We start from the raw sequence: 57671 nt of genomic DNA on the forward strand, positions 1-57671 counted from the left end.
ATTTATGCTAAATAAATAAATTTAATCATTTGAAACATAACATAAAAATACCACAATATTTATCTTTAAAATAATGCGGTATCGAAATAAAATATTCGCAATATAGTAATATTAATATTATTACTATAGATACTCAGTTACTAGATCTGTAAAAAGAATACCTTCCAAATGATCTATTTCATGACAAAAGCATTTCGCTAAATCTCCTGTACCAGTCAATATAATTTCATCACCATTTTCATCTAATGCTTGTACTATTACTTTCGCAGGCCTCACTAATTTTCCTAATCTATCTGGGATACTCAAACATCCTTCTATTACTTCTTGAGCTCCTTCTTGATTAATTATCTTTGGATTTACTAATTTTATAAGTCCTTGTCCCATATCTATTACAACTAACCGCTTTAATATCCCGACTTGTGGTGCAGCTAATCCTCCGCCATTTTCTATACTATACAGCGTATCTGCCATATCATTTAGTATTTGTCTTATTTTATCATCTATTACCTCAACTACTTTACTCTTCTTTCTCAATATTTCATCATCAAAAAATCTAATCTGCCTTAATGCCATTTAAATTACACCTCTGCTTTGTCGTGATCTTGATTTTCTTTCGCTATCTTCAAAAAGAAAAATATCCTCTATAGAGCAATTAAATACTTTAGAAATATCATAGGCTAACCATATAGATGGTTCAAATTTTTCTGTTTCTATAGAGTTAATTGCTTGTCTTGATACACCTACAAGTTCTCCTAATTGTTCTTGCGTTAATTTGAAAATTTCACGAAACTCTTTTAATCTATTCTTCATTAATTATCCTCCTGTAATGTTAACCTTACATTACTAGTATATTATTATTACATTCTTATGTCAAGTTAACCTTACATAACATATAATGAATACTTTGAATTTTCAAGATTAAAACTCTGGCTTTTCATTTTTACCATATCATTTCTAAAAAATAATAATTAATATTTTCTAACTATCTCTCATATTCGATTATTGCACCCTTTACTTTCCCAATTAGAATTTAAAGGGGATGTACTTTTCATAACCATATAACAAAAAAATAAAAAGTAAGGTCCGTAATGGATTCAAACAATATGTCTATATTCATAAAAATCCATTACGGACCTTATGAAAGGAGAACATATTTTTCTTACAGTGAAAACTGAAAGTTGAATTCTATTTACGAACCTTACATAATTATTATGTGAAGAATCCAGAATATTATACATTTTATTTTTAATGTTTTTCATAAAATCATTAAAATAATTTCAAACCTTATATCTAAAAATCTTAGCCATATACTCGAGAATAATAATTAACACTTTACATCTATTACTCATATGCTATTATGAGGTTATTACTCTCACTTAAATAGGAGGTGTTTTTATGGGTGAATCACTAGGCTGCAGAAGAGAGTGCGATAATAATAATTTTCTACTATTCTTCTTTATAATATTAATAATCATTTTCTGCTTCTGCGATAATGATTTCTTTGGTGGCTTTTTTGGTAGAGGAAGATGCTAAGCCATCTCACTAATCGGGGCTTCTTGTCCCCGATTTTTCTTTTTAAATTTTCTTTCTGCCTAATTATTTTAGCTATCCTTTATTATTCCTAAACAAATACTTTTATTTATATTAAATGTATTATCTAGTATAAAACTATAGATGGACAAGAGTAAATAATTTAAATAAAAAATTAAGAATAAGATGAAATAAATTTTAATTAGTGTATAATATATGTAAGTGCACTAATTAAATTTATTAGCAGAATTTTATATAAATCTATAAGAGGGGGAAAGTATAATGAATAAACCAATATTATCAGCACATTTTGAATCAAGAAAACCATCAGATGTTCGTTTAGCTCAAATGAAATATGACGAACGTCAAGTAAAACCTGAAGCAGTAATAAACGTTGGAATAGGAAACGTATCTTTACCGACAAATCCAGCTATGCAAAAAAGAATGTTTGAGCTTAATTCATCTGAAAGTCCATTTGCAAATGGAGTTATTAGATATTCAGGAACAGCAGGTACTGTTGAAGCACAGAATGCTTTTAAGAATATCTTAAAGAGTGAAGGATTTGACACAAGCAATCTTTATGTTCAAATAACAGATGGTGGTTCATCAGGTATGGAATTATTACTTCTAGGGGTTTGTGGACCAGCTGGAACTGATGAAAGACCTCTTATGATGATTGATCCTGCTTATACAAACTATATTTCATTTGCAGAGAGAATTGGCCGTAAAACTGCAACTATAAAACGTCATATGGGTGAAGATGGAAAATTCAATTTACCAAATATGAATGAAGTTGAAGAAATGATAAAAGCAAATAATCCAGGGGCACTTTTAGTGATTCCTTATGATAATCCAACAGGACAATATTACACATATGATATTTTAAAAGATCTTGCTAAACTATGTGTTAAGTATAATATGTGGATGGTAAGCGATGAAGCTTATCGTGAATTATATTATAATGAAGAGGAAAAACTTGTAAGTATTTGGGGACTAACAGATGCAGATGTTCCAGGAATTGAAGGAAGAAGAATTAGTATTGAAACAGCATCAAAAGTATGGAATGCATGCGGTTTAAGAATAGGTGCAGTAATTACGGATAATCCAGAATTTAACAATCGTTCTGTTGCAGAATATACAGCTAATCTTTGTGCTAATGTAATTGGCCAATATATTTTCGGAGCATTAGCACATGAAAGTAAAGAAAGTATCCTTGGATGGTGTAAACAACAAAGAGATTATTATAAAGATCAAATAGTAAAAGTTTACAATGGTCTTAAAGAACAAGAACCAGGTCTTATTGTTTCAAGTCCAGATGCATCAATTTATTCAGTAATCGATGTAAGAAACGTTGTAAAGCCAGGATTTGATTCAATTGAGTTCGTTCTATATTGTGCAGGACAAGGCTCCGTTGAAATGGATGGAGTTGAAACAACTCTTCTTGTAGCACCAATGAAAGGTTTCTATGATGTTAAGAATGATGAAGAGAATCCAGGAAAAACTCAATTTAGAATTTCCTTTGTTGAATCACCTGAAAACATGGATAAAATTCCTGAACTTTTCGTTAAACTTTTAAGACAATATGAGGCACAAAGATAGTGCAAAATAGAAAAGTCTGCTAAAATTAGCAGACTTTTCTTATGCATGAATATTTATCTTCATTTAGATCCTTTGCTTTGATAGAACTTTGATTTCAGTTAACTTTTTTTTATTCTTAAGCAGAAATATAATAGAATTCCTATGAGGGTTAAGCTTAAGTATTCTATAAATTTAGATAGGGATAAAAATAAGATCTATGCCATTTTATTATTTAGCTTTAAATATCTTGCTAAATAATCCTACTTGTTTTTCTTCTGTTTTCTTTAACTTTTCTCTTAATTCTATATTTTCAAGAGTTTTTTCTTTAACCTTCATTTTAAGCTTAGCGTTTTCACATATAAGCACATCACGTTCCTTAGAGTTCAATTCATTTCTAAGCATTGCAACTTCATTTTTTAATTCCTCTATTACTTTAATATTCTTCTCTGAACCTTCATTAATATGATTAAACAATTTATCAAAAAATTCTTCCTCCAATGTCGTACTTATTTCCTTAGCTAATTGATATGTATCAAAATATATATTGTCATCAACTGGAACTACATCTGTCGTCTCCTGATTATTCATCATAATTTCTGGAGACTGTATTATAAGTTTTATCTGTTTATTAGTAAAACCTTTATCCTGTAAAGTCTTTATATATTGTATTAATTCAATCTCTTTATATGTAAAATATCTATGGTTCGAATTATTTCTAGGAACCTCAATTTCAAATTCTTTTTCATAATATCTTAAAACATGTGGAGCATATCCGGTAATCTCAGATACTTCTGATATAGTATATTCATGATTTAAATCTAACATAATAAATCCCCCTCAAATCCAATCTACTACTATATAATTCTCCAAATAATTTTTAATTCCTCTAATTTTTGAAAAACTTTTTCATACAAATTCCCCTAAAATAAAACAATTAAAAACATAATTGTATATAATATAATAAAATCTTCTAATAAAGTATACTTAATAAATCTTTTATTGGTCATTGCATAAGCGACTTGCACAGAATCAAAGATTAAGGAAGGTTCTCAATTCTAAAATGTTAAAGTAATACTTTCCTATTCATTATAAAAAAATGGCTGAATTATCAGCCATTTTTTATATTATATATTTAAATTATCTTCTAAAAATCCTACTAAAAGTTTTGTACAATTAATTATATCATTCTTAGATGCCATTTCTACAGTAGAGTGAACATATCTAGTAGGTACAGAAATTACTCCTGATGGAACTCCTCCTTTATTGATATGAATAGCTCCTGAATCTGTACCTCCAAATTCTAATACTTCCATTTGATAAGGAATTCCATTATTTTTAGATATAGAAACAAGTAAATCTTTTACTTTTGGATGACAAATAATAGAATTATCTTTTACCTTAATGGCTGCTCCTTTATTTAATCCTATTGCAAATCTTCTTGCCTTAGGCGTGTCGCCATTACTAGTTACATCCAAAGCTATACCTACATCAGGATCAACTCTATATGCCGCAGTCTTAGCTCCTCTAAGGCCTACTTCTTCTTGAACTGAAAAAACAAAATATAGATCATTAACTGGATTGTTTATAGATTTTAGAGCTTCAATAGCAATGAAACATCCTACTCTATCATCTAAATAAGGAGTAAATACAACATTCTCATTTTCCACATATTCTGATTTATATATACAAATATCACCTATACTTATCTTTTCTTCTGCTTCTTCTTTACTAAAAGCACCAATATCTATATACATATTTTCTAGTTTTAATTTGGATATATCATCTACAGGTTCAGCATAAATAACTCCAATAGTTCCATTTTCAAATATAACCTGTTGGCTTATGGAAACAGTAGGAGAAATTCCACCTATATTTGTAAATCTTAAAAACCCTTTCTCGTCTATATCAATTACCATAAGTCCGATTTGGTCCATGTGAGCAGAAATCATGATTTTTTTCCCGTTACCTTTTTTTCTAGCAATTAAATTACCTAATGCATCTACGAAGGTCTCATCTACAAAATCCTTGATCTCATTTATAATGTATTCTCTTATTAATTTTTCATTGCTTGCTGGACCATAGATTCCAGCTAGCTCTTTTAATAAGTTAAAGTTTATATTCATTATAATTCCTCCCTTTCAAATTCAGATAAAATTGCCTTTAGAAGTAAATAAGTATTATCATAGTCATTTTTACTCATTACAGATGCTGGTGAATGTATATACCTACAAGGTACCGATATAGTAGTGGTTATTGAGCCTTCCTTAGTAGTATGAATTTTTCCAGAATCATTTCCTCCCATAGAAGTTTTTCTATATTGATATGGAATATTATTCTTTTCTGCAATACTAACTATTTTTTTTCTAAATTCATGATTAAATACTGTTGTTCTATCTATTAAAGATATTGCAGGTCCCTTGTTAAGATAAGTAGGAACTAAATGTGTATCAAGCTTTGGCATATCATAACATAGTGTTCCTTCTAAAACTATTGAAATATCTGGATTAACTTCATAAGCAGCTGGTCCAGCCCCAACTAGTCCTACTTCCTCCATTACTGTAAAAACTGCATAGAAACTAACATCTTTTACCTCTTTAATTAAATTAACTAACATTGAACATCCAACCCTATTGTCAAGTGCTTTTGCCTTAACTAGACTTTCACCAAACTCTACATAATCAGACGCAAAGGATACATAATCACCTATACTAACTAATTTTTCAGCTTCTTCTTTAGATTTAGCACCTATATCTATATATAGTTCATCTATAGATAAAGCTCTCATCCACTCTTCCCTTTTTTGCAAGTGAATTGGCTTTGCACCGATTACACCCATAATTTTATCTTTTCCAACTAAAACAGGCTTTGATACTAAAATTCTCTTATCTATTCCACCTACTGTAGTAAATTTAAGTAGACCCATATTATCAATCTCTTTAACAAGTAATCCAACTTCATCCATGTGTGCAGTAACCATTAATGTTTTATTAGTATCCTTACCTTTTTTATATGCAATAATATTCCCTATTCTATCTATCTTAAAACTGTCAACATAATCTTTTATCTCAGAGATTATAAAATCCCTAACTTCTTTTTCATTACCAGATACTCCTGGTAATTCTGTTAGTTGTTTTAGTAGCATAATAATCCCTCCAAATTCTCATTTGAAATAGAAGCGATAAAGAATGCCAATAATTTAGCAGTATGCTTTATATCTACCATATCTATCACCTCAACAGATGTATGCATATATCTTAGTGGTATAGATAAAACTAAGGAAGGAATTCCTTCTTTAGTTATTTGCATAGCCCTTGCATCAGTACCAGTTGGCCCTGGAGATATTTCCATTTGAAATGGAATATTATATTCTCCAGCTATTTCAGTAAGTCTCTTTCTTAATGTAGGATGAATATTCCCTCCTAATGTAATGCCAGGTCCTTTTCCTAGCTCTATTGAATCAGACTTAGAAAGTTCAGGAGTTGTCCCAAATCCAACATCTACAGCAATACCTATATCTGGATTAATCTTATAAGAACTAACTAATGCTCCTGCCATACTAACTTCTTCTTGAACTGTAGAAACAAAGTATACATCAGCTTCATGTTTCATCTTGCTCAACTCTTTAACACACTCATAAATAGCCGCTATTCCTGCCCTATCATCTAAAGCTTTTGCTGCTATTCTTGTCCCTTGTAAATTAGCCATTGTTCTTCTAATGGTTATGGAATCCCCTACACTTACAAGTTCATTCACTTTTTCTTTTGAATATCCAATGTCTATAATCATATCTTCCATTTTTATAGCCTTATCATGTTCAGATACTTCCTGTAAATGAGGTGGTTTAGAGCCTATAACACCAAAAATGTCTTCCTTACCATGTACAATAACTTCTTGACCTAATATAGTCCTAGGATCAAATCCACCTATATTAGTAAACCTAATGAATCCGTTTTCTTCAACATCTTTTACCATAAGACCAATTTCATCCATATGAGCTGCAATCATTATTTTTACATTATTTTCATCAGATGATCCTTTTTTCAGTGCTACAATGTTTCCAAGCTTATCTACTGTAATATCATCAGTAAATTCGTTAAAAGCTGAGACTATTGTATCTTTTAAAGTATGCTCATATCCTGAAACACCTTTATTATTACACAACAGTTCTAAAAATATTTTGTTATCCAAATTTATGCCCTCCTTTATTTGATAATTTTATTTAATAATTAAATTATTTTTTCATAGAAAAAAGTTCTTGCTGCCTTTAACTTATGTTTTTCAGGCATAATTATTTGTTCTGTACTTCCCACGAACAATATTCCATTATCATTCAAAGAATTATAAAATTTAGAATATAAAAGTTCTTTTGCATCCTCAGTAAAATAAATCATTACATTACGACAAGTTATTAAATCTATATTTGAAGGAAATCTATCTTTTAATAAATCCATTTTCTTATATTCAACACATTTTTTAATATCTTCTGATATTCTATATGAACCTTCAATTTTACTAAAATATTTTTCTTTAAAACCTCGTGGTAAATTTGCTAGTGACTTTTCACTATAAAGTCCCAACTTTGCTTTACTCATGGCTTCTTCATCAATATCTGTTGCTAATACCTTTATATCCTTTAAAGGAAAAAAATTAGATAACATCATAACTAAAGAATAAGGCTCTTCTCCAGTTGAGCAAGCTGCACTCCAAATTTTTAATCCTCTTTTATTCTTTGCCATTAAAGAAGGAATGATATCTTTTTCTAGCACATCCCATTGAGATGGATTGCGATAAAATTCAGAAACATTTATTGTTAAATAGTTAATAAACTGTTCTAGAAGATCCCTATTATTTTTTAATCCAATAAAATAATCATCAAAATCTTTAAAACTATTTCTAGTTAGAAGAGATGATATTCTTCTCTTCATTTGTTTTTCTTTATAATAGTTCAAGTCTATATTTATTAGTTCATTCACATTTTTCTTGAATATTTCATACTTGTCCATTTTTACCTCCCAAAATTGTTTAAGCAAAAATGCAATATAGGGCCTCAATGTAATTATATTACATCAAAACCCTTAATATTTTTCAATTTATTAATTTTTATCTACAATATCTCCAATAGTTACTTCTGGTTCTTCATTTAAGATAATATTTTCTTCAACAACATCATTTGTTTCTATAGCATCTTTTAAACTTAGGCTAATTTTCCTATCTTCTTCATTAATATCAATAACTTTTACATTAATTTTTTCGCCTACTTTTAATACATCTGAAGGCTTATTAATATGTTCTTTAGATATCTGTGAAACATGAAGTAATCCATCTACTCCCTCTTTTACTCTAACAAATGCTCCAAAATCTAATAGATTGACAACTGTTCCTTCAACTATATCTCCCACATTTATATTTTTAGAAAAAGCAGACCATGGCTCCTCAATGGTTTGTTTTAATCCTAAAGAAATTCTATTTTTTTCTTTATCAAGAGATAATACTCTAACTAAAACTTTTTGACCTTCTTTAACAACATTTGATGGATGTTTTACTCTATTCCAAGATAAGTCTGATATATGAATTAACCCATCAACTCCCCCTAGATCTACGAATGCTCCAAAATCAGTTAATCTTTGCACAACACCTTCTACTATTTGATCCACTTCAAGGTTTGCCCATAATTCTTTTCTTCTATTATTTAATTCTTCTCTTTCTACTTCTTTTCTAGATAATATAACTCTCTTCTTCTCTTTATCAAAATCAATAATCTTAGCCACTAAAGTCTTGCCTTTATATACACCTAAATCAGATACAAAATTAGTAGAAACTTGAGAAGCAGGCATAAATCCACTAACTCCATGTACTAGTACAGAAAGTCCACCTTTAATGCTATTTAAAACCTTACATTCAACTCTTTCTTTATCATTAAATAGTTTTTCAATAATATCCCAATTTTTAAAATCATTTACTCTCTTTGCAGAAAGTACGACATTTCCTTCACCATCATCCAGCTTTACCACATAAACATCTATTTCATCTCCAACTTTATATAAGTCCTTTGGTTTTACATCTGGATCATTAGACAACTCTTCTCTATTAACAATGCCGTCAGACTTATAATTTATATTGACCATAACCTCATTATTGGTAACATAAATTACTTCACCCTTCAGCACATCTCCCCTATGAATCCTAGTAAAAGAATTTTCAATTGCCTCCATCATTTCATTGTTGTTAATATTGTCCATTATTTCAACTACCTCCTTAATTATCCAATCAGGTGTAGAAGCACCTGCTGTTATTCCTATTTTATTAAATTTTGATAGCATTTGTAAAGGTAATTCTTTTGAAGTTTCAATATGATATACATTATTGCAATACTTTTTACTAATTTCTACCAGCTTATTTGTATTTGAACTATGATATCCACCTATTACAATCATAGCATCTACCTTGCTTGCTACTTCTTTACAAGATTCCTGCCGAAGATTAGTAGCATTGCAAATTGTATTAAATATTTTTACTTCATTACCTTTTTCATTGATTAGCTTTGATATAGTTTCGAATTTTTCCTGTGTATTTGTAGTTTGAGAAACTATACATATTTTATCCATCTTAGGCAAATTTGTTGCCTCTTCTAAAGAATTTACAATAAATGCCTTATCATTGCACCATCCATTTATCCCTATTACCTCTGGATGGTCTGGATCTCCAATTATTACTATATTATATCCTTGATTTTGATATTCTTCAACCCTCTTATGCACAGATCTCACATAAGGACAAGTACTATCAATGATATCTAAATTCATCTTATTAATTTTATCAATAACGGATTTACTTACACCATGAGATCTAATAATAATCCTACTATCTTGGATTCCTTCTATATTATCAATTGTTTTTAAGCCCTTTTCTTCAAATTTTTTTACCACTTGAGAATTATGAATCAAGGGACCAAGTGAATAAATGTCCTTATTAGAACTTAAAAGTTCATCACTTGCAATGTCCACCGCTCTCTTCACACCAAAACAAAATCCAGCATTATCAGCTATAATTATTTCCACTATATTCCCTCCTCTTTATTCTTAATTGAATATATTGATTGCAGAATGTCTTTACTAAGTAAACGATAATCTTCAGTGGTTAATTTTTTATCATAGCTATGGGAGAAGTCAATAGGTTTACCAAAGCTAATTTTTATCTTACTAAAAAGCTTAAAACTCCCCTCAATGTAGACAGGTAAAACTGGTGACCGGGCTTTTATACTTATCAATGCAATTCCAGGTTTTGCATTTTCTATATTAGCTTCTTTAACCCTAGTTCCTTCTGGAAAAATTCCTAAAACTCCTTCTTTTTTAAGAACCTTTAATGAGTTTTTTATTGCAGATAAATCTGATTCTTCACGATCTACAGGAAATGTTCCCATTTTATTTAATATATAAGATAGTATCTTACTCTTGAAAATTTGTTTTTTTGCCATCCAGCAGACTTGTCTTGGAAATACAATAGATATAAGAATGGGATCTAAATTATTTATATGATTAGAACACAATACTAGTCTTCCTTCTTTAGTTATATTCTCTTTCCCATGCACCTCTATTCTATATAATAATCTAAAAATTACACTTGCTATTAATTTTGCTACATTATAAAGATACATATTACTACCCCCTTTTAACTATAGATATAATATCCTTTACACACTCATCTATAGTTTTGTTGGTGGTATCAAGTCTATAGGCATCTTTGCTTTCCGTTAAGGGAGCAATTTCTCTAGTACTATCTATCCTATCTCTATTTTCTATTTCTTCCTTTATCTGTTCATAGGATATTCCACCTTCTCCTTTTTCTAGTAATTCTTTATACCTTCTACATGCTCTCTCTTCAACACTTGCTGTAAGAAAAAACTTAAAATCTGCATCTGGCAAAACTACAGTACCTATATCCCTACCGTCCATAATGATTGACTTTGTTCTAGCTAATTCCTGTTGGATTTTAACCATACCTTCTCTTACCTCTTTGATCTGTGCAATAAAAGAAACATTCTTATTAATTATATTTTCTCTTATCTCTTTATCCACTTGAATATCATCAAGATAAATATGATTGTTTCTAAAATCAATAGAAGTATTTTTCATAGTATCAATAACATCATCTATTGATTCTGGATTTAACCCCAGCTTTAATACCTTTAGAGTTAAGGCTCTATACATCGCACCTGTATCTATATATTCAATAAATAAATCCTCTGCTACCTTTTTTGCAATAGTACTCTTACCAGCACCTGCTGGTCCATCTATGGCAATAGTGATATTTTTACCTAACATAGTATCCCTCGTTTCCAATTACAAAATAATAACCACCTCTGGGTGGCTTAGGCATTATTTGACAAATCAGGCCTTAAAATTTTCGCATCTCTCAAATAAATATGTTTAACTTCTTTTTGATTTATTATCGAGTTATAAAGCACCATTAGCCTAATGCATTTATCAAGACTTCCTTTAACATACATCTCATTAAAACACATCAACCCAGCATTTATGTAACCCAGCTCTCTAGCTGCCTTAGCAGGATAGACTTTATCTAAATCATTAGTACAAGAAAATATTATGCTAATAACCTTATCCCGATCTATATTATTCTCTTTTTCAATTTCAATTAATAACTCTCTAGTACCCTCTAGTATACTAGAAACTGAATTTTCAGGAACAGTGATAGCTCCTCTAATAGTTACAATATTCATAGCATCACTCCCTTAATAATTATATATTAAATTCTTGTGGTAAACAAGCTATTTTGGTTTAATTAGGAACAATATTTTAATGACTTATTAGCTTAATTAAAAGAGAAAGATAAGTCAAGCTATACATTACTTCCTGCTAAATATCCAGTAGAATAAGCAATTTGCAAATTATATCCTCCGGTTAAGGCATCTACATCAATAACTTCTCCCGCAAAATATAACCCAGAGACTTGCTTTGATTCCATTGTGGATGGATTTATTTCCTTAGTAGATACCCCTCCTGATGTAATTATAGCTTCCTCTATTGGTCTAAAGGATTTAAAAGTAAGAGGAAATTCTTTAATAGAGTTTAATAATTTTAGTCTTTCCTCTTTTGTAATTTGGTTTATTATTTTTTCAGGGTCCAAGTCTGATAAAAATAATATAATTGGTATCAATTTTTGAGGTAATAGATCATCTAAAGCATTTTTCATTTTTTTATTATTATTTAATTCAAAATCCCTTAGAATTCTATCATCTAATTTTTTATTATCTAAAGCAGGCTTTAAATCGATTGATAGACGAATTCCATCATTAATATATCTATACAAATGATTGCTCATAGAAAGAACTATAGGTCCTGAGATTCCATAATGAGTAAAAATCATTTCTCCAAATTCTTCATATATGTTTTTTTTCTTAGCATAGGCTGATAGTGTTATGTTTTTAAGAGATAATCCCTGTAAATCTTTAATCCAATTTTCCCTAACTTCCACAGGAACTAAAGATGGTCTTATTTTAGTAATACTATGACCTAGCCCTTCAGCAAAAATATATCCATCGCCTGTAGATCCAGTAGCGGGATATGATTTACCTCCTGTAGCAATAACTAGTTTATCAAAAATTGTTTCATCTTTATTAGTTCTTACAATAAACTTTTGATTTTTTATATCAATAGAATTCACTTTAGTATCTAGCAATAATTTGACATTATTAGCTGCTAAAAATTTTTGAAAAGCTTTAATAACATCTGAGGATTTATCACTTAATGGAAATACTCTATTCCCTCTCTCAACTTTTGTTTTTAATCCATACGATTCAAGTAGATTTACTATATCTCTATTTGTAAAACTATAAAAGCTACTATAAAGAAAGTTCCTATTTTTCATTACATTATCGAAAAAATCTTCAATAGGAGCATTATTAGTTATATTACATCTTCCCTTTCCAGTAATGAAAAGTTTCTTACCTATCCTTTCATTTTTCTCAATTAAAGTCACGTCTTTACCTCTAGAACCTGCGATGCCAGCAGCAATAATACCAGCTGGTCCAGCCCCTACTATACAAATTTTTTCTTTCATCTAGACAACTCCTTCAAATGGGATATATCATTTAAGGATGTTAGCACCCTATTGTAATCTCTAAATTCAATTATACTCAATGAAACATTTTTTAATGAAATGTTCTTATAGTGGGAAATATCAATATCTAATAGCCCTAAAATAAGCGCCTTCAATGTTGCACCATGTGACACCACAGCAATATTTTTACCTTTATTTTCATCAATAATATAATTTATATATTTCATAACCCTCTCTTGCAATATTTGAAGAGTTTCGGCACCTTTCATATTTAAGCTTTGAGGTTCTTTAAGCCAGATTGAATACTCAAAATTATATTTTTTCTGTATTTCCTCTATACTCAAACCTTCCCATGGGCCAAAATTTATTTCTCTAAGTAATTCGCTAGCTACCAAAGGCTTATGGATTATATCAGATATGATTTTAGCCGTAGTATATGCTCTCGACAAATCACTAGTATATATTATATCTATATCTTCATTTATTAACCTATTTCCTAAGCTAAGAGCTTGTTCTTTACCCAGGTCAGTTAATATAGTATTCTTTTGTCCTTGAATCATATTAAGCTTATTCCATTCGGATTGCCCATGTCTTATTAAAAATAATTTTACCAACAATAACACCTCTCAATAATAGTAATTAAATTTATACTTATTTATATATTATAACAAATATATTAGATAATAAAATGTATCATTTATGATAACATTTGTTTTGATACATTGTCATAAATAAAAAAGCTTCTCTATAAAATAGATAGATTAAAGAAACCATTTTTAAAGCCCATAGGTAAGTTCTTATTCCTTTCCCTATGGGCTTTAAAAATGGTATTACTAATATAGTTTTTATTTATCCTTATTATTTACATCATAAACATTATATTTTTTCCAGATATTTTCCAAATCTTCAAATGAAGACCTAATATCATTCTTTTTCTCCATACCTATAGATACTATTAAAGCATTTATTAAACTCATTGGAGCAACTAATGAGTCTACGAAGGAAAGCATGTCAGAACTCGCAATAAGAGATATATCGGAATATTTAGCTGCTGGTGAAATTAAACTATCAGTTATACTAATAATTTTACATCTCTTTTCCTTACAAAAATCTAATGCTTCAAGAGTTCTTTTAGAATATCTAGGATAACTAATTCCAATGATTAGATCCTTAGAATCTGCCTTTAATAATTGCTCAAATACATCATTAGGACCTGAAGTAATAACTTTTACATCTTTTATCAAGAAGTTAAGATAAAATCCTAAATAACCTGCTAAAAAGGAAGATGATCTTAGTCCGAGAATATATACATTTTCAGCATTAAGTATTAAATCTATGGCATCTTGAAAAGCTTTATAACCCGTTTCATTTATTGTTTTATCAATATTTTCCTTATCTTTTTCCATGGCCTTTTTTAAGGCATTTTCCTTATTGGAATATTCATCTGTCATTGTAAGTCTTTGAACAGTAGTAAGTTTATTTTTTATTAGCTCATGCAATTCTTTTTGAAGTTCCCTATATCCAGCATAACCTAAGGTGTTAGCAAATCTTACAACAGTAGATTCACTCACATTAACAGTATCACCAAGAGCAGCTGCAGTCATAAAAGCTGCTTTATCATAATTGTTTATAATGAACTCTGCTATGAGTTTTTGCCCTTTACTTAGGTTGTTAAAATTATTTTGGATATTTTTAATAAGATCAACATACGTCTCCATAGCACTCTTCCTTATGTTCTTTTATTAGATTAAAACCTTCCTCTAGAGCCTTTTTATTCAACTCCTCTGTTCCCCTTGGCACTCTATCACATACTGCTCTCTCAAGAGAATCTTTACTCACTATCTTTGTTAATTCATATATACTACCTAAAGCTATAATATTAGCTACCATGGGTTTACCTAGTTTATCAGTTGCAGTCTCTAATATAGGAACTGTATATATGGTTATATCATCTCTTTCAGGTTTATTATCCAAAGATTTGTCAATTATTAATGTTCCCCCTGGCTTCAATGATTTTATGTACTTATCACACGCAGCTTGTGTAAGTGTAAGCATTATATCACATTCATTCACCTTAGGATAATTAATTTCATCTTTACTAATTATTACTTCAGCCTTACTAGCACCACCTCTAGCTTCTGGTCCATAGGACTGAGATTGAACTACATTCATACCATCATATAAAGCAGCTTCAGCTAATATAATTCCAGCTAATATAAGCCCTTGACCTCCAGAACCCGTTAATCTTAATTCTTGACGTAGCATACTTATCTCTCCTTTGAAAAAGATTCAATTATTTTTTGGTATTCTTCTACATATTCTGGTCTAGTATTCTTATACAATTCTCCAATAACAAATTTACCTATTTTCTGCTCATCGGTTAACTTATCATAAGCTGCAATATTTATAGCATTTTCTTTTAGATATTTCATCATATCTATTGCTTCGCCTTTTTTATTTTTCCTTCCGTAATAAGTCGGACAAGTTGTTACAGCCTCAATAAAAGAAAATCCCTTGTTTTTTATTCCTTCCTCTACCTGCTTAATCAACATATTAGCAGTAAATATAGTACCTCTACTTACATAAGTTGCACCTGCTGCCTTGGCAAGTTCGCACAAATCAAAGTTAGCATCAATATTTCCATAAGGAGCAGTAGTACCTTTATCACCCGTAGGAGTAGTAGGTGAATATTGTCCACCTGTCATTCCATAAGTATTATTGTTAAATACAATAGTAGTAATATCTATATTTCTTCTAGCAGAATGAATTAAATGATTTCCACCAATGGCAGAACAATCACCGTCACCAGTTATAACAATTACATGTAATTCTGGGTTAGCTAACTTAATACCTGTAGCAAAAGCAAGAGCTCTTCCGTGAGTAGTGTGTATTGTGTTGAAGTCTAAGTACCCAGATGCTCTAGAAGAACATCCAATACCAGATACTATACAAATATTATCTTTATTTAGTCCTAAATTATCAATAGCCTTAACTATAGATCTTGTAACTATACCATTACCACATCCAGGACACCAAATATGTGGCAAATTTTCAGTTCTGAAATATTCATTAACTAATTGACTAGGCATTTTAAACCTCCTTAATAAAAGAAATAATTTCTTCTGGAGTTATAAGTTCTCCATTAAGTCGACCATATTTCTCTACCTTAGCATGTTTTCCGGCAACCCTATCTACTTCTAAGAAATATTGACCCATATTCATTTCTACTACCACTATACGATTAATCTTATTTGCTAAATTAATTAATTGTTTTTCTGCTAGTGGCCAAATAGTAATAGGTCTAAATAATCCAGCCTTTATACCTTCTTCTCTTAAAGCATCTACAGCAGATTTAGCGGAACGAGCTGTTGAACCAAAAGCAACTATAGCAACATCGGCATCATCTAATAAGTATTCCTGTACATCTACAATATCATCTACATTATCTTCTATTTTATCTATTAATCTATTAATCAATGATTCCGCTACTTTTTCATTTCCAGATGGAAAACCTGATTCACTATGTACTAGTCCTGTGACATGGAATCTATATCCTTCACCGAAGCCAGCCATTTCAGGAACTATATCTCCCTCTTGTACTTTATAAGGCTTATACTCTTCTGGCGGACAATTAGGTTTTTTTCTATTATAAATTTCAATTTCATTTTTATCAGATATCTCAATTTTTTCTCTCATATGTCCAATTACTTCATCCATTAGAAGAATTACAGGTGTCCTATATTTTTCAGACAGATTAAAGGCTCTAATAGTTGTGTCATAAATTTCTTTTACTGACCATGGATATAAAGCTATAATAGAATGATCCCCATGAGTCCCCCATCTAGCTTGCATAATTTCACCTTGAGCTGGAGCAGTTGGCAATCCTGTACTTGGACCACCTCTTTGAACATTTACAATTACACATGGAGTTTCAGTTATTACCCCATACCCTATTCCTTCTTGCTTAAGAGAAAATCCAGGTCCACTAGTAGCCGTCATCGCCTTCGCACCAGATATAGCTGCACCTATGGTAGCAGAAATACTTGCTATTTCGTCTTCCATTTGAATAAATTTCCCACCAATCTTCGGTAGCTTTTCAGCTGAAAGCTCCGCAATTTCAGTAGATGGTGTAATAGGATATCCCGCATAAAATTTCATACCAGCAGCAATAGCACCTTCTACACAAGCTTCATTCCCCTGCATCAATTTAATTGTTTTTTCAGCCATCTTATTTACCTCCTAAATAAATAGCAAAATCTGGACATCTAAGTTCACACTGTCCACACTGTATACATGATTCTAAGTCTTTAATATTAACTTTACCATCTTTTATCTCAAGCACATTTTTAGGACAAAATACAACGCAGATGCCGCATCCTTTACACCAATTCTTATCCACCGTAAGAGACTTTTCTGTCTTTGTTGACACTTTAATTTCCCCCTTATGTAATTATTTCTTCTTAATACAATAATATCAAAAGGAAATATCTATTGCAAGATTTATTTCATTTTTTATCCAATTAATATTTATTTTGCAAGTTTAACTTCATATTGATAATTTTTATATAATCATCTAACAAAAAACAAGCCTTTTAAGGCTTGTTTTAAACTGGATATGTTTGAAATTCTTCATTTAATAACTCAGTATCTATCTTATATTTTTCTGCTTGTCTTTGTTTAAAGAATTCTAATGCTATTTGTGGGAATAAGGCATATGTCAAAACATCTTCATCTTGCTCGATATACTGTTTTATTTCTTCCTTAAACTGCTGCAACTGCGGCTCCATTAAATCAGCTGGTCTTCCCGTAAATACCTCTTCATCTCCTATAATCTTCCTCTTTATTTCTTCAGATATAGGTAAAGTTGGTTTACCATATAGACCTTTTACATAATTTTTTGCTTCTGTTGGTACCATTTTGTATCTCTCACCAAGTATAACATTAAATACTGCTTGAGTTCCTACCATTTGACTCATTGGTGTAACTAAAGGCGGATACCCAAAGTCTTCTCTTACTTTAGGAACCTCTTTTAGAACTTCATCAAATTCATCCTCTTTACCTTGACTCTTTAGTTGTGATACTAGGTTAGAAAGCATACCACCAGGAACTTGATATACTAATGTATTTACATCAACATTTAATACTTTAGTATTTAACAGCCCTTCCTCCAAATATTTATCTCTTAATTTCTTAAAGTAATCTGATACTTCTAGTAGTAATTCCATATTAATATCATTAGGATAATAAGGTGAACCCTCTAAGGATGCAATCATTGGCTCCGTTGCAGGTTGAGATGTACCATTTCCTAAAGGTGATATTGCGGTATCTATTATATCCGCTCCTGCTTCTATAGATTTCATATAAGTTTGATTTGCAATTCCGCTAGTAAAATGTGAATGTATTTCTATTGGTACCTTTACTACTTTTTTCATCTCTTTAACTAGTTCTTCTGCAGGATATGGCAAAAGAATTCCTGACATATCTTTAATACATATTGAATCTACACCCATTTTTTCCATTTCTTTAGCTAAATCTACATAGTATTTAGTATTGTGTATAGGACTAGTAGTATACGAAATAGCAGCTTGGGCATGTCCGCCATATTTCTTTGTAGCTTCAATAGATGTCTTTATATTTCTAATATCATTTAATGCATCAAATACTCTAATAATATCTATTCCATTTTCTAGAGACTTTCTTACAAATTCTTCTACTACATCATCTGGATAATGTCTATAACCTAAAAGGTTTTGTCCTCTTAATAGCATTTGTAACTTTGTCTTTTTAAAAACTTTTCTAAGTGCTCTAAGTCTTTCCCATGGATCTTCATTTAAGAATCTTAGACAAGAATCAAATGTAGCCCCTCCCCATACTTCCAATGCATAAAATCCAACATTATCTAGCTTTTCTGCTATGGGTAGCATTTCCTCTAATCTCATCCTTGTTGCTATCAAAGACTGATGAGCATCCCTTAAAATTGTGTCAGTAATTTTTACACCTGCCATTTTACTCCCTCCTAGTTTTAGATTTCTCCACCCCATATAAAATAGGTGGGAAATTTTTTTGATTTATAAAATCATATTTTATTACATTATATTTTTTTTGATCCAATCCCTTTAAAAGCTCTTCTACTGCATCTTTTTCTTCAATTCCACCCTCATGGCCTATGTAACAAGTGATAAGGATTATACCATTATCATTTAATAAATCAAGTGATTTTTTTAAAGATACTGAAGTTGTGTTTTTATTAGTTTTAATATTCTTATTCCCCTTAGGTAAATACCCTAAATTATAAATAATAAAATCTATTTTTTCCTCAATATATAAATCAATATTCTCATGACCATCCTTTATTAATCTTACCCTATTGTCTAGATTTTCACAAGTCAAATTTTTAAGTGTTGCTTCCAAAGCTTCTTTTTGTATATCGAATCCATAAACTTTTCCTGTTAAACCCACTTGTCTTGCTAATAATACTGTATCGTTTCCATTTCCTACAGTGCAATCAACTACAGTTTGTCCCTCTTTTACATATTCATAAATTATATCCCTAGATATCTTAAGAGTATTTACTATTTCATTGTAATTCATTATGTCCTCCACAACCATCGCAACCTTTTTTGAAAAATTCAGGTATATTTAATTCTAACCGACTATTATCAACTAAAATAAATCCTTTTTTGATTAAATAAGTATTGTTTGTTCTATAGTAGACATTTTTAACATCTTGATTGAAAAGCTTGTTAAGTATTGCCCTGAGGAGAGCGTCACCTAAGTTTTGGTTTCTTTTATCCTCTCTAATTATCAAATATTCTAATGTCCACGTTTCACCTCTTGGCTTCACCTTTCCTACACCAACTAGATCATTATCATCTAAGACTACATATACAATCCCATCTAAATCTAAATTCTCAATACCTTCCTTTTTTAAAATGCTTATAATTTTATCAATTTCATCTATGGTATATTCTCGTAACAATAACATATTTTCCTCCATTACTATTACAGTTTTTTCAAATATTCTATTTCATCACTCTCTAAATATCTCCAATTGCCTATATCTAAACCTCCAATTTCTAATTCACCTATGGAAATCCTCTTCAATTTTTTAACAGGATGATTTATTGCCTCACACATTTTTTTTACTTGTCTATTCCTTCCCTCATGTATAGAGATATCTAGAATAGACTCATTTTCATATCTCTTAGCTATCTTAATATAAGCTTCAGCCGTAGGGCGTCCATCTATTATAAGTCCACGCCTAAACTTCTCTAATTCCCATTTATTTGGTACACCCTCTACAATGGCAATATATCTTTTTAATATTTCTTTACTTGGATGAGTAAGCTTATATGCTAAATCTCCATCGTTAGTTAAAATTAATAGACCAGTAGTATCAGCATCCAATCTTCCTACAGGATAAATTCTTTCTTTTACTCCCTCAATTAAATCTGTTACTATTTTTCTATCCTTCTCATCTTTCAAAGTTGTTACGAATCCTATAGGCTTATTTAACATGATATAAACCTTTCTTCCTTCCATTTGGATACGCTTATCATTAACTTTGACTATATCTTTATTTGGATCTATAGTAGTGCCTAATTCTTCTATTATTTTATTATTTACTTTTACTTTACCTTCTAATATTAGCTCTTCTGCTTTTCTTCTTGAAGTTACACCACATAATGCAATATATTTTTGTAGTCTCATTTTAAAGCCCCTTTCACCATCTTGTATTACTATATTACCTTTTTTTTATTAGAAAGTAAATTCATATTGTATATATATTCTATTTAAACCTAATCTTGTTAAAAAATCTCTCGAAAGCATTAGTCTTTTTTATTGAAGCTTTAGCTATTAAGTTGCCTTTATTTATTAGCTGACCGTCAAGATATGTATTAATATATCCTATTTTATCTCCTTTTTCTATAGGCGCTTCAATATCACTAGGTACATCTATACTAATTTTTATTTTTTCCCTTTCCCCTTCTTTTAATGGATAAAAAAAGCTTTCTTCAGCAACTAAATTAACATGTTCTTTGTTCCCTTTAGTTACGTTTATTTTTTTCACAAACTGACCCTTGTCATATATAAAAGATTGTTTATAGTTATTAAATCCATAATCTAGTAACTTATAATTATCATTAAACCAGTCTCCAGCTCTAAGAGATACTGCTATGAGACGCATCCCATTTTTACTTGCCGATGAGACTAAGCATCTACCAGATCTAGTTGTATATCCTGTCTTTACCCCATCTCCACCTTCATATTGCCATAGAGTTTTATTCTTATTATAAAAATAATTATTTTCCTCTCTATCGGCAATATAAGATTTAGATTTTACAATATTTGCAAATTCATCATAAGAAAATGCTGCCTTTGTTATTAAAGCTAGATCATAAGCAGTGGAATAATGTAGATCATTATGTAAGCCGTGTGGATTAGCAAAATTTGTATTTAATGCACCTATTGATTGAGCTTTCTTATTCATTAAAGAGACGAAGTTCTCTATGCTTCCTCCAATGTGCAAGGCAATAGCTTCTGCAGCATCATTGCCTGATCTTAACATTAGGCCATAAAGCATATCCTTCAAAGTAATAATTTCTTCATCTCTTAAATATATACTAGAACCCTCAACACCTACACATTCCTTTTTAATAGTTACTTTATCCTCAATACTACCTTCTTCCAATGCAACTAGTGCTGTCATTATTTTTGTGGTACTTGCCATTGGCATTTTTCTATGGGCATCTCTTTCATAAAGTACTCTCCCTGTATTGCCATCTATTAAAATATAAGATTCTGCACTTAAGCCTAAATTTTCACCATGAGCAATAATACTAGAGCTTAAAATAATTATCAGTATTAAACTTATATATCTATATATTTTCATTAAGCAAACCTCCCCTGTAATAGTGTAATTTAAAAGAAGCAAGATATCTATCCTGCTCCTAGTACACAAACAATTTATAAAATTCTACTGCATCTCATTATAATTCGTATTTGCTTGAGTATTATTGTTTTTGCTAGCAAAGGATTGCTGTAGATTATCCGCCATTTTTTCAACAAATCCAAATAAATTTGTTAAGGCACTGTTACCTTCATCTACCGTCAATAATTTTATTTGTTCATTACCTACTACAATAAAACCTACTGGTGAAACAGATACACCTGCTCCACTTCCTCCACCAAATGGAAATTTTTCTTCTGTTAAAGTGTCTCTTCTATCTTTATCTCTATTAAATTCACTACCTCCTGATGCAAATCCAAAAGATATCTTAGACACTGGTATTATTACAGATCCATCTGCCGCATGTACAGCATCACCTACAATAGTATTTACATCTACCATCTCTTTTAAGCTATTCATTGTAGTTTTCATTAATCCTTCTATTGGATGTTCCGGCAATACTATCACCACCTTTTTTAATCTTTAAACTCCTAATGTACGCAGTAATAATATAAACCAAATTTACTTTAATTATACATAAAAAAAATAATTGAAAGATATCATCATCAAATATTGGAATTACTTGTATATCCCTATCACCAATATCATCTATATCATAGGAATTAATAAAATATGCAAATATACTATTGACTATAGCCCAAATAATACCTACTGCTATACCCAATAAACTAGGATCTTTGAATCCAATATTAATTCTAAAATATAGTTTTCTAATATCTCCTTTATCAATAATATACCGAATAAAATCAATGGAATTTACTTTTGAGCTATTATCTTCACCATTTTTATTTTGCTCAATATCCTTACTTGTAGAATCTACTTCTTTTTTTATAAGACCAAATAAATATGTAATGATTATTTTATATTTAGACTGATTAGTGAATTCATAATAAATCATAAATTTAAATGGTATTAAAAATAAGATTGAAAATATAAATAACAAAAAAATAAAAAAATAAAACATGACATCACTTCCTTTTGGAATCATTATCTATATATTTCCAAAAAAAAGAAAAATAATACTAAATTTAGTATTATTCATCTATCTTCATGTTATCCATGTTATCTATATCATCAATAATATCTTTTAAAGGTGGCAGGCTTTCCAAATTTTCTAATCCAAAGCATCTTAAAAAAACATCAGTAGTTCCATATAGTATCGGCCTACCTACCTTATCCAAACGTCCGAGTTCTGTGATTAATCCTCTTTCAACTAATGTTTCTATTGCCTTATCACATTTTACACCTCTTATTGCCTCTATATCTGATTTAATAATAGGCTGTCTATAGGCAATAATGGATAGCGTTTCTAACGCAGCATTTGATAAATTCTTTGCTATTTTAGGACTTGACAATTTCTTAATCCATTCAAAATTTTCCGGTCTTGTTCCAAACTGATAGGTATCATTTACTTTTATTATTCTAATTCCACGCATATTATAATCAAATTCATCTATCATTTCCTGTATAATCTTAGATAATTCTTCCTCATCTACCTCCACAATGGATGCTATATCCTTAATCTCTAGAGGATCCCCCCAAGTAAATAATAATGACTCAATTATAGATTTAAGTTCTCTAATATCCATAAATTACTGCTCCTCTTCTAATCTTCTATTAATAATTAAATCAGAAAAATCTTCTCCTTGATTTGCATATATATATTTCATTCTAATCAATTCTAAAATTGACAAAAAATATGTTATAATTTCTTTTTTAGTGCTGTCTTTCTGAATTAAAGAGCTAAATCTTAAAATATTAACTGCATCAAGCTTTTGTTTTATATCCTTTATACATTCTTCTAATGTGTATTCGTCTCTTTGTATTTCATTAATATCCAAACTTAAATTTTCTTTATTTCTTTTCTTTATAATATTATTAAGAGATTTTAGTAATAAATCTATATTTAATCCTTCCAGTTCAAATTTTTCATCTTCAAAATCTGATAAATCCTCTTTAGGTTTATAATAAACTTGGGACTGAATAATCTCTAATGATCGTAAATCTTCCACTACATTTTTATACTTCTTATACTCAACTAATCTTCTAACAAGCTCTGCTCTAGGGTCTACTTCTTCCATTTCTAGCTGAGTATCCATAGAGTTGTTTCTACTTGGAAGAAGTAATTTAGATTTAATCTCTAATAATGTAGCAGCCATCACTAAAAAATCACTAGCTACATCTAAATTTAATTCTTCCATTTGCGCAATATATTCAATAAATTGTTCAGCTATGAGATTAATTGGTATATCATATATGTCTATTTCTGCCTTATCAATGAGATGCAGCAACAAATCCATAGGTCCTTCAAATGCATCTATTGTTATCTTATAGTCCATTTATAATACTCCTATCCTATTATTAAAATTAAAATATTCAGTGCAGCATCTATGATAGGGCCCATTATTCGGTCTACAGTATTAGTAGCTATAAGAATAATAAGAATTACATACAGATACTTCTCATATTTATAGAAATAGTATTCTAACTTCTTGGGAAGTAAAGATGCAATAATCTTAGAGCCGTCTAAGGGTGGAAAAGGAAGTAAATTAAATACTCCTAGCATGATATTATACCATAAAGTTATAAATAAAATTTTAAAAAGTATAGAATTAGTTATTATATTCAAAGATAAAAGGAATCCGATAATAATAGCAATTATAAAATTTGATAATGGTCCGGCTAAAGATACTAAAATAGTATCTCTTTTTCTATTTTTAAAATTAAATGGATTTATTGGAACAGGCTTGGCCCAACCAAATTTAAATATGAGTAAGAAAAGAAATCCTGTCAAATCCATATGTTTAAAAGGATTTAAGGTCAACCTTCCTGAATCTTTTGCTGTATTATCACCTAACAAGTATGCTGTGAAACCATGAGCTAACTCATGAAATATAATAGCCGTAAAAAGCCCTGGTAAATTATAAATAATATCCATCTTTATAACCTTCTTTCTAATAACCTATACTATAACATTATACAACCTCGACCTATTAAAGTCGAGGTTATAAAGAAATCTTTATTCTAATTTTATCTTCCTCTTAAATAACTCTTTATGGTTCTATTTAGCATATTGAATAAATTAGCCTTATCTATATTCGTTTTAGAAACTAGTTTAATTTTATCAACTTCTTTACCATCTATACTAACTACCAGTTCACCAAATTCATCCCCAGATAATATTGGCGCATCAATCATATCTGGTAAAACAAGTTCTTTGCTAATATTACCTTTCTCTCCCTTTGGTAATAATATATAAGAATCTTTAGCAAGCATCAGTTCTACCTCTTGAGCCTTCCCTTTCTCTACAGGCAACGTAGCAATGATATCTCCCTTCTTTCCTATAGAGATGGAATCATAATTTGCAAAACCGTAATCTAACATTCTTTTAGCTTCATCAAATCTTAGCTTAGAATTGTTCGCTCCCATAATTACTGCTATTAATTGTAAATTCCCTCGTTTAGCTGATGCAGATAAACAAAACCCTGCCTCATTAGTTGAACCTGTTTTAATTCCATTAGCACCCTCATATTCTTTAATCAATCTGTTGGTGTTTACCATAGTCTGTGTGCTAGATTTAGTTTTACCTACTTGCATATCAGTCATATAGGTAGTTAACCACTCATGAACTCTATCGTATTTTAATAGTTCTTTAGACATCAATGCTACATCATAGGCAGAAACATAGTGATTTTCATTAGGTAATCCACTGCAATTATAAAACTTAGTATTTTCCATACCTAATGATTTAGCTTTTTCATTCATCATCTTTATAAAAATATCTTCTGAACCTGCAATATGCTCTGCTAATGCAACAGAAGCGTCATTAGCAGACCTAATAGCAATAGCTCTAAACAAATCTTCTACAGTTTGAGCTTCTCCTGCTTCCAGAAAAACTGTAGATCCTCCCATTTTGGAAGCATGTTCACTGACCATTACTTTGTCAGTTAATTTAATTCTACCTGAATCTATTGCTTCCATTCCTAATAGTAAAGTCATTACCTTAGTTATGCTAGCAGGAGCTAATCTATCATTTTCATTTAACTTGTAAATTATAGCTCCTGTATTAACATCCATTAGCAATGCAGATTTGGCATTCACATTTAAATCCATATCAGCATATACTCCTAATGGAATAGAAACGATTAATATTAAAAGCAATAATATAATGGATACAAGTCTTCTTCTCAACCTATTACCTCCATTTCATATATTTGCTTTTATATTATCCACAAAATTCCTTAGTTATACTGAGTATTAATAATTTACAATAATTGGTTATAATTTTAAATATGACCTATCTCTTTATATATTAACTTTTTCTTTTCTATATTTTTATCACCTAAGATAAATATGTCTAATAATTTTTCTTCAACTTCTTTAGCCTTCTCTAAATCATTTGCATGAATATAAGCTAATACTTCACCCTTTTGAACCTTATCATCTACCTTTTTATTTAATAAAATTCCAACTCCTAAGTCTAATTGAGATTCTATAGTTTCTCTACCTGCACCTAATGCTAATGCAGTTTTTCCTACTTCTTCAGCATTAATAGCTTTGACATATCCTTCCTTAAGACTCTTTACCTCTAAAATATATTTAGCCTTAGGTAATAAATCTGGATTTTTTACATATGAAATATCTCCATTTTGATGCTCCACTAATTCAATCAGCTTTTCATATGCTCTTCCTGAATCTATAGTATCTATTAGCAGTGCTCGTCCCTCTACCTCATCCTTTACCTTTTTAGCAAGAACTAGTAGTTTAGAACCTAGAACTAAACATAATTCAAATAAATCATCTGGCCCTTGGCCTCTCAAAGTCTCAATGGCTTCCCTTACCTCTAAAGCATTTCCAACAGCTTTTCCCAAGGGTTCATCCATATTTGTGACTACGGCAATTGTTTTTCTACCATATGAGTTTCCAATGGTAACCATTTCTTCAGCCAAACCAATAGCATCATCTATATTTTTCATAAAAGCTCCTGATCCAACCTTCACATCTAAAATTATTGCATCTGATGCAATGGCAAGTTTCTTGCTCATAATGCTCCCTGCAATCAGTGATAGATTTTCAACAGTAGCTGTAACATCTCTTAAAGCATAAAGTTTTTTATCTGCGGGTGTAATATTTCCCGTTTGGCTACAAATAGAAATATTTATATCATTAGTATTTCTCACAAATTCTTCATTGCTTAAAGCAACTTTAAAACCTTTGATCGATTCTAATTTATCCAGAGTGCCCCCTGTATGACCCAATCCCCTGCCAGACATCTTAACGAAGGGGACTCCGCAAGCCGCAACCATAGGACCTAAAATTAAAGTAACACTATCCCCTACCCCGCCAGTTGAATGTTTATCAACCTTTATTCCATTTATACTAGATAGATCAAAAGTATCTCCTGAGTTAATCATAGCTTTAGTTAAATCTAAAGTTTCTCTTTTATTCATTTTATTAAAATAAATAGCCATTAGCAAAGCCGAAGCCTGATAGTCTGGAATATTTCCATTAGTATAATTTTCTACAAAATAATTTATTTCTTCTGTTGTAAGAGAATATCCATCCCTCTTTTTCTTGATAATATCATACATTCTCATAGATATCACTCCAATTATATATTGTAAATTATATCAATTAACAACTTTTCAAAATTATCTTTTACTTTCATAGATGTCTCCACAACTTCTTCATGATTTAAAGGCTGATCTAAAATACCTGATGCCATATTAGTTATACATGATATGCCTAGGACCTTTATTCCTTGATGATTAGCAACTATTACTTCTGGGACTGTAGACATACCAACAGCATCAGCACCTAAAATTCTAGCTAATTTTACTTCTGCTGGTGTTTCATATGTAGGTCCAGTAAACCACATATATACTCCTTCTTTAAGATCTAGTCCTAATTTTTTACCTATTTTTTGAGCCAAGCTAATATATTCTATATTATAAGGTTTTGACATATCAACAAATCTAGGTCCTAATTGACTTAAATTCTCACCAATTAAAGGGTTTTGCCCCGTAAAGTTTATATGGTCACGAATAATCATTAAATCTCCAGGAGTAAAATCAGTATTAACTCCTCCAGCAGCATTAGTTACTATTAGACTTTCTATACCTATTCCTATCATCACTCTAATAGGAAATGTAACATCCCTTAAAGGATAACCTTCATAGAAATGAAACCTACCTTGCATTGCAACAACAGTTTTTCCAGATAATTCTCCTATAACTAATTGACCAGCATGTCCTTCTACAGTTGATCTTGGAAATCCAGGTATATCTTCATATTTTATTATAGTAGGATTTTCAATTTTATCTGCTAAACTTCCTAATCCTGACCCCAATACTAAACCTATTTTAGGTAAATAGGTAGTTTGTGAAATTATAAAATCAACAGCTTCTTTAATTTTTTTCATATAATCCATCTTTTTTCCCCCTAAGCTCTTGGATGTGATTTTCTATATACTTCTCTTAATTCTTTATCATCTGATGCAAATGAATATATATGAGTAGTAGATACATCAGAATGTCCTAACATTTCCTGCACCGTCTTAATATCTGCACCATTTTCTATTAAATGAACAGCAAATGAATGCCTCAAAGTATGAGGAGTTATAATCTTATCTATATTAGATTTCTTTGTATAATGCTTAATTATTTTCCAGAATCCTTGTCTTGTAAGTCTGCTTCCACTATAATTTATAAAAAGAGGCTCATTTCCACTCTCAGGATCTTCTGGTCTATATGTAGCTATGTAATGAGTCAATGCATCTAGTGCTAAAGTTCCAATAGGTATAACTCTCTGATTATTATCATTCTCCTTAACACTGATTAAACCTAGTTCTAAATCTATATCATTAATATTAAGAGATATTATTTCTGATACCCTAAGTCCTGCTGCATATAACAGTTCAAGCATAGCCTTATCTCTAGCTCCTTTGAAGTTACTTGATTTTGGCTGTGATAGTAAAAGATTAACTTCTTCTGTAGTCAAAATAGATGGTATCTTTTTTTCTGATTTTGGAGACTTTAAATTTAATGTAGGATCTTCATCAATCATATTGTTATTTAATAGATATTGAAAAAAACATCTAATGGAAGCTAAGTTTCTAGATATGGTTGAAGTCGCTTTTCCATTTTTCTGCAAGTTCATTAAATATGTAATTATAATAGTTTTATTTGTTTCTTTATACTCATCAATATCATGCTCTGATAAATACTCTTTAAACTGCAAGACATCTCTAATATATGCCTCTAATGTATTATTTCTTAGTTTTTTTTCGTTTTTAATATATTCTAAATAATCTACCATAATCCTGTCCGACATCTTACTTCTCCTTTGTAATAACGATTTTAAAAATATTATAAACTAAATCTAATTAAATTTAAAAAATAAGGTGTAATGAATCCTTCTACAAAAGATCCAACTATAACAATTATAAAAAATAATAAAATTAAAATTGAATAATCTGCTATATCCTTAGAGTATATTCTGTTTCGCTTACTTTTTACTCTATACATAGAATAAGATAATCCCACTGATCCTATAGCCAAGAATCCAGGAATAATTATCAAATAATGGGGCAAAAGCCCTGATAACGCAAACATAAAACCTTTTATTCCAAATTCCTTTACTAAAAATCCAACGGTAAATCCAATTGCTACACCCTTACAGCAAAGAATTATAGGTATAATTAATATACCTAATCCAATAAGCCCTATAATCCAAATAACTAACACTATCTTCACATTGGAAAATAAAGATAATTTAAATATATCTATGGATTTATAGTTCTTTTCTCCAATATACTTAAAAATCCAACTAAAATAATTGGCAATTTTCAACTTTTCTTCAGCACTTAATCTATTTATAAGTATTGCACCAATAATTATGCCAATCACAAAGAAAATAACTAGTATAAAATATACAATAAAATTATTTTGAAAATGTCTTTTACTTAAATTTCTAGTTCTTGTAGATATCAATATATTTTCCCCCTTTTGTATACAAGCCTTATAGAAATATTATGCTAAAAAGGAGGATATTATCACTTATTGTTTTTTGTCTATATATTTTTTTGCAAAATTTATACCTATAATAGTTTTGCTATCAGTGATTTCGCCTCTTTCAACCATTTTAATGAGGTCTTCAATATTATATTTCACAGTTTCAATAAACTCTCCAACATCGGGAGTAGGTTCTCCCTCGACTAAATCAGTAGCTAAAAACAAATATATTTTTTCATTAGAAAACCCTGGAGAAGTATAGAACTCTAATAAATATTCTAGTTTTTTAGCTTCATATCCTGTTTCTTCTTTTAACTCTCTTACGGCTGTTTCTCTTGGCTCCTCATTTAATTCCAATTTACCTGCTGGAACTTCTAGTAAAAACCTTTCAACAGCTTTTCTATATTGTTTAACTAATATAATTGAATTATCATCAGTCACAGGTATGACTGCTACTCCTCCTGGATGTTCAACTATCTCTCTTTTAGAATACTTTTTATCAGGTATTTCTACTGTATCTACTCTTAAATTAAGTAATTTTCCTTCATATAACTTATCAGATTTCATGGTTTTTTCTTCAAATACCATTTAATATCCTCCTTTCTTAAAATAAGTTTGCTATATATTTTCCTACAGCACCTAAACTAGTAAAATAATCTATATCATCTTCTATGGTTCTACCCATAGAAGTTGTTTTTAAATTGAATTCATTCATTGCCTTAATAATTTGTTCTCCATCCTCAAATATAATATTATGCTTTTTCTCAATTCCTGACTCTTCTATCTGCCTCATAATATAATTTTTCTTATCTTTTTCTAAATAAGGTAAAATCAAATTAGATTTAGTATTCGTAATTTGAGACAATGTAGTAATTGTATGATGACTTATACCACAATGTCTTTCCCTTTTATCTTTGAAACTAATTCTTGGTACAGAAATTGCTAATCCTCCAAGGTTATTTATGGCATCAATTATATATCCTTGCTCCATACCAGTAAAACCATATTTTGTTCCACTACCTACAATCCCTGGTCCCATAGATATTATAGTAACATCACCTTTAAGTATTTCCTTAGCAGCAATTAACCCTGTATATATATTAATGCATTCTAAGTCACCTCCAAATGCATGTCCTATAGTGATAGTGTTATCTAAAATTTTTTTATTTTTTAATTCAACCACTGTATTACTAAAATGTAAAGGTAATGCGCCTCCATCTGTCATAATATAATTAATTTTTGCTTCTTTATTAAGATATTTAATCATAGCCATAATTGGAGCAATCATGCTATGTAAAGTTGCTACAACAAATATATGATTATCTAGTGATTTAAATTCATTAAATAAATCATGATGAGGACTAGCCTCTTCTTCTACAGCTAAGCATTTCATCTGATATGGAGTATATCTCAGTTTCATAATATGTCCAGGTCCCTTAAGCTCCATAGATTTATTTCTATAATTATACATAACAAAATGATGTCCACCTGTTCCTAATGATAAATCAACAGCAGTAGTATTTAGTACAACTTCATCTCCTACTTTAACATCACCAGTAAAATCCTTGTAATTTACAGCATTATAAGTATAATCTTCAACATTAACACTAATTATAGCTAAATGTTCATTTTCGCTAATTATAGATATTACAATTCCATTTTTATAACTAATCAAACTATCTCACTACCTTCCAATGTTATCTAGAAATCTTAAAAACTTATTATTATCAATTATCTTAGAAAAGGAAACCTTCTCAGCTATAATATGAAAAATTATCAATAATGTTAAAATCGTATATTTAACCATAGGGTTTAAACTTGTTGCAGCATATATACCTAAGGTAAATCCCAAAGTATTGGAACCAACATCTCCCATCATCACCTTAGACTTTAAATCTAAAATTATATATGGAATAAGTATTCCCAAAAAAGAAAATAAAATATAATTATTATCTTTAGTAAAATTAGTTATTATAAATACTAAAGAAATAGCAACAAACAACTTAGCTGCCCTACCAGGTCTCAGATCAAAAAGATTTACAAAGTTAGTAAATAGACCAATTAATAAGGAATTAATAATAAAATCCTTTAATGAATTAGAAATATATGAACTAACAACTAATGAAATAAAAAAACCAAGAAATGCTTTTATAGCTCCCGTTGTAAGAGTACCTTTAAAAAAAGCCTTTATATGTCCTCTCAATCCTTTTATTTTCTTTTCTCCAGTTAAATCATCAAATAAACCTAGTAAGCCTATAAAAATAAATCCCACAAGATATACTAAATTAAAATTATTATTAAAGTCAAACAATATTTCTAGAGTACCTAAAGTAATCACTTGAATAAAAACAAATACTATACCCATAGATGTAGGTATTAAATCAGATTTAAAATTTTCACATACAATATTAGACCTCAATAACATAGCCATAACCTTCGGCAATGCAACATAAGTTAAAAGAAAAGATAATATCAAGCTAATTATATAATAGTAATTCATAAACTCACCTTCTAAAATACATAGTTATAAATGTTTTTAAAATATCTCTGAACTGTTTTCCTCTGTGTATAAATCCCTTTAAATTTCTTTGACTGTATCTATGATTCATAGTAACTGGTATTTCTATTATTGAAAATCCATTATTGATTGTCTGAATGGTCATGGCGACTTCTATACCATATCTATCAGGTATATAGTCTATTTTATCTATAACTTCTTTTTTATATACTCTCTGACCAGATAAAGAGGTATCTATTTCTTTCTTAGTAAAGAAATAGACTCCTTTTTTAGCTAATGCTCTCACTCCCCCAAATCCACCCTTAGTATGAGTCATATCACTTCTTTTAGGAAATTTGGCAATAGACACATCAGCTTCTCCATTAATAACTGGTAATATAAGACTCTCTACTTGTATACTAGTTTCACCTAAATCACCATCAATAAATGTAATATAGTCATATTCTAAAGTATCTATTGCCTTTTTCATTGCATGGCCTTTACCATAATTTTTATCTAGATCAATAATAGATATATTCAGTGTTTTAACCACATCTAATGTATTATCCTTTGAACCATCATTTACTACAACAATTTCATCAATCAATTCTACCTTTTTTAGTCCTTCTACAGTATCCACTATTAGATCTGCCTCATTATAAACTGGAACTACACATACAAGTCTTCCCTTTTTTTCCATACTATCTCTCCTAAAATCATTCTTTATTAAAGTAAGGAATTACACCGTCTGCAGTATTCTTAATACCATAATGTCCTCCTATACCCTCCATAGCTAATATCATAGCAACCTTGCCTATGGTCATATCAACATTGTCAACAGTCGAAATATCTAAGTCCTTATATCCTGACATATAAGAATAATTAACATTCGACTTCTCCACACCTATTATAGGTATATTATATTTCTTAGCTATTCCAACAATAATCCTATCAACTTGATTAATTCTTTTAGAGTTATCATCATGACTTCCTCCACAAATAATCAAATAGTCAATATCTTCCTCATAATTACCTATAGTTTCAATAAAACCTTCCTTCTCTAGATCCTCAAACATTGGAGATGATACACCAGATATTATAGACTCAGTTATAGTCGTAATAGTAGTTTCTGCAGGATTTTTAGATACGTTTATATTTAATCTTTTATATAAATTACTTAATTTTTCCTTATCTATTATATTATTATTTAAAGTGGTAACGTTTATTACTTTAGCCCCTGCCATCTCCAAATCTCTACCTATTCCTGATGTGACATAGTCTTCACTAGTTTCAATTATTCCTACCTTAAGTCCTTCTAATTTTCCTTTTATAATAGATTCATAACTTAGATTTATATATTCATCTTTATATTCATTCTCTGATTCTAATGTATTTACATTAGCTTTAAGTTCCTTATTTTCATTAATTAAAGTTTCAAATTGTGATTCTATTATTTCATTAATAATTTCTTGTTGTTCAATAACAAATTCTTGAGTATCCATGGTAAAGCCAATAAATATTCCTATGCCCAGAGCCACAAAAATAGAAACAATAGAAATTATATAAAATCTCATACTGGGTAACACACTATCACTCCTTAAAGGCCAAATAATAATCTAAGCCTAATTTTTAATAATGTTAAAAATGATTTAGTTATAGGATTAATAAGAATCAAAATAAATATTGGAATAAGAGCAGCTATCAAGATTAACACTAGATATTTAGTTTTAAATGTAGAGCTATAAAGTTTATTTACGCCTCTAGCATCTACTAATTTGCCTCCTACCTTCAATCTTACAAGAAATGTACTGGACATTCCTTTTCTTCCCTTTTCTAGGAAATCAATCATATTTGTATGGGTTCCAACAGCTACAATTAAATCTGCATTATTCTCATAAGCCAACAAAAGAGCAATATCCTCACTAGTACCAGGCGCTATAAATAACTTAGGTTCTATTCCAAGACTTTTAACTCTTTCTAATCCTGGAGCCCTTCCATCAGTATATGCATGTACTATAACATCCTTGGCCATTAATAAGCAATCATCAGATACACTATCCATATCTCCAATTATTATATCTGGTATAAATCCAAACTCCAATAAAGCATCCCCGCCACCATCTACTCCTATTAGTATAGGCTTTACTTCATTGATATATGATTTAATAGTTATTAGATCTCTTTTATAATCTATCCCTCTTACAACAACAAGAGCATGTCTTTCTCCTATATTTGTATTTATCTTCGGAATTTCTATATTTCCAGTAACTAGTCCCTTTTCTCTCTTTGCATATTCCAATGTATTTTCGATAAAAGAATCTAATTCACTTTCAATATTATCATAACCCAATTTTGTCAATTCTTCAATCATACTATGATCAATATAAGTACATTTTCCGATTTTCTTTCCCATGAATACTATATCATTATCATTAATTTCAATTTCATCACCTTCTTTAATTAAATCAAAGATTTCAATATCTTCTACTTCAAAAATAGGTATATTTTTTTCCATTAAAATAGCCGGTCCTCGATTAGGATACTTTCCACTTATTGTTTTTTCTGTATTTATTATACAAGAAACTTTTTTATCTGCTAAAGAATTTGCGGCTATTTCATCTAAATCTCTATGAGAGATAATAGCAATATCTTTGTATTCTAGTCTATTAACTAAATTTTTAGTTTTTCTATCCCTTTTCACAATTCCTTTTATGTACATAATAACCTCCATAAAATATATATAACTATTATTGACAAAATAAAATATATTATATCATAAAAGATTTGTAGCCGATACTCTTAAAAACACCCCCTAAATAATTAGGAGGATGTTTTATCAAAAACTTGCCATTAATTCATTTTGTTCTAGCCTCAATTTATCAGCAATAAGTGCTATAAATTCACTGTTCGTTGGTTTCCCTTTATTATTACTTATAGTATATCCAAACAATCTATTTATAGTATCTATCTTTCCTCTTGTCCAGGCTACTTCAATTGCATGCCTAATTGCTCTTTCCACTCTAGATGGAGTTGTGTTAAATCTAGCTGCTATGGTGGGATATAACTCTTTAGTTATTGCACCTAAAAAATCCATATCTTCAATAACCATAGCTATAGCCTCTCTTAAATATAAATAACCTTTAATATGAGCTGGAATTCCAATTTCATGAATAATTCTAGTTATTTGGGCTTCTAAATTCTTTTCTGCAAAAACAGGTCTATTTGATGAAAATACTTCTGAGCTCTCTTTAACCCTAATTATACTTTCTTCCATGCCAGCTATTTGTCTTAATCTTTTCATAAAAACTTGGAAATCAAATGGTTTGACAACATAGTAATGAGCTCCAAGTTCAATAGCTCTTTGAGTAATTTTATCTTGCCCAACAGCTGATAGTACTATTACCTTAGGAAAATTACTATCTCCAAAACTATTTAGCCTTTCCAATACCTCTAATCCGTCTAAATGGGGCATAATAATATCTAAAATTAAAACATCTGGTTTCTCTCTATCTATAACCTCTAATGCTTCAATGCCATCTTTAGCCACCCCAACAACTTGAAACTCTTCATAAGATGATATAAATCGAGTTAATATTTCACTAAATTCTCTATTATCATCTGCAATCATAACTTTTGTTTTTTTCATTCTTAATCCCCCTGTTTTTGTATAATTTATTATAATACATATATATTAATTCGACAAATGTATTAAAACTCCTTCTTTTTTTATAAATTTTTTGAAAAAAATAAGCCCCTAGGGCTTATTTATCTGTTCTAACATCCACTCAATATATATACCATAACCTTTAGTAGGATCATTTACAAAAACATGAGTGATAGCGCCAACTAATTTGTCATTTTGAATTATAGGACTACCACTCATCCCCTGTACTATCCCACCAGTTTTTTCTAAAAGTTTTTGATCTGTGATTTTTATTATCATACTTTTTTGATCTGTTTTCAGTTGTGGTTGTACCTTTATTATTTCAATTTCAAACTTTTCTACCTTATTATCTTCAATAGTAGTTAAAATATGCGCTTTTCCTTCTTTTACTTCCTCTTTAAATCCAATTGGTATAGGTTTGTTCTGTATAGGTTTTATATTGTTTTGATTAATAGTTCCATATATACCATATGCACTATTAATACTTATATCTCCAAGTAGATTATTTGTTTCATAGAATACACCTCTGATTTCCCCAGGAGTACCTTTCTTTCCTTGCTCTATCTTTGATATTTTGGCATTCATTATTTTACCTTTTTCTACTGATAGCAGTCCTCCTGTATCCATATCAACAATCCCATGACCTAAAGCCCCAAATTCATTGGTATCTTTATTATAGTAGGTTAAGGTTCCAATTCCAGAGGTCTTATCTCTTACCCAAATACCAAGCCTATAGCAATTATCTTGTATGCTCTGTAGAGGTTTAGCCTCAGTAACAAATTCTACTTTATTTCTTTGTACTACTATTTTCACATTTGAGTTTTTAATATTATTTAAAATACTAACCACATGTTCAGCATCTTGCACTTTTGTACCGTTTATTTCAATAATACTGTCTCCTACTTTTAAACCTGCCTCCTTAGCTGGGCTAGATCTATGTCCCTTAATATCAATAACATCTGTCACAGCTACAACTAAAACACCTTTGGTATTTAATCTAACACCAATAGCATTTCCACCTGGAACCAACTCAGGTCTATTGATGACATTTACATTATAATTTTTAACAGGAATAAATCCTAAGAGTTTTAGCTGTAACTCTGCTTCTCCTGCATCTATTCCATTTAATTGATAAGATTTTTTAAACCTAATACTTTCAGCTTCGCTATAACTGGCCTCTACTACATTCTCTTTTTCTTGGCTAATATCCAAGAAAAAAGGAAATGATATATCTAGATTCTTATTTTCTCCTTTAACAATATTGATACTTGAAGGATAAAATAAAATTTTGTTGGTCTGTATATTTAAACCTAATACAACTAATATTAAAATAGAAACTATAATTTTACGGCTAAATTTTAATTTACCCAAACATTATCACTCTCCTAACTGGCTTTGTCAAACTCACCTCCTATTTTCAATTTCATATATAATTTAGCCTTTTTTTAAATTAATTATTCTCTATTAAAAAATTTTTAAATGACAACTGATTTAAGTTTTACCAATAAAAAAGTGTTTTGACATGAAGTCAAAACACTTACGCTCTTTCTTTAATTTTTCTAGACATATCAATCATTTCCGAAGCATGTCTAAGGGTTGTATCAGTTAAATCAACACCTCCTAATAGTCTTGCCATTTCTTCAATACGATCCTTATCCGACAATTTGGAGATTACAGTATTGGTTTTATCTTCTAATACCACTTTATTTATAACAAAATGACTATCTGCTAAAGCTGCAATTTGTGGCAAATGAGAAATACACAAAACTTGATGATTTCTTGAAATATTATGTATTTTTTCACCCACAATTTGAGCTGTTCTTCCAGAGATTCCTGTATCAATTTCATCAAATATCATAGTAGGTATCTGATCAAAAAATGCTAATATGCTCTTGAATGCTAACATTATTCTTGACATTTCTCCACCAGATACAATCTTAGATAAAGGTTTCAATTCTTCACCTAAGTTTGTGGATATAAGAAATTCTATCTTATCATTACCTTCTGAAGTAAATTGAGATTTTTTTTGAAAATCAACCTTAAAATCAACTTTCGTCATATTTAAGGCAGCTAATTCTCTTTTTATATTTTCTTCTAAAATATTTGAAATCTTCTTTCTTTTAACTGATAGTTTTTCAGAGTATATCTCAAGATTCTTTTCTAATTCTAATATCTTTTTATTTGTTTCTTCAAACTCTTTCTCAAAATTAAGTAATTCATCTAATCTTTCTTCCGATTTATTTCTAAAATCTAAAATCTTTTCTATAGTATTCCCATATTTCTTTTTTAATTTATTTACAAGATTAATCCTATCAGTTAAAAAATTTAGCCTTTCTAAATCCACCTCTATATTATCTAAATAATTCCTTAACTCTCTGTATAAATCTTGCAATTCGTAATTAATACCTTCAAACTGCTTATGTAAATTTACAAGTTTTTCATCAAATTTTTTTACATTAGCAATAAGCGAAATACTTTTATTCATTAGATCTAATATTCCAGGTGATCCGAAACTTTCATTGTTTAAATAAGTCAATGATTCTTCAATAGAACAAGATATTTCATTTATATTAGTTAATCGTCTATATTCATTTTCAATATTTAATTCATCATCATTATTAAGTTTTGCATCATCAATTTCTTGAAGCTGAAATTTTAGTATATCTATCTCTCTATCTCTTTCACTACTATCTATAGATAATTTTTTTATCTTTTTTTTCTCATTTGTCCATTCGTCATAATACATTTTAATTTTTTCTTTTAATTCTATTAGATCACAATCTCCAAAAGAATCTACTAAAATTTCATGATTAGATGAATCTAACAATGACTGATGCTCATGCTGTCCAAATATATCAACTAATTTTGTTGTTATATTTTTAAGCATACTGGAAGTAATATTTCTTCCATTAACCCTAGATAAACTAGGACTATTTAAGTAAATTTCTCTAGAAATAATTATAAGATTATCATCATCCATATCTATAGAATATTCCTCTAAAATAGGCATTATAATAGATGGGTTCTCTATATAAAAAACCCCTTCTAGTATAGCCTTTTCATGGCCAGATTGTATAAATTCTCTATTACATCTAGATCCTAAAATAATACCAATAGCCTCTATTAATATAGATTTACCAGATCCAGTTTCCCCAGTAATAATATTTAATCCCTTAGTAAAATTTACCTTCAAGTCCTCAATAATTGCAAAATTTTTAATACTTAACTCAACTAGCATGTAAAAACCCCCAAATTAATAAAATTACATTTAACTAAGAGTACTATGAGCTTCTTCAATAACTGCAAAAATTGATTCATCATCTATTATATTATTTATATTGTTTTTTAAGTAAATTAAAAACTCAATATTTCCCGTTGCACCAGTTATAGGTGAGTATGTTAATCCATAAATACCCAAATCAATCTCAAGACAAAATTGCATTACAGATTTTATTACATCAAAGTGTATTTTTTTGTCTCTAATAACACCTTTTTTTCCAACTTTATCTTTTCCAGCTTCGAACTGTGGCTTAATTAGGGCAACTACTCCTCCATTTTCATCTAATAAATTTTTTGCCACAGGTAGAACTAAACGTAAAGAGATAAAAGATACATCAATAGAGATGAAATTTATTTTTTCTCCGATATCTTCATTTGTTACATTTCTTATATTGGTTCTCTCCATAACTACCACTCTAGAATCATTTCGTAGCTTCCAATCCAGCTGACCGTAACCTACATCAACAGCAAAAACCCTTGAGGCTCCATTTTTCAACATACAATCTGTAAAACCTCCCGTAGAAGATCCAATATCCATGGTTACTTTATCTTGTAAGGATAAATCAAAACTATCAATAGCTTTTTCAAGCTTTAAACCACCACGACTCACATATATATTGGGATTCTCTTTAATAATAATTTCCACATCTTCATCTAATTTTTCTCCAGGTTTGTCAATTCTAAGGTTACCAATAAAGACTGAACCTTCCATTATTACTCTCTTTCCCTTCTCTCTAGAATCCACTAGACCTTTTTCATATAAAATTACATCCGCTCTTTTTTTCACTTATCATCTCTCCAAATAAATTACTTTTTATTTTTTTTCTTATTAGGGAATATATCAATCCCAAGCCTTTTCTCTATTAGATTCAATATTTTAGCAATACTATAAATAATTCTTTCATAGTTAAATAGTGCTATTGATTTACCAAAAGCCTTGCCTCCTACTGTAAATGCAGCTATTAAAGAAGTAATTATTATTGTAAGCATCGTACCATCTACTAAACTATATCTATTCATCAATTTATATATTATTGTAGTACCTGCTGCACCAGATAAGATACCACTAATATCTCCTATGACATCATTACAAAAGTTCGATACCTGCCCTGCATTTCTAACAAGTTTTATTGCAAATTTTGCTTCTTCAACTTTATTAGCTGCCATAGCATGAAAAGGTTTTTCTTCTGCTGTAGTTACAGCTATTCCTATAATATCAAAAATAATTCCTATTAAAATAATAACAATTAAAACGATGAATGCCGCTGCAATATCTAAATTTGTAACTAAATTCTCAGTAATAACCGAAACAATAATAGACATAATAAAAGTCCATATACTTATAAAAAACACCCATTTTAAATTATATCTAGTAAAAATTCCTTCTTCTTCTTTTTTATTCATATATTAGTGTTCCCTCCATGACCCTTTATACGAAAACTAATAATAGTATATACGCAAAAAGCTGATAGCTACAAGCTATCAGCTATAAGAGTGGTAGTAAACTGTGTAAATCTTACGGCTTTAGGTCCAGCAGGATTTCCCTAATAAAAACTGTCTGTCGCCATAACAGCGGTTTCCCTTTAATTCTATTATCATCTTGTCGCCAAAGATAAAACTGGATTGCCACTTAGTCCGCACTGTAATCCACAACTTACCTCTTTTAGAACAGTCTAGGAGTTTTCCTCTGCAGCCATTCTATTCCTTAGCCTCTTTTGCAAAATAGGTTTCGATAACAGAACTTAAGATATATCGGGCCCTTTAATATCTCAAGTTGAACTTATCATCCGCCATACTTCACTCAAGGCAGGCTACTCTGCTTCTAGTAATATATACATAGCAGGTTTATCATGATATGTCTTTTAAAATATGGAATATCATGTCTCCACGAGAGTAGGGTCATCGCCTGCATGCCATTGCAGATCGCCCCATCCCTCTTACTCCCTGTAAGGACCCACGACTGGGCGTCGCAAGCCGAAACAAAGAACTTCATCGATATGCCCTTCGACGGATTTTTAGCCCCGCCCTCTAGAATAGTTGTGCTGACTAGAATACTGTACCACTCAAGCTAAAAATATTATAGCATAATTTTTCCTAAAATTCAATTGAGATTATACTAATTATCACGTTTAACCAGTTCTTCTGTTAGAGAAACTAAAAAATTAATATCTCTATTTTTCAATGTCATTAAGGCATCAATAGCCTTGTTGCTATATTCACGAGCGGCAATTCTAGCCTTATTAATGTCATGAAATGTTAAATATGTTAGTTTTTTTATATCTTTATCCTGATTCATATCTAAAATATCATCTCTAATCTGATAAGCTAATCCAAGATTTAATCCAAATTCTCTTATGGATTCAATTTCCTCTTCTTTAGCTTCTCCAACAATTGCACCTGTAACCAAAGCAGATTGAATTAAAGCCGCAGTTTTTGTTTTATACATAAACATTAGTTTATCTTCTGCCATCGTATCATGATTGGCAAACAAATCAACCACTTGCCCGCCTATCATACCATATACACCTGCATATCTACTAATCTCTTTAAATGCTCTTATATGTTTTTTATAGTTATCTATAGTTTTAAGTTCTTCCATATGATCTGCAATAGTTTCAAAAGCAGAATTCAACAAGCCATCACCAGAAAGTATTGCCATAGCTTCACCAAATACCTTGTGATTAGTTGGTTTTCCCCTTCTAAAGTCATCATTATCCATAGCTGGAAGATCATCATGGATTAAAGAATATGTATGTATCATCTCAATAGCTACTGCATAGGGTAATACTTCCTCAATATCTTTGCCAAACATCTCATAGGATTTAATAGCCATTATAGGTCTTAGTCTTTTACCTCCTGTAAATAAGCTATAATCCATAGTTTCAAAGATTCTCTTTTGATAACCATTTCTATCTTTAAATCTTTTCTTAAGTTCTTGATCAATAATTGAAATTAAACTTTTTAGTTCATTTTCCATATTTATCCCTCCATAGGGAATTCAATATCTACCATATTCCCATTATCATCTTTTAATAAAATTTTAATCTCACCTTCTGCCTTAGATAATAACTCATTGCAATAATTATATATGTCCATACCTTTCTTAAATTTATCTAAGGAGTCATTAAGAGTACAATTCTCTTCCTCTAATTCTTTTAGTATAGACTCTAATTTTAAAATAGCTTCCTCATAAGTTAAATCCTTATTTTTCAACTACGAGCTCCCCCTTATCAATACTCTTTATTATGGACCTTATTTTTCCATCTTTCAGTAGTATATTAATTTCTTCATCTATTGTAGTATCATCAATAGATTTAATTATCTTCCCTTGGCTATCAATTAAAATACCATAACCTCTATCTAAAGCTAAAAGTGGATTTAATAAATCAAGACTATTTTTCAAGTCTAATAGCTCTGATTTTTTACCCATAAGTTTTTTTTCTACTATATAATTTAAATCTCTAAATAAACTATCTATTTCTTGTCTCTTATCTCTTAGCTGATTCATAGGATTATAGAACTTAAGATTTGCATTTAAATGTTTGACCTTTATTCTATAATCTTCTATAAGATTAAGCATTAACTTAGTTAATCTATTGTATTTACTTTCCAATTCACTATTTAAATGGCAAATATCTGGCACCGAAAGTTCTGCCGCTGCTGATGGCGTAGGCGCTCTTAAATCAGCAACAAAATCTGCTATAGTAAAATCTGTTTCATGACCTACAGCAGATATAACAGGAGTTCTTAATTTATAAATTGTTCTAGCAACTTCTTCATCATTAAAAGCGAAAAGCTCTTCTATAGAACCTCCACCTCTACCAGTTATAATAAGATCTATATCTTCTCTACTATCTAGATAATTAAGTCCCTTACAAATTTCCATAGGTGCTTGTGAGCCTTGTACTAAAGATGGATATATGAGTATATTACATGGTGGAAATCTTCTTTTAATTACAGTAATTATATCTCTTATAGCAGCACCAGTAGACGAAGTAACAACTCCTATCTTCTTTGGCATAAATGGAATAGGCTTCTTGTCACATTCTGAAAACATTCCTTCAGACTCTAATTTTTTCTTTAGTTCCTCAAAAGCTTTATATAAATTCCCTAATCCACTTTCCTTAATATGTCTGATATAAAGTTGATAATCTCCTTCTTTTTCATATAAAGAAACATAACCTGTTGCTATAATTTTCATCCCATCTTCAAGATTAAACTTTAAATTCCCATTATCACTTTTAAACATAACAGCTTTGATTTTACCCTTTTCATCTTTAAGATTAAAATACATATGCCCGCTGTAATGATGTTTGAAATTTGATATCTCACCTTCAACACTTAAATTAGATAAAATCATATCTCCTAGAAATACTCTTTTGATATAAGAGTTCACTTCACTTACCTTTAGAGGCCGTATATCCATATCTTATCTCCATAGTATTTATTTTTTATCAATATTTCTAACGAATCCACCCAATACTCCATTGATAAACTTAAAAGATTCCTCTGTGCTATATTTTTTTACAATTTCAATGGCTTCATTAATAGACACTTCTATTGGTATATCTTTTCTATATAGAATTTCATATACAGCTATACGTAAAACTGCTAAATCAATTTTTGCTAGTCTATTTAAATTCCATCCTTCTGAATATAATTCAATATATTTATCAATTGACTCTAAATTTTCTTTTATTTTAGTCATCGCATCTAAAATATATTCCTTTTCCAATTCATCAAAAGGAAAATTATTAAAATATAGTCCTAATGCTTCATCAGAAAAATCCTCATTTATTTCCATTTGATAGAGTATTTTCATTGTTCCTTCTCTTGCTTGCTTTCTTCCCATTTTTCCCTCCTACAAATCTAAAACTATAATAATATATTAACTTCTGCCACCTGGAGGAAGTACTTTTTCCAACAATTCTCTAAAGTTAATATTTTTATAAGATTTGCTTCCTAAAGTATATCCTATACAAGTACATATAAAAATAAACATGGTTTTAAAAAAACCAATAATAAGAATTACAACACCTAATAAGAATCCTAATAAAGCACCAAAAAATTTTCCTTTGTTATTACTAACTAATTCTAAAAGGTCATTTAACATTTGTTTACCCATATACAACACCCCATTTACCTTACAACCCTAGTAGGTGCCGCTACATTGTTTGCTTTTACCTTCACTTCTGCTACCTTTGCTCCAGTTGCATTTTCAATATACTCTTTTACCATAACTTGTAACTCTTTAGTAACCTCTGGAATATTAATCTCTGGTAAAACATCTCCCATAAGCTCAATTTTAATTTGTCCTTCTAAAAGATTTACACTAGTTCTAATATTATTCATCCCTGAAAATTTATCAACTACATTCTGTACTAGTCCAATTATTGTGTTAGCGTAAATAATAATTTCACCATATTCATTTGTTGTAACTAAATATGAACCTTCAGTTTTATTATCTTTTCTAGAAAAACCAGAAAAAATAATTCTTATGCTAGCAATAAGTAAAACTATCCCCGCTAAAGTATAATAATAGTTTCTATTCATATTAGCAACCATATTAATAATACTATTTATAGATAAAGGCCCAAAAATATTAAAAGGAATTACAATAATACAAAAAGACAATACTAATATACATAAAGCAAATAAAGCAATAATTAACCTATCTAAGATCTTCATCAGTATATCCCCTCTCCCAGTATTTAAAATTACCCTCTGGTCTACAGAGGGTAAATATACTATTTTACTCTTGGCTCTACTTCTATTTTTCTTTCCTTTGGAATATTTACACCTTGAATATTTACGTTTACTTCTACAACATTTAGACCTGTCATAGTTTCCACTGTATTTTTAACATTTTCCTGTACATTCTTACCAAGTTCAGAGATTTTTGAACCATATTCCACAATAATATATAAATCTATGACAGCTTCTTTTTCACCAGCTTCTACCTTGACACCTTTAGATAAGTTCTTCATACCTAACATTTCAGTAATTCCGCCAGTAATGCCACCACTCATACCTGCTACACCATCAACTTCAGTAGCAGCAACCCCAGCAATGATTGCAATAACATCATCTGAGATTCTTACTGTACCATGTTCAATATTCTCATCATTATAATTATCAGCCAAAATTAAACACCTCCATACAACTATAAGTTCTTAAGGCTATTATATCAGAGGATAATATCATTTACAAACATTTCTATTGCTTTTTCATTATTTTAATATTATTATTATCATAATCCGTCTCTGATTTTACTATATCCAGGATTTTTATCATATCTTGCTCTGTTAGTTCTGCACTTGATACAACTATTTTTATATCCTTATCCGTTAAAAACACAATTGCATCATCAAAACCTTTACCCTTTATCAGCCCTTCAATTTGAAGTTCTTTTTCTGAGTTGTTTCCAAGTTTCATTATTTCCATTTGAGCCTCTTTTCTTACATCTTCAGATGTGTTTTTATTATTAACGATTATATCTAATCTATCAACTAAAGAAGCTCTCAGCTTATCCCTAGATAGTCTATACTCAACAAAATAATTTTTAATGTTTTTACTAGCTTCTGTATACATTGCTTCAAGTGCATCATTTCCCTCAGTCTTTGTTGAATCTATTATATCTACTTCTTCAGCAGGGTCAATATTTAACTCAGTCATACCTGTTTCTATATCTTCTTGGTATTTTTCATTCTTAGCTAATTCCATTAATTCATGATTTTGATAATCTTTTGAAGATTTACGTTGAGCTTGTTGTGTTAATTGATGATTTAAATATCCTGTAAATACTAACAATACAACTAATAATCCAATAATTGCAGGTCTTTTAATTTTAAACATAATTATTCTCCCCCTTATTTACTTGAATATACTTGAACCTTATTCCCCTTTATTCCTAATACAGTTTTCACAGCATCATAAAGCATTTCTTTTATTTCAGGGTCATTTGCACCCTCTGCAACTACAATAACGCCCTGTACAGTGGGTTTAATTTCTTTAACTACTAACAGTGAACCATCATTCCCCCTAGTTACTACTTGAGTAGTTATATCTTCCCTATGTACCTCCCTAGTCCCTCCCTCTGAATCATTTTCTACAGTATTTTCTGTAGTCTTTGTGGTGTTAGCAGCAGTTATTTTCTCTATGCTATTTTCTAAAGTTACCATGACACTTACTTTCCCTACACCATTTAGCTTGCTAAGAATAGTAACTAATTTTCTTTCTAGATAGCCACTATAATCTGATTCTAAGTTATAATCAGTCTCCTTCAGATATTGATCATTACTGTTATCAATTTCTTCAGTTTTAGATCCTAGAAAAACATTAGCTACAATTAAAAATATGATGGATATAAGCAGTATTATGAATAAATTATTAATAAACTTTTTATTATTCATTTTTTCTAGATATTTTTTTATTTTATCTAATATTTCGTTCATTTTATTCACCTTTCCCCTTTTTATCTATTTCTATATTTATCCTATCCTTATCCACTAAATAGTTGTTAGATATTAAATCTTTTAAGTCTGTTAAATCTTTATAATCTTCATCTAATGATTTTATATCCTTTATATTGTTTTGTATTTCAATCGTTTTTACTTTTCCAACATGAATTTTACTTTTATCTGTAATCTCTTCCTTTTCCCCTACAAGAATATTTAAATAGTCTATTTCCCCATAATTTTCTTCCTTATCTATTATTCCAACTACGATATCTACTACTCTGTAATTAGTTTTTTCTTCAATCAATCCTGTTATCTCCTTTGATATTTTTTCTTTGTATATTTTTTCTATTTGCTTCTCCTGCTGGGTGTAAAGTTCATTGTTTTGCTCATTGTCAAAAATATTTGGCTTAGAGTAGTTAAACACTGATTGTTCAAAGTTAAAATTTAATTTTAAAAGTTTTGCAAATGGACTGATAATTGTAAATATGATTAACAATCCTATTACCATATTAATATATTTTTTCATATTCCCCTTAGGCATTATAAGCTCTGCAATTGAAATAAGTATAAATAAAACTACTATATCCTTTAACCATGTACTTACAAAAGATATTGCATACATATATTCACCTACCTTAACATTAGTAAATTATTTCCTGCCTCAACAATAATAGTTATAGTAATAAAAAACATTGTTCCAGTAGAAATAAGACTAACTAGAATAAGTAGCAAAGATTTTCCAACTTGATTAAAAAATTCAACTAAATTACTAGACCCTACTGGTTGTATAACTACTGTTATTAGTTTATAAGTAAACAGCAATACTAAAATCTTAATAACAGGTAAAATACATATAAATAATAAGATCAGAAGTCCAATAAATCCAAGGCCATTTTTTAATATTGCAGAACAACCTACTACAGCTTCAACAGCATCAGATAAAAAGCCTCCTACAATAGGTATTAGTTTATCTACAGCAAATTTTGCTGTTCTTATAGTCAATCCATCTATTTTTGTTCCTAGACCATAAATAGTAATTATACCTATAAATAAAGTAAGAGCACCAGAGATTATAAAGGTTATTACTTGTCTACCTAATTCAGATAGCTTACTAAACTCTACTCTATTTGATATATTGCTTATAATACTTATAATAAATGAGAAGTAAATCAAAGGTAGAATTATAGTTTTTATTAAAATTCCAATAAGATTTACCGTCATAAGTATCATTGGATGAAACAGCATTTTGGTATTAGGTCCTGATGCTGCAGTGAGTAGAGTAAGTAAAATTGGAAGAATTGCTTGCATAAACCCAACCATTCTGTCTATTGTCTCCTTTGCAAGTTCCATTACTTGAGTAAAACTACTGATTACCAAGATCGCAATTAAAACATATGAAATGTAATTTGCTAATTCTGCAACAGAAGCATTCTCAAAAGTTGATTGAAGATTAGTCAATATTGAAGAAATTAGTGTAATAATAAGAATTTTAGCTAGTAAAATTAATGATGTTCTCAGTTCCTTAAAAAATAATAACCCAATATTTTTAACGATATCTTTAAAAGTAAATTTCACATCACCTTTTATTAAACCTAGCAAAAAATCTTTGGTATTAAACTTTGGTAAAAGTTCATTTTCTCTCATTGTATCTTCTACAATTTTTTCTAAATCACCGATATTTAAAATATCTATTTGTTCATCCATAATAAATGAACTACCATCATTAGCATAAACTGTACTTCCAAATATTAGTAAATATATAATAAAAATAACAATGTAATTTTTTTTCATATGTTTCACCTTCACGGAAGTATTTTTATAATTAACTCCATAAGAGCTAAAAGGATAGGAATTGCAAGAACCATAATTATAACTTTTCCACCTAGTTCAATTTTCATAGCAATACTATCTTCTCCAGCATCTCGTGATATCTGTGCTCCAAATTCAACTATATAAGCCATTCCAATTATCTTGAGAATTGTAGAAAAATATGCAAATTCTATATTTACTCTTCTAGCTAAAGTATTCAAAGTCTGTATTACATAGGATAATTCTCCTAAAATCATGGTGAAAATAACTACACCAGTTAATATGCTTATATATAAAGCAAATTCTGGTCTTGTACTTTTTAAAATAATGATAAATACTGTAGCCACGATTCCAATACCTACTATTTTAATGATTTCCATCTCATATTCTCCTTATAACAGTATTACAATCTGAATAATACTTTTACATTATCAAAGAGCTTGCTAATTAGATTTATTACAATACCTAAGACAATGACTACCCCCAATAAAGTAGTGAAAAAAGCATATTCTTCCTTTCCTGACTTATCCAATATCATATTTAAGACAGCTATAACTACTCCAAGTCCCGCAATCTTGAAAATTAGATCTATTTCCATACCCTTTTCCTCCCTATATCAGTAAAATTATTATTCCTGCTCCAGTTATGACTCCTAGACTTCTATATAATTTCTCATTCTTATTTCTTTCAATTCTTGCCTCTAAAATTTGAGCAGCTATCTGATTTAAAATCAGTATAAAATTTTTCTGCTGATCAGTTCTATCGGACGTTCCCAAAACTCTACCTAAAGCTAAGAATATTTCTACATCTTCTTTTATTAAATGAAAATCTTCATACAATTTGTCCTCAACTGATAAAAAACTGTAATATACACCCTCCCTCTTATTCAGTAGTAAATCACTTTTTATCTCTTCAAATATATAAGAAACCTTACTTTTTCCTTTTTTAGATACATTGGATAAGGCTTCTGGCAGTGGTGTCGCTCCATATACTATTTCTGTTTCCAACATCTTAATGCACTGCTCAAAATATATTAGATTTTCTAATCTTGATGAAAAAGTCTTTCCATAAAGATATCCTATAGTACTAGAAGTTAGGAAAATCAATAGTGAAGACATTAACTTTAATAAAATCATTTTAATCACTCTTTCCACTGTAAATAGGCTTAAAACTAAAACCATCTATTATTTCCTTTATTGTTCCGACTCCTTTTGATCTGTCAAGTATAAGAAATCTTTCAAATATATTTTCTTCAAATAACTCCTTCATACTAGATTTATTCATTACCTCTTCTAAGCTACTTCCATGAATTGTAGCTATAAACTTTATACCTGCCCTCAGTGCTTCATTAATTGCCTCTACATCCCTTTTATTACCTATTTCATCTACAGCTATTATATCTGGTGATAAAGATCTAATCGCCATCATAATACCATCAGACTTTAAGCATCCGTCTAAAATATCTGTCCTGATTCCTATATCATTCTGGGCCATTCCCTTATACATTCCAGCTATTTCTGATCTTTCATCAACTACACTGATCTTAAATCCCTGAGAGTCTAACGCTCCAAATCCATTGCTTAAGTTTCTAACTATATCTCGTAGCAATGTTGTTTTTCCGCATTGAGGCGGCGATATAATTAGGGTATTGTAAAATATTCTGGGTTTTTTAACTAAGTAGGAAATCATATTATCAGAAACCCCCAGAACTTCTCTCCCTATTCTTATATTTAATGAAGAAATATTCTTTATAGTTTCAACTCCATTAGAGCCATATATAACCTTGCCACCGATTCCTACTCTATGACCGCCTTTTATAGTTATATATCCATTCTTAATTTCCTCTTCATAAGCATATACAGAATAATTACTAATTAGCTGAAATGTATTCTTAATATGCTCTTCTCTAATAATTACTGCTCTAGATGGATCACAGCTAATATTGCCATTTGCAGATATGAAATAATCCCTGGCTCCATATGAAATTGTTAATGGCCCCCCATTTCGGAGCCTTATTTCCTCTGCTTTTTCCTTATAATTAGAAGGAATTCGAGTTAATATTGTATTTAATTCCTCACATAGATTTTTAACCACATAGTCATATATCCTAGAATTTTTTAACACAACCTGTCCCTCCCTTATATCAATTCTATGAAATTACAATTTATATATTCCAAAAAAATAAAAGCCAAGGCTTTTATTTTTAAATTATTAACTTACAATTGTACAAGCAGCTTTCTCTATTAATCATTAATTAAAAAAAGTTCTAAGGTTAAATAACCTTAGAACTTTTTTTAATTAATTTATTATTCATCTTCCCCATCAAAATGACAACAACAGTCTTCGTCATCACAGTAATCATCAAAATCATCAAAATCAAAGTCTTCATCATAATCATAATCTTCATCATCTGTTCCATAAATTTCATCTTCTACATCTGCTAGATCTTCATCGATGAAGTTTACATATTCCTCTAATTCCTCTTGATTTTCAATAGTTTCATCTAATACATCAGCAAATTCTTCTAGTACATCTACTATTTGAAGTAATAATTTACCCTCTTTTGAGCTCTCATCAACTCCCAAGCCGTCAGCTAATCCTTTTAAATAAGATACTTTTTGCATTAAATATTCCATTCTTATCCCTCCTAATATTTTGTATTCTAAAAAACATTATTACCTAAACTCTGGATAAATACTCACCAGTTCTTGTATCTATCTTTATTTTATCCCCTATATTTACAAATAAAGGAACTGTTATAACAGCACCTGTCTCTACAGTAGCTGGTTTATTAGCACCTGAAGCAGTATCACCCTTTACGCCTGGCTCAGTTTCAGTAACCTCTAATTCAACAAAGTTTGGTGCATTTACTTCAAAAGCCTTACCATGATAAAACCTAATAGTAGCATTATCATTTTCTTTTAAATATACCATAGCTTCTTCCACTGCATCCTTCTCTAAAGGTAACTGCTCATAGGTTTCAGTATCCATGAAATAAAATAATTCACCATCATTATATAAGTACTGCATTTCCTTAGTTTCGATTTGTGCCTTTGGAAATCTTTCTGTTGGGTTAAAAGTAACTTCTTTAGTTCCCCCAGACATTACGGACTTTATTTTTGTTCTAACAAATGCTGCTCCCTTTCCAGGCTTAACATGTTGGAAATCAATTATCTGATATACATCTCCATCCATTTCAAATGTTATGCCTTTTCTAAAATCACTTGCTGATATCATATCTTTACCCTCCTATATTCTGCTTATTCAATAATTTTAAGGCATCCATAGCTACTAAATAGCTGATAGATCCTAAACCTGATATTTGTCCTGTACAAACAGGAGCTATAACAGACTCTTTTCTAAAATCTTCTCTTCCATAAATATTAGATAAGTGAACCTCTATTACAGGTATTTCTAGTATTTCTATAGCATCTCTTATAACTATACTATAATGCGTAAATCCTGCAGGATTAATAATTAGCCCCGTATACCCAGATTTCATAATATCCTGAATTTTGTCCACAATCTGACCTTCATGATTAGATTGAAAGATTTCAACTTCCATACCTAACTCTATAGCTTTATTTTCAATAAGTCTACTAATTTGTTCTAGAGACTCTTTACCATAGATAGAACGATCTCTTTTGTCTAAAAGGTTTAGGTTTGGACCATGAATAATAAGTATTCTCATAATCATATATCCTCTACTTTCCATTTTATTATATCAGTCTCTATTATTTACCTCAAGAGTTAATTTTAACACATTTTCTCAAAATTTCATAGATAATTTCATCGATTGACTTGCCATCTACACAAATTATAAAATCAGCAGCAGATAAATATAATTCTTTTCTACTATCACACATGATTTTTGTCTTTATATATAGGTCTCTTTCGTCATTTAACAGCGGTCTAACAGTTTTAGATTTCTTAATGTTATTTACTATATTTTCTATTGAAGATTCCAACAATATTAATACTCCATTTTTTTTAAGACTAACTATATTATTATCATTTAATACTATACCTCCACCTGTAGATATTATTAGATTTTCTTCTTGATATAATTCATCAATAATTTGATTCTCTAGTTTCCTAAAGTAGAGTTCTCCATATAAGGAAAAAATTTTCTCTATATCTGTTTCCATTTTCCTTTCAATAAGCTCATCAGTATCTACAAATCTTCTATCTAAAACTTTAGATAATGTCTTACCAATAGTTGTTTTTCCTACTCCACTCATTCCTATTAAAACAATATTTTTCATATCTAACACCTATTAATCATGTTTAGGGTTTTCAGACACCATCTCAATAGCCTTTGTCACAGCAGTTATTACATCGGTGTTAAATTGATAGTTCATATTATTAACTTTAGCATATAAATAACCTTTCTCAGTTACAACATATTTAGGATTTAAATTATTTAACGCAATAGCTGCTATATCTAATCTACATTTTTCACATTGACATTTAATTTCTACTTCTTTTTGTATGCTATCAATAGCATTTAAAACCTCATTCTCCATTAAATTATATAGTTCCATAATAATCCCCCTCATATTAGTCGCTTTTTATTAAATATAGATTTGGCTCAATAAATCCAGGTAAATACGTTCCATATTTATAGACAGAATGTCTACTATATATAATATCGTCTCTTTCAATGAAATCATTATTAATTATGTTATTAGTAATCATTATTCCCTTGATATTAGTTCTTATATTTTCATCAATTTTTATTTCTCCATCTCTAGCTATTATTATACCAGTAAATTCAAAATCCTTAGATATGGTTATATTGCCTTCAATATATATTAGTCCAGAAAGCTTTATAGTTTCCTTTGGTGTATTGAAGTTGCCTATATAGAAATTGACAGGATTTTCTCCAAATTCTCTTATAATAATAAACACCTCTTTATTATTGAATGTTTCTATATAAGGCAAAGTCATCGATTCTCTAAATGAGATTATCTCAAAATAAGTATTATCCTTTTTATCCAAAATAATATGGTTAAAGTTCGAAGATTCCATGCCATAGATATTCTCTGGCTTATTACAGTTATTTATATTAATATCTTTTGATATCTTTAATAGTAAGTCTATTAAATCCTCTTTATATCTGTTCTCTATAGAATTTACATCAAGAATCGGATTCTCTGCTTCAAAAATCTCATTAATCAGTTCTATATAGGATGTTACTGTAGTTATTAATCCATTAAAATTACTTTTTGCAACAAGTTGCAATTCTTTTTTATTATCTTTATCTACTAAAATTACTCTAACTTTATCTAATTCATCTCCTAACTTTAAATCTTCCCTATTTATTGTTATATCTTTCGGTTGCTTCGAAAAAGGTAGGGTTCTAAAATATTCTACTAAAGCTGGATACAATTGGTCAGAATAATATTTATCTTCATGGAGTGTCATATAAATTTTTCCTTCAGCTGAGTAATAGGATTGAATATTATTTTCAGTTGATCTCAATATTAAACGCCCTAATCTAGTAGTATGTTCAAGATACAGTATCATAATCATCAATACAGGCATAACAATTAAACATATTATAGAAATAAATCCTTCTCTAGCTTTCATAAGTCCTCCAAACCATTAATAATCTATAGGACATCTAATATAGATATCAGATTTTAAATCTAATTTCTCATAATTATATTTGAATTTTAAGTCTAAATAAATTATAGAATTCTCAACATCAAATTTTGTATCTTCAATATTATCTACAAATTCGCAAAGATCATTATTTCCATCAAAATGTATATATAGCGGGTATTTATCATCTACTCTACTGCATGCCATCCTGACAAGCTTATCGTTCTTCCTATGGTATGTAATATATCTGTATATATTTTTAGACTTCTCTTCTTCAATTATCATAATAATAAATCCAATATTAGTAGGAAATTTCTTTTTTAGATCTTTAATCTTATCAGAAGAAATAATCTTATCTGCAGCCCTAATATCTCCTTTTATATATTCAATTGCATATCTGCCATTCATCATTAACTGGTCTTTTTCGTCTCCTATGGTGCAAGCTTCTATAGAAAGATCTAAAATACTAAAAATAGGTATAATAATTAATGAACAAATAGCCAATGATAAAATTATTTCTATTAAAGTGAATCCTCTATTTTTGTGGTAGATATGTATTGTACTCCACATCTCCAACACTACTCCCCTCTATATTATGATATACAAAAATAGAAATCATCCATAATAAGTCTGACTTTTGATTCTTTTCTATTTTTAAATAGTATTTTTCATTACTTTCTTTTTTAGGTATAGTAACTTCAACAGAATTATGTGCCCTAAATAACTCTATTAATTCTACAATATCTGTATCGTATATAAAATCATAAGAAGCCTTATCTTTATCAAAAGCCTTAATTTTTTCTACAGCCATTTCGCCAATATATATCATTTCCATTCTTAATTTGTTGTTTCTTAATCTAATGAAAGATGAGTTAATTATAGGTAAAACAGTAACAGCTATCAACCCTAATAAAAATAACCCTAATATAGTTTCAACTAAAGTAAATCCTTTTTTGATCATAATAACGCCTCGTTTCATTTACTATTAATATAAAGATTAACTTTACCAGTAGCTGGTGTTATGGTTATTTCTATATTCTCTTTTTTACTATTAGTAAGTAAAATCTTTCCTGCGTTGTTTGGTGTACCATTTGGGTAAAATTTCATAATACTATTAAAATTATTTCCTTTGATAATTATTCCATTACAAAATTTAATATCTTTTATAATAGTAACAATTAATCCATCTTCCTTAGCAATTTTATATCTATTCCTATCAACATAAACATATAAAATGTAATTGCAATTCTCCACCACTGCACTATTTCTAGCAAAGATTATATCTCTTTTAAACTCCATTAATTCTTTTTTCTCACGAGTATTAAAGATAATTTTTGTACTAGGTATTCCTATGGATAAAACAATAGCAAATAGTGCTATTACAACTAATAATTCAACTAGAGTATAGCCATATTCGCTATTACAATTTTTATTATCAATATTGCCATTCATTTAATTGATGCAGCAGAAATGTGAATTCTGCTCTAGTTATTTTATTATTCATACTATCTTTGCTACTGGAGCGAATTTTTTTCTCATAAAGCATTCTATCAGCAAAATAATCCCATTTAATACCCTTATCATTTAATACCCTAGACATTATAATCTCGACCTCCTTATAGGTAATTGGATTGTGAGGTCTAAAAGTATTGTCAGAATATCCATTTACTATTTTGTAATAAGTTGCATAAGATATAGCTTTTTCTGCATAACCAAACTCCTTATAATCTTTAAACTGAGTCACATTTGTAGAATCATATGGAGGATACCAATCATATAATCTACTTAGCATAGTTACAAATTCTCCTCTTGAAACCTCCTTATCCGGTCTAAAAGATTTATCAGGATATCCATATATAATTTCTCTCTTAACATAAGTATTTATCTCATCTTTAGCCCAATGTCCTCTAGATTCATGGAAAATTGGCAACTCATTATCAACTCTTACAGCATAAATATTTCCCATCAAACTTATGTTATTTAAATTTATATCTGCAACTAAATAGTCTCCATCTTGTTTAGATGGTATATAAATCCATTTATTATAATGGTACTTGTATATACCATATTTAACATCCTTCCCATAAGATTTAAATTTAATAGTAATTTTTTTATTCTTATCAAATGTGCCTTCTAAGTTCATGATCTTTAGTCCATATACCCCTGAAGCTTGGGTATGTCTTGAAGAGTTAGGATTCACATAGGATGTAGGAATACTATCTATGGTTACAATTACATCATTGTAATATGTTCCAGCCTCAATATCTACTAAAAATTTATCATCTTCGGGTATTCCAATATTATTCTTACCATCTATTGAAATCTTTTCTGTATGAGTCTTAACTCTATTGCTATCCTGTTGAAGTTTTTTATAGGTTTCATTATACGACTTCATAAACTCATCCCAATAACCGATTATAAAAGCATCTCTATAATTTTCAGACTGAAATTGAAGACCATATTCATCTACAATATTTTTATCATCAACCTTGTGGCCAGTCCATGAGTTAGATTTACCTAATGTAATATCTATAATAGCTGCATATTCACCCTTCATTCTACCTATGGTCCTTCCACCTTCTTCACCATTTAAATCAGGTGTTTCTATACTTTCTTTATTTGCCCTTCTATACGCTTCATTGTAATAAAGCATATACCCTCCATCCGTTTTACCTTCTGTGGTTTTAATGTCTTTTCCAAATTCAAATCCTGCCAAAAACGCATCTTTATATTCATTAGATTCATTATTTAAATTGAACATATCTATAATCTCTTTGTCAGAAGGTATATTCCTTCTGTAATCATTGCTAAGTCCTAGTAAATAATCTTTCCTTCCATTTAACTCAGCCAAATCTCTAGCATATTCATCTCCATCTTCTAACCCTTGTTCATAAGAATTATGTTTTTCTCCTAATTTTGCCACCTGAAATGCAGCTTCAAAAGATAGTTTATATGACCTTCTAAATCCTTCTATAAAGCCATTTCTATATTCTCTAGATTCTCTATTTAACTCAAACATATCGCTCAATTTTCTATCGCTAGGGACATATCTCTCCCAATTATTTTTATTTCCAGAATTATATGCAATATAGCCATCTATCCTTCCCATTATAGTACCAAAATCTTCTGCACCATAAATAAGTATGGTTTCTTTATCTTCTAATCTATATGCGGCATAATATGCTTC

71 protein-coding genes (1 of these 71 running past the window's edge) are annotated in these 57671 nt (G+C 29.6%); 2 read left to right on the forward strand and 69 right to left on the reverse strand.

Annotated elements, in window-relative coordinates:
• Positions 1–123 precede the first annotated feature (123 nt).
• Together def and RDK80_RS12585 are read right to left on the reverse strand one after the other, a co-directional pair.
• Positions 124–573, reverse strand: a complete 450-nt coding sequence (gene def, locus RDK80_RS12580) for a peptide deformylase (RefSeq protein ID WP_308524453.1) — start codon at positions 571–573, stop codon at positions 124–126.
• Positions 574–810, reverse strand: coding sequence for a helix-turn-helix transcriptional regulator (locus RDK80_RS12585; protein ID WP_094904452.1), 237 nt, complete (start codon positions 808–810; stop codon positions 574–576).
• A 585-nt stretch (positions 811–1395) separates the two neighbouring features.
• Between RDK80_RS12585 and RDK80_RS12590 the strand changes: the two genes are divergently transcribed.
• Positions 1396–1533 carry a hypothetical protein gene (locus tag RDK80_RS12590; RefSeq protein ID WP_158220210.1) on the forward strand — a complete coding sequence of 46 codons (138 nt, stop codon included), beginning with the start codon at positions 1396–1398 and terminating at the stop codon, positions 1531–1533.
• A 279-nt stretch (positions 1534–1812) separates the two neighbouring features.
• Positions 1813–3129, forward strand: coding sequence for an aminotransferase class I/II-fold pyridoxal phosphate-dependent enzyme (locus RDK80_RS12595; RefSeq protein WP_308524454.1), 1317 nt, complete (start codon positions 1813–1815; stop codon positions 3127–3129).
• A gap of 207 nt (positions 3130–3336) precedes the next feature.
• On the opposite strand, the gene RDK80_RS12600 is transcribed toward RDK80_RS12595, so the two are convergent.
• The 67 genes from RDK80_RS12600 to RDK80_RS12930 all read right to left on the reverse strand — a co-directional run.
• Positions 3337–3933: a MerR family transcriptional regulator gene (locus tag RDK80_RS12600; protein ID WP_094904450.1), complete on the reverse strand. Its 597-nt coding sequence runs from the start codon at positions 3931–3933 to the stop codon at positions 3337–3339.
• Between the two features lie 299 nt (positions 3934–4232).
• Positions 4233–5231 (reverse strand): M42 family metallopeptidase, encoded by a 999-nt coding sequence (locus tag RDK80_RS12605; protein ID WP_094904449.1) that lies wholly within the window; start codon positions 5229–5231, stop codon positions 4233–4235.
• Positions 5231–6250 carry a M42 family metallopeptidase gene (locus RDK80_RS12610; protein ID WP_308524455.1) on the reverse strand — a complete coding sequence of 340 codons (1020 nt, stop codon included), beginning with the start codon at positions 6248–6250 and terminating at the stop codon, positions 5231–5233. The genes RDK80_RS12605 and RDK80_RS12610 overlap by 1 nt, the downstream gene beginning before the upstream one ends.
• Positions 6241–7296, reverse strand: coding sequence for a M42 family metallopeptidase (locus tag RDK80_RS12615; RefSeq protein ID WP_308524456.1), 1056 nt, complete (start codon positions 7294–7296; stop codon positions 6241–6243). The genes RDK80_RS12610 and RDK80_RS12615 overlap by 10 nt, the downstream gene beginning before the upstream one ends.
• 38 nt (positions 7297–7334) lie before the next feature.
• Entirely contained in the window at positions 7335–8111 is a 777-nt protein-coding gene (locus tag RDK80_RS12620) for a protein-glutamate O-methyltransferase CheR (protein ID WP_308524457.1), read from the reverse strand.
• 90 nt (positions 8112–8201) lie between these two features.
• Positions 8202–10166 (reverse strand): bifunctional 4-hydroxy-3-methylbut-2-enyl diphosphate reductase/30S ribosomal protein S1, encoded by a 1965-nt coding sequence (locus RDK80_RS12625; RefSeq protein ID WP_308524458.1) that lies wholly within the window; start codon positions 10164–10166, stop codon positions 8202–8204.
• Complete coding sequence (locus RDK80_RS12630) at positions 10166–10762, reverse strand: lysophospholipid acyltransferase family protein (RefSeq protein ID WP_308524459.1); 597 nt, start codon at positions 10760–10762, stop codon at positions 10166–10168. The genes RDK80_RS12625 and RDK80_RS12630 overlap by 1 nt, the downstream gene beginning before the upstream one ends.
• Before the next feature lie 4 nt (positions 10763–10766).
• A complete protein-coding gene (cmk, locus tag RDK80_RS12635) occupies positions 10767–11429 on the reverse strand; it encodes a (d)CMP kinase (RefSeq protein ID WP_308524460.1) in 663 nt (220 codons plus the stop codon).
• Positions 11430–11476: 47 nt separating this feature from the next.
• Positions 11477–11845, reverse strand: a complete 369-nt coding sequence (aroH, locus tag RDK80_RS12640) for a chorismate mutase (RefSeq protein WP_216555857.1) — start codon at positions 11843–11845, stop codon at positions 11477–11479.
• Positions 11846–11964: 119 nt separating this feature from the next.
• Positions 11965–13185: an NAD(P)/FAD-dependent oxidoreductase gene (locus RDK80_RS12645; RefSeq protein WP_308524461.1), complete on the reverse strand. Its 1221-nt coding sequence runs from the start codon at positions 13183–13185 to the stop codon at positions 11965–11967.
• Positions 13182–13799 (reverse strand): histidine phosphatase family protein, encoded by a 618-nt coding sequence (locus RDK80_RS12650; RefSeq protein WP_308524462.1) that lies wholly within the window; start codon positions 13797–13799, stop codon positions 13182–13184. Before RDK80_RS12650 ends, RDK80_RS12645 begins: the two co-directional genes overlap by 4 nt.
• Before the next feature lie 231 nt (positions 13800–14030).
• Complete coding sequence (locus tag RDK80_RS12655; RefSeq protein WP_308524463.1) at positions 14031–14903, reverse strand: MurR/RpiR family transcriptional regulator; 873 nt, start codon at positions 14901–14903, stop codon at positions 14031–14033.
• Entirely contained in the window at positions 14887–15450 is a 564-nt protein-coding gene (locus RDK80_RS12660; protein WP_094900304.1) for a 2-oxoacid:acceptor oxidoreductase family protein, read from the reverse strand. Before RDK80_RS12660 ends, RDK80_RS12655 begins: the two co-directional genes overlap by 17 nt.
• Positions 15451–15452: 2 nt before the next feature.
• Entirely contained in the window at positions 15453–16274 is an 822-nt protein-coding gene (locus RDK80_RS12665) for a 2-oxoacid:ferredoxin oxidoreductase subunit beta (RefSeq protein WP_094900303.1), read from the reverse strand.
• Between the two features lies 1 nt (position 16275).
• Complete coding sequence (locus RDK80_RS12670) at positions 16276–17412, reverse strand: 2-oxoacid:acceptor oxidoreductase subunit alpha (RefSeq protein WP_094900302.1); 1137 nt, start codon at positions 17410–17412, stop codon at positions 16276–16278.
• 1 nt (position 17413) lies between these two features.
• Entirely contained in the window at positions 17414–17614 is a 201-nt protein-coding gene (locus RDK80_RS12675; protein ID WP_308524464.1) for a 4Fe-4S binding protein, read from the reverse strand.
• A 175-nt stretch (positions 17615–17789) separates the two neighbouring features.
• Positions 17790–19190 (reverse strand): oxaloacetate decarboxylase subunit alpha, encoded by a 1401-nt coding sequence (locus tag RDK80_RS12680; protein ID WP_308524465.1) that lies wholly within the window; start codon positions 19188–19190, stop codon positions 17790–17792.
• Position 19191: 1 nt separating this feature from the next.
• Positions 19192–19776, reverse strand: a complete 585-nt coding sequence (locus RDK80_RS12685) for a class I SAM-dependent methyltransferase (RefSeq protein ID WP_308524466.1) — start codon at positions 19774–19776, stop codon at positions 19192–19194.
• Positions 19763–20170 (reverse strand): GNAT family N-acetyltransferase, encoded by a 408-nt coding sequence (locus RDK80_RS12690; RefSeq protein WP_308524467.1) that lies wholly within the window; start codon positions 20168–20170, stop codon positions 19763–19765. The genes RDK80_RS12685 and RDK80_RS12690 overlap by 14 nt, the downstream gene beginning before the upstream one ends.
• 17 nt (positions 20171–20187) lie before the next feature.
• Positions 20188–20895 (reverse strand): pseudouridine synthase, encoded by a 708-nt coding sequence (locus RDK80_RS12695; protein ID WP_308524468.1) that lies wholly within the window; start codon positions 20893–20895, stop codon positions 20188–20190.
• A 79-nt stretch (positions 20896–20974) separates the two neighbouring features.
• Positions 20975–22078 carry a D-alanyl-D-alanine carboxypeptidase family protein gene (locus tag RDK80_RS12700; RefSeq protein ID WP_308524469.1) on the reverse strand — a complete coding sequence of 368 codons (1104 nt, stop codon included), beginning with the start codon at positions 22076–22078 and terminating at the stop codon, positions 20975–20977.
• Between the two features lie 84 nt (positions 22079–22162).
• Positions 22163–22594: a GerW family sporulation protein gene (gene ytfJ, locus RDK80_RS12705; RefSeq protein ID WP_094900297.1), complete on the reverse strand. Its 432-nt coding sequence runs from the start codon at positions 22592–22594 to the stop codon at positions 22163–22165.
• Entirely contained in the window at positions 22548–23120 is a 573-nt protein-coding gene (locus RDK80_RS12710) for a DUF2953 domain-containing protein (RefSeq protein ID WP_308524470.1), read from the reverse strand. The genes ytfJ and RDK80_RS12710 overlap by 47 nt, the downstream gene beginning before the upstream one ends.
• Positions 23121–23190: 70 nt before the next feature.
• On the reverse strand, positions 23191–23745 hold the full coding sequence (gene scpB, locus RDK80_RS12715; RefSeq protein ID WP_308524471.1) for an SMC-Scp complex subunit ScpB: 555 nt from the start codon (positions 23743–23745) through the stop codon (positions 23191–23193).
• Positions 23746–23748: 3 nt separating this feature from the next.
• On the reverse strand, positions 23749–24495 hold the full coding sequence (locus RDK80_RS12720) for a segregation/condensation protein A (protein ID WP_308524472.1): 747 nt from the start codon (positions 24493–24495) through the stop codon (positions 23749–23751).
• Between the two features lie 11 nt (positions 24496–24506).
• A complete protein-coding gene (locus tag RDK80_RS12725) occupies positions 24507–25094 on the reverse strand; it encodes a site-2 protease family protein (protein ID WP_094900293.1) in 588 nt (195 codons plus the stop codon).
• Positions 25095–25186: 92 nt separating this feature from the next.
• Positions 25187–26347: a D-alanyl-D-alanine carboxypeptidase family protein gene (locus RDK80_RS12730; RefSeq protein WP_308524473.1), complete on the reverse strand. Its 1161-nt coding sequence runs from the start codon at positions 26345–26347 to the stop codon at positions 25187–25189.
• 95 nt (positions 26348–26442) lie between these two features.
• The gene (locus RDK80_RS12735) at positions 26443–27753 is read right to left on the reverse strand and encodes a pyrimidine-nucleoside phosphorylase (protein WP_308524474.1); all 1311 of its coding nucleotides are present in this window, start codon (positions 27751–27753) and stop codon (positions 26443–26445) included.
• Positions 27754–27767: 14 nt separating this feature from the next.
• Complete coding sequence (locus tag RDK80_RS12740; protein ID WP_308524475.1) at positions 27768–28586, reverse strand: purine-nucleoside phosphorylase; 819 nt, start codon at positions 28584–28586, stop codon at positions 27768–27770.
• Positions 28587–28597: 11 nt separating this feature from the next.
• Positions 28598–29488: a site-specific tyrosine recombinase XerD gene (gene xerD, locus RDK80_RS12745; protein WP_308524476.1), complete on the reverse strand. Its 891-nt coding sequence runs from the start codon at positions 29486–29488 to the stop codon at positions 28598–28600.
• A gap of 35 nt (positions 29489–29523) precedes the next feature.
• Positions 29524–30147, reverse strand: coding sequence for a stage II sporulation protein M (gene spoIIM / locus RDK80_RS12750; RefSeq protein WP_308524477.1), 624 nt, complete (start codon positions 30145–30147; stop codon positions 29524–29526).
• 66 nt (positions 30148–30213) lie between these two features.
• Positions 30214–30756 (reverse strand): NUDIX hydrolase, encoded by a 543-nt coding sequence (locus RDK80_RS12755; RefSeq protein ID WP_216555793.1) that lies wholly within the window; start codon positions 30754–30756, stop codon positions 30214–30216.
• A gap of 16 nt (positions 30757–30772) precedes the next feature.
• Positions 30773–31843, reverse strand: coding sequence for a DUF3866 family protein (locus tag RDK80_RS12760; protein ID WP_308524478.1), 1071 nt, complete (start codon positions 31841–31843; stop codon positions 30773–30775).
• A 9-nt stretch (positions 31844–31852) separates the two neighbouring features.
• Positions 31853–32668 (reverse strand): phospho-N-acetylmuramoyl-pentapeptide-transferase, encoded by an 816-nt coding sequence (locus tag RDK80_RS12765; protein WP_308524479.1) that lies wholly within the window; start codon positions 32666–32668, stop codon positions 31853–31855.
• Positions 32669–32672: 4 nt separating this feature from the next.
• Positions 32673–33365: a glycosyltransferase family 2 protein gene (locus tag RDK80_RS12770; RefSeq protein ID WP_308524480.1), complete on the reverse strand. Its 693-nt coding sequence runs from the start codon at positions 33363–33365 to the stop codon at positions 32673–32675.
• A 16-nt stretch (positions 33366–33381) separates the two neighbouring features.
• Positions 33382–34251 carry a copper transporter gene (locus tag RDK80_RS12775; protein ID WP_308524481.1) on the reverse strand — a complete coding sequence of 290 codons (870 nt, stop codon included), beginning with the start codon at positions 34249–34251 and terminating at the stop codon, positions 33382–33384.
• An 11-nt stretch (positions 34252–34262) separates the two neighbouring features.
• Positions 34263–35384, reverse strand: a complete 1122-nt coding sequence (steA, locus tag RDK80_RS12780; protein WP_308524482.1) for a putative cytokinetic ring protein SteA — start codon at positions 35382–35384, stop codon at positions 34263–34265.
• Between the two features lie 117 nt (positions 35385–35501).
• Entirely contained in the window at positions 35502–36311 is an 810-nt protein-coding gene (gene spo0A / locus RDK80_RS12785; RefSeq protein ID WP_094900282.1) for a sporulation transcription factor Spo0A, read from the reverse strand.
• A 108-nt stretch (positions 36312–36419) separates the two neighbouring features.
• Complete coding sequence (spoIVB, locus tag RDK80_RS12790; protein WP_308524483.1) at positions 36420–37700, reverse strand: SpoIVB peptidase; 1281 nt, start codon at positions 37698–37700, stop codon at positions 36420–36422.
• 166 nt (positions 37701–37866) lie between these two features.
• On the reverse strand, positions 37867–39567 hold the full coding sequence (gene recN / locus RDK80_RS12795; RefSeq protein ID WP_308524484.1) for a DNA repair protein RecN: 1701 nt from the start codon (positions 39565–39567) through the stop codon (positions 37867–37869).
• A gap of 30 nt (positions 39568–39597) precedes the next feature.
• A complete protein-coding gene (locus RDK80_RS12800; RefSeq protein ID WP_094900279.1) occupies positions 39598–40395 on the reverse strand; it encodes a TlyA family RNA methyltransferase in 798 nt (265 codons plus the stop codon).
• A 20-nt stretch (positions 40396–40415) separates the two neighbouring features.
• Positions 40416–41012: a hypothetical protein gene (locus RDK80_RS12805; protein ID WP_308524485.1), complete on the reverse strand. Its 597-nt coding sequence runs from the start codon at positions 41010–41012 to the stop codon at positions 40416–40418.
• A 712-nt stretch (positions 41013–41724) separates the two neighbouring features.
• Positions 41725–42585 (reverse strand): farnesyl diphosphate synthase, encoded by an 861-nt coding sequence (locus RDK80_RS12810; RefSeq protein WP_308524486.1) that lies wholly within the window; start codon positions 42583–42585, stop codon positions 41725–41727.
• 2 nt (positions 42586–42587) lie between these two features.
• Entirely contained in the window at positions 42588–42821 is a 234-nt protein-coding gene (gene xseB, locus RDK80_RS12815) for an exodeoxyribonuclease VII small subunit (RefSeq protein ID WP_308524487.1), read from the reverse strand.
• On the reverse strand, positions 42811–44034 hold the full coding sequence (gene xseA, locus RDK80_RS12820) for an exodeoxyribonuclease VII large subunit (RefSeq protein WP_308524488.1): 1224 nt from the start codon (positions 44032–44034) through the stop codon (positions 42811–42813). Before xseA ends, xseB begins: the two co-directional genes overlap by 11 nt.
• 18 nt (positions 44035–44052) lie before the next feature.
• Complete coding sequence (gene nusB, locus RDK80_RS12825; protein WP_094900274.1) at positions 44053–44460, reverse strand: transcription antitermination factor NusB; 408 nt, start codon at positions 44458–44460, stop codon at positions 44053–44055.
• 36 nt (positions 44461–44496) lie between these two features.
• Complete coding sequence (locus RDK80_RS12830) at positions 44497–44733, reverse strand: DUF2273 domain-containing protein (RefSeq protein WP_094900273.1); 237 nt, start codon at positions 44731–44733, stop codon at positions 44497–44499.
• A gap of 14 nt (positions 44734–44747) precedes the next feature.
• A complete protein-coding gene (gene amaP / locus RDK80_RS12835) occupies positions 44748–45296 on the reverse strand; it encodes an alkaline shock response membrane anchor protein AmaP (RefSeq protein WP_308524489.1) in 549 nt (182 codons plus the stop codon).
• 59 nt (positions 45297–45355) lie between these two features.
• Positions 45356–45751: an Asp23/Gls24 family envelope stress response protein gene (locus RDK80_RS12840; protein ID WP_094900271.1), complete on the reverse strand. Its 396-nt coding sequence runs from the start codon at positions 45749–45751 to the stop codon at positions 45356–45358.
• 73 nt (positions 45752–45824) lie between these two features.
• Complete coding sequence (locus RDK80_RS12845; RefSeq protein WP_094900270.1) at positions 45825–46463, reverse strand: SpoIIIAH-like family protein; 639 nt, start codon at positions 46461–46463, stop codon at positions 45825–45827.
• A gap of 14 nt (positions 46464–46477) precedes the next feature.
• Positions 46478–47062: a sporulation stage III protein AG gene (locus RDK80_RS12850; protein WP_094900269.1), complete on the reverse strand. Its 585-nt coding sequence runs from the start codon at positions 47060–47062 to the stop codon at positions 46478–46480.
• A 1-nt stretch (position 47063) separates the two neighbouring features.
• On the reverse strand, positions 47064–47690 hold the full coding sequence (gene spoIIIAF, locus RDK80_RS12855; protein WP_308524490.1) for a stage III sporulation protein AF: 627 nt from the start codon (positions 47688–47690) through the stop codon (positions 47064–47066).
• A gap of 8 nt (positions 47691–47698) precedes the next feature.
• Positions 47699–48859, reverse strand: a complete 1161-nt coding sequence (gene spoIIIAE, locus RDK80_RS12860; protein WP_308524491.1) for a stage III sporulation protein AE — start codon at positions 48857–48859, stop codon at positions 47699–47701.
• 11 nt (positions 48860–48870) lie between these two features.
• Entirely contained in the window at positions 48871–49257 is a 387-nt protein-coding gene (gene spoIIIAD, locus RDK80_RS12865) for a stage III sporulation protein AD (protein ID WP_094900266.1), read from the reverse strand.
• Between the two features lie 23 nt (positions 49258–49280).
• On the reverse strand, positions 49281–49475 hold the full coding sequence (spoIIIAC, locus tag RDK80_RS12870) for a stage III sporulation protein AC (protein WP_094900265.1): 195 nt from the start codon (positions 49473–49475) through the stop codon (positions 49281–49283).
• 13 nt (positions 49476–49488) lie between these two features.
• Positions 49489–50013 (reverse strand): stage III sporulation protein SpoIIIAB, encoded by a 525-nt coding sequence (gene spoIIIAB, locus RDK80_RS12875; protein ID WP_094900264.1) that lies wholly within the window; start codon positions 50011–50013, stop codon positions 49489–49491.
• Between the two features lies 1 nt (position 50014).
• The gene (gene spoIIIAA, locus RDK80_RS12880) at positions 50015–51001 is read right to left on the reverse strand and encodes a stage III sporulation protein AA (RefSeq protein WP_308524492.1); all 987 of its coding nucleotides are present in this window, start codon (positions 50999–51001) and stop codon (positions 50015–50017) included.
• 182 nt (positions 51002–51183) lie between these two features.
• Positions 51184–51513 (reverse strand): CD1247 N-terminal domain-containing protein, encoded by a 330-nt coding sequence (locus tag RDK80_RS12885; RefSeq protein WP_094900262.1) that lies wholly within the window; start codon positions 51511–51513, stop codon positions 51184–51186.
• Positions 51514–51556: 43 nt separating this feature from the next.
• Positions 51557–52114, reverse strand: coding sequence for an elongation factor P (gene efp, locus RDK80_RS12890; protein WP_094900261.1), 558 nt, complete (start codon positions 52112–52114; stop codon positions 51557–51559).
• A 4-nt stretch (positions 52115–52118) separates the two neighbouring features.
• The gene (gene aroQ / locus RDK80_RS12895) at positions 52119–52568 is read right to left on the reverse strand and encodes a type II 3-dehydroquinate dehydratase (protein ID WP_308524493.1); all 450 of its coding nucleotides are present in this window, start codon (positions 52566–52568) and stop codon (positions 52119–52121) included.
• A gap of 52 nt (positions 52569–52620) precedes the next feature.
• On the reverse strand, positions 52621–53142 hold the full coding sequence (locus tag RDK80_RS12900) for a shikimate kinase (protein ID WP_308524494.1): 522 nt from the start codon (positions 53140–53142) through the stop codon (positions 52621–52623).
• Positions 53143–53154: 12 nt separating this feature from the next.
• Positions 53155–53421 (reverse strand): late competence development ComFB family protein, encoded by a 267-nt coding sequence (locus RDK80_RS12905; RefSeq protein ID WP_216555670.1) that lies wholly within the window; start codon positions 53419–53421, stop codon positions 53155–53157.
• A gap of 16 nt (positions 53422–53437) precedes the next feature.
• Positions 53438–54469, reverse strand: a complete 1032-nt coding sequence (locus tag RDK80_RS12910; protein ID WP_308524495.1) for a hypothetical protein — start codon at positions 54467–54469, stop codon at positions 53438–53440.
• Positions 54470–54484: 15 nt separating this feature from the next.
• Positions 54485–55054, reverse strand: coding sequence for a prepilin-type N-terminal cleavage/methylation domain-containing protein (locus tag RDK80_RS12915; RefSeq protein ID WP_308524507.1), 570 nt, complete (start codon positions 55052–55054; stop codon positions 54485–54487).
• Positions 55020–55445, reverse strand: coding sequence for a prepilin-type N-terminal cleavage/methylation domain-containing protein (locus RDK80_RS12920; RefSeq protein WP_094900256.1), 426 nt, complete (start codon positions 55443–55445; stop codon positions 55020–55022). Before RDK80_RS12920 ends, RDK80_RS12915 begins: the two co-directional genes overlap by 35 nt.
• A gap of 14 nt (positions 55446–55459) precedes the next feature.
• Entirely contained in the window at positions 55460–55936 is a 477-nt protein-coding gene (locus tag RDK80_RS12925; RefSeq protein ID WP_094900255.1) for a prepilin-type N-terminal cleavage/methylation domain-containing protein, read from the reverse strand.
• A protein-coding gene (locus RDK80_RS12930) for an S-layer homology domain-containing protein (protein ID WP_308524496.1) crosses the window boundary here: on the reverse strand, positions 55920–57671 show its 3' portion. Its footprint extends 294 nt past the window's final position; the window shows 1752 of its 2046 coding nt (coding positions 295–2046); the start codon falls outside the window, past its right edge — the gene reads right to left on this strand; its stop codon occupies positions 55920–55922. Before RDK80_RS12930 ends, RDK80_RS12925 begins: the two co-directional genes overlap by 17 nt.

Origin of the sequence: uncultured Tissierella sp. (genome assembly GCF_902479755.1) — a bacterium.
Lineage (GTDB): Bacteria > Bacillota > Clostridia > Tissierellales > Tissierellaceae > Tissierella > Tissierella carlieri.

Coding starts and splice junctions, on each gene's coding strand:
- def (WP_308524453.1), bottom strand. CDS start 573: ATGGCATTAAGGCAGATTAGATTTTTTGATGATGAAATATTGAGAAAG.
- RDK80_RS12585 (WP_094904452.1), bottom strand. CDS start 810: ATGAAGAATAGATTAAAAGAGTTTCGTGAAATTTTCAAATTAACGCAA.
- RDK80_RS12590 (WP_158220210.1), top strand. CDS start 1,396: ATGGGTGAATCACTAGGCTGCAGAAGAGAGTGCGATAATAATAATTTT.
- RDK80_RS12595 (WP_308524454.1), top strand. CDS start 1,813: ATGAATAAACCAATATTATCAGCACATTTTGAATCAAGAAAACCATCA.
- RDK80_RS12600 (WP_094904450.1), bottom strand. CDS start 3,933: ATGTTAGATTTAAATCATGAATATACTATATCAGAAGTATCTGAGATT.
- RDK80_RS12605 (WP_094904449.1), bottom strand. CDS start 5,231: ATGAATATAAACTTTAACTTATTAAAAGAGCTAGCTGGAATCTATGGT.
- RDK80_RS12610 (WP_308524455.1), bottom strand. CDS start 6,250: ATGCTACTAAAACAACTAACAGAATTACCAGGAGTATCTGGTAATGAA.
- RDK80_RS12620 (WP_308524457.1), bottom strand. CDS start 8,111: ATGGACAAGTATGAAATATTCAAGAAAAATGTGAATGAACTAATAAAT.
- RDK80_RS12630 (WP_308524459.1), bottom strand. CDS start 10,762: ATGTATCTTTATAATGTAGCAAAATTAATAGCAAGTGTAATTTTTAGA.
- cmk (WP_308524460.1), bottom strand. CDS start 11,429: ATGTTAGGTAAAAATATCACTATTGCCATAGATGGACCAGCAGGTGCT.
- aroH (WP_216555857.1), bottom strand. CDS start 11,845: ATGAATATTGTAACTATTAGAGGAGCTATCACTGTTCCTGAAAATTCA.
- RDK80_RS12645 (WP_308524461.1), bottom strand. CDS start 13,185: ATGAAAGAAAAAATTTGTATAGTAGGGGCTGGACCAGCTGGTATTATT.
- RDK80_RS12655 (WP_308524463.1), bottom strand. CDS start 14,903: ATGGAGACGTATGTTGATCTTATTAAAAATATCCAAAATAATTTTAAC.
- RDK80_RS12660 (WP_094900304.1), bottom strand. CDS start 15,450: ATGCTACGTCAAGAATTAAGATTAACGGGTTCTGGAGGTCAAGGGCTT.
- RDK80_RS12665 (WP_094900303.1), bottom strand. CDS start 16,274: ATGCCTAGTCAATTAGTTAATGAATATTTCAGAACTGAAAATTTGCCA.
- RDK80_RS12670 (WP_094900302.1), bottom strand. CDS start 17,412: ATGGCTGAAAAAACAATTAAATTGATGCAGGGGAATGAAGCTTGTGTA.
- RDK80_RS12680 (WP_308524465.1), bottom strand. CDS start 19,190: ATGGCAGGTGTAAAAATTACTGACACAATTTTAAGGGATGCTCATCAG.
- RDK80_RS12685 (WP_308524466.1), bottom strand. CDS start 19,776: ATGAATTACAATGAAATAGTAAATACTCTTAAGATATCTAGGGATATA.
- RDK80_RS12690 (WP_308524467.1), bottom strand. CDS start 20,170: ATGTTATTGTTACGAGAATATACCATAGATGAAATTGATAAAATTATA.
- RDK80_RS12695 (WP_308524468.1), bottom strand. CDS start 20,895: ATGAGACTACAAAAATATATTGCATTATGTGGTGTAACTTCAAGAAGA.
- RDK80_RS12700 (WP_308524469.1), bottom strand. CDS start 22,078: ATGAAAATATATAGATATATAAGTTTAATACTGATAATTATTTTAAGC.
- RDK80_RS12710 (WP_308524470.1), bottom strand. CDS start 23,120: ATGTTTTATTTTTTTATTTTTTTGTTATTTATATTTTCAATCTTATTT.
- scpB (WP_308524471.1), bottom strand. CDS start 23,745: ATGGATATTAGAGAACTTAAATCTATAATTGAGTCATTATTATTTACT.
- RDK80_RS12720 (WP_308524472.1), bottom strand. CDS start 24,495: ATGGACTATAAGATAACAATAGATGCATTTGAAGGACCTATGGATTTG.
- RDK80_RS12725 (WP_094900293.1), bottom strand. CDS start 25,094: ATGGATATTATTTATAATTTACCAGGGCTTTTTACGGCTATTATATTT.
- RDK80_RS12735 (WP_308524474.1), bottom strand. CDS start 27,753: ATGAGAATGTATGATATTATCAAGAAAAAGAGGGATGGATATTCTCTT.
- RDK80_RS12740 (WP_308524475.1), bottom strand. CDS start 28,586: ATGGATTATATGAAAAAAATTAAAGAAGCTGTTGATTTTATAATTTCA.
- xerD (WP_308524476.1), bottom strand. CDS start 29,488: ATGTCGGACAGGATTATGGTAGATTATTTAGAATATATTAAAAACGAA.
- RDK80_RS12755 (WP_216555793.1), bottom strand. CDS start 30,756: ATGGTATTTGAAGAAAAAACCATGAAATCTGATAAGTTATATGAAGGA.
- RDK80_RS12765 (WP_308524479.1), bottom strand. CDS start 32,668: ATGAATTACTATTATATAATTAGCTTGATATTATCTTTTCTTTTAACT.
- RDK80_RS12770 (WP_308524480.1), bottom strand. CDS start 33,365: ATGGAAAAAAAGGGAAGACTTGTATGTGTAGTTCCAGTTTATAATGAG.
- steA (WP_308524482.1), bottom strand. CDS start 35,384: ATGTACATAAAAGGAATTGTGAAAAGGGATAGAAAAACTAAAAATTTA.
- spo0A (WP_094900282.1), bottom strand. CDS start 36,311: ATGAAAAAAACAAAAGTTATGATTGCAGATGATAATAGAGAATTTAGT.
- recN (WP_308524484.1), bottom strand. CDS start 39,567: ATGCTAGTTGAGTTAAGTATTAAAAATTTTGCAATTATTGAGGACTTG.
- RDK80_RS12805 (WP_308524485.1), bottom strand. CDS start 41,012: ATGAATAAAAAAGAAGAAGAAGGAATTTTTACTAGATATAATTTAAAA.
- RDK80_RS12810 (WP_308524486.1), bottom strand. CDS start 42,585: ATGGAAAATGAACTAAAAAGTTTAATTTCAATTATTGATCAAGAACTT.
- xseA (WP_308524488.1), bottom strand. CDS start 44,034: ATGGATATACGGCCTCTAAAGGTAAGTGAAGTGAACTCTTATATCAAA.
- nusB (WP_094900274.1), bottom strand. CDS start 44,460: ATGGGAAGAAAGCAAGCAAGAGAAGGAACAATGAAAATACTCTATCAA.
- RDK80_RS12830 (WP_094900273.1), bottom strand. CDS start 44,733: ATGGGTAAACAAATGTTAAATGACCTTTTAGAATTAGTTAGTAATAAC.
- amaP (WP_308524489.1), bottom strand. CDS start 45,296: ATGAAGATCTTAGATAGGTTAATTATTGCTTTATTTGCTTTATGTATA.
- RDK80_RS12845 (WP_094900270.1), bottom strand. CDS start 46,463: ATGTTTAAAATTAAAAGACCTGCAATTATTGGATTATTAGTTGTATTG.
- RDK80_RS12850 (WP_094900269.1), bottom strand. CDS start 47,062: ATGAACGAAATATTAGATAAAATAAAAAAATATCTAGAAAAAATGAAT.
- spoIIIAF (WP_308524490.1), bottom strand. CDS start 47,690: ATGTATGCAATATCTTTTGTAAGTACATGGTTAAAGGATATAGTAGTT.
- spoIIIAE (WP_308524491.1), bottom strand. CDS start 48,859: ATGAAAAAAAATTACATTGTTATTTTTATTATATATTTACTAATATTT.
- spoIIIAD (WP_094900266.1), bottom strand. CDS start 49,257: ATGGAAATCATTAAAATAGTAGGTATTGGAATCGTGGCTACAGTATTT.
- spoIIIAC (WP_094900265.1), bottom strand. CDS start 49,475: ATGGAAATAGATCTAATTTTCAAGATTGCGGGACTTGGAGTAGTTATA.
- spoIIIAB (WP_094900264.1), bottom strand. CDS start 50,013: ATGATTTTATTAAAGTTAATGTCTTCACTATTGATTTTCCTAACTTCT.
- RDK80_RS12885 (WP_094900262.1), bottom strand. CDS start 51,513: ATGGAATATTTAATGCAAAAAGTATCTTATTTAAAAGGATTAGCTGAC.
- efp (WP_094900261.1), bottom strand. CDS start 52,114: ATGATATCAGCAAGTGATTTTAGAAAAGGCATAACATTTGAAATGGAT.
- aroQ (WP_308524493.1), bottom strand. CDS start 52,568: ATGAGAATACTTATTATTCATGGTCCAAACCTAAACCTTTTAGACAAA.
- RDK80_RS12900 (WP_308524494.1), bottom strand. CDS start 53,142: ATGAAAAATATTGTTTTAATAGGAATGAGTGGAGTAGGAAAAACAACT.
- RDK80_RS12905 (WP_216555670.1), bottom strand. CDS start 53,421: ATGGAACTATATAATTTAATGGAGAATGAGGTTTTAAATGCTATTGAT.
- RDK80_RS12910 (WP_308524495.1), bottom strand. CDS start 54,469: ATGAAAGCTAGAGAAGGATTTATTTCTATAATATGTTTAATTGTTATG.
- RDK80_RS12915 (WP_308524507.1), bottom strand. CDS start 55,054: ATGTGGAGTACAATACATATCTACCACAAAAATAGAGGATTCACTTTA.
- RDK80_RS12920 (WP_094900256.1), bottom strand. CDS start 55,445: ATGATCAAAAAAGGATTTACTTTAGTTGAAACTATATTAGGGTTATTT.
- RDK80_RS12925 (WP_094900255.1), bottom strand. CDS start 55,936: ATGAATGGCAATATTGATAATAAAAATTGTAATAGCGAATATGGCTAT.